Source organism: Jutongia sp., from assembly GCF_057878315.1.
On the sequence record NZ_DBLXSO010000011.1, the window covers coordinates 1 to 57,671 of the forward strand.

A 57,671-nucleotide genomic window follows, 5' to 3' on the forward strand; every position below is an offset into this window, starting at 1 on the left:
GGCAGTTCTCCTTTGCGTTTTTTGTTTCGTCACTTAAAACTTTATACAAAGGAACTGCCCTTTTCAATATTTAATTTTCCGAAAACTTAATTACGCTAACATCGGAGCATGGAAAATGTCCATATCGGCAGTTTTAACGGTATGGGCATTTTCAGTTCAGAAGAGTATTCTTATCAATAATTTTGTATTGTTAATATACTGAAATCTTCAATGCCACAATGATGAACAAGCTCAAACTGGAAGAGGTTGTGCGTCCGGATTTTGATAAATATAAATAGGTAAACCAATGATAAAATGATAGAGAAAAGAAGATAATCATATGATACTTGACTTTTCGTGGTGGCTGTGGTATTGTGGTTGTAAGCTCAAGATATGAACGCACTCACTTTAAGTGTAAAGAAAGGAGACAAGAAGATGTACGAAGATACACAACACCAAACAGATTTTTTTGAGGAAGAGGAGGAACTCTCGCCATCACAGGTATGGGATGACGTGATGGCAGATTTTTTCCCGAATGCACAGACAGAAGAGGAACTTGAAGACGAATTGGAAAGCTGGATTAAATTTGATTAGGAGGTACTATATATGAAAAATATAGGTTTGTATATGGATAAAATTATTGTTAGCTGGAATATAAATGGATGGCTTCCGGTACGAAGGGACATCACATTTGCAGAGAAACTAAAAAAAGCGTCGCAGGAAATCGCATTTGCGGATCCGCAGCCAATAGTTATCATGCTACAAGAGATGATATCAGGGCGAGACCGCAAATACATTGATATGCTCGAAAAGTATTTTGAAAATTATACAGTGATCTTGCCGGCTGGTTTTGACTATCACAGACATTGGAAATCTATCTTTTCGGTTACACTGATTCGAACGGACGTTTTGCGTAGCTACAAGCTGTTTCAAGTTGACGAAGAACTTCCGAACCGCATATGCGGGCTTATGGCTGATATCGATGGAATTAAGACCTATATTGTGAATTGCCATTTAGTACAGATTCAGAACTTTCGGAATCAAGCCAGCTGGTACATCCAGGAGAGAAGGCATTTGCAAGCAAGGCAATGGAGATTACTACATGAATTTCTGCATGAAAACAGGGAATCGACTGTAATACTGGGGGGAGACCTCCAAGAAGGACGGGACGGTGAGAATATATCGATGATCAGAAAAGATGGGTATATTATGAACATCTGGGATTATCCAACAGCCAAGAACGCTTTCTTTAAAGACGAGCGGATTGATTATCTCGCATTCTCGCCAAGTGCAGCAAAGGAATTTTGTGGAGAAACGGAGTTTATCATTTGTGCTTATAATCACGAGCTTGGAGCATATAGTGATCATTTCCCACTGTATAATCTCCCTATGAATTAACTAATTTTAGTATACCGGAGCGATCATTGAAACCGGATAAAAAACGTCAGCTTTATTCGAGAGAAAGGACGTGTTGCTTTACATGATTTATTACCATCTTTGTTACCATCTTTCCGGGGCTCCTTCCAAGGATACACCGGAGTGGATGCGGATGCACCAGGAAGAGCTGGGCTGTGATCGTTCCGGCATTGATGAAAAGAATGTGAACAGCGTGAACCAATATCTCAAGGGTTGCAATGACTATGTAGCATCTATCACAGACTTTGATATTGCGACCATGGAAATGGACATATATGTAGCCGGTTCCGTGCACAACATGCATAAGTTCAAACTGGAAGAGGTTGTGCATCCGGAGTCTGATAAATGCAAATGGGAGCTTAGTCATCAAGAGGAGATTACCATTGAAGCGTATAAATATGCCGTGGACAACACCTGCTACATGACAAGATACAGTGTGCTTTTCGAAAAATTTGAAATTGATTTCAGAGAACCGCTCTACGATCCTTTCCCGTTTCGTGTTGAAGAGAAAATTCTAGAGGAGCAAACGCTGACTTTGGAGGAGTGCAGACAGAGAGCCCATGAGATATTGGGCTCTTCGAGTCTGTACGAAGAATTGGACAGGATCTATTCACCGGAAAATCAGCAAATTTATAAGGGGCATCCGGTACATTATCTGATCAGCGCAGGGGCGTGGGGAGCAGCTGAAGATATTTATGAACTTTTGATCAAAGCGTTGTACAATAATAAAAGACTTATATCAAACCGCATTACTCTGTTTCGGGAAGTACAGCGAAAAGGTTATAAAGACAGTCGCTATCAGAAGGTGATAAAAGCGGGAGAAGGCGGGACGGTGATCATTGAATTGAAAAGCAATGAGGGAACAGGAACCTTGCAGGATGCCCGAAATTGCCTGACAGAGCTTGTGGAGCAGGTGGATTTTGGGACAGAAGATAAAAGTGATGTGTATGATTATCTTGCAGAGGCAGAAACTTATTCCGTGACAGACATATTTAATGCGTACAATGCATGGTATGGAAGTGGGCTCAAGACCCATGTGTATAGGGCGTATCGGGAGAAGAAAAGTTTTCAGGTGGAAGTGACAAGGGTTCCCAACAAACCATACGACACCTTGCAGGAAATGATCGGATTAACAGAGGTAAAAACAGTGATTGATGAGATCATTGCGGCATCCAAAGTTGTCCGGGCGAGAGAGCGAATGGGCTTAAATACGCAGGGAGCCTCTTTTCATATGATGTTTTCCGGTAATCCCGGGACTGCCAAGACCTCCGTGGCGAGACTTCTGTGCAAGATTTTAAAAGAGGAGTCTGCGATCAGCAGCGGGCGGTTTGTGGAGTGTGGAAGACAGGATCTTGTTGCCAAGTATGTTGGGTGGACAGCCCGCATGGTAGAGGACAAGTTTAAGGAGGCGCAGGGAGGCATACTGTTTATTGATGAGGCGTATGCACTGGTCGATAGCAGTAATACCTATGGTGCGGAAGCAATCAACACGGTTGTGCAGATGATGGAAAATTACCGGGATAGCGTCATCGTTATCTTTGCCGGGTATCCGGAGAAGATGCAGACATTTCTCGAACAGAACGAGGGGTTGAAAAGCCGTATTGCGTTTCATTTGTCATTTCCGGATTATTCACCGGAGGAATTGACGGATATTTTAACGTTGATATCCCAAAAACGGGACTATCAGATCGACGAAGAAGCAAAAGAATATTGCAAAGAACTTTTCTGCAATGCCGTAAAAGAAGACAACTTCGGAAATGGCAGATATGTAAGAAATATTCTGGACCAGGCGATCATAAAACAGTCTGCGCGTATTCTGAAAATGGAGACCAGAGAAGACATTTCCAGAGAAGAGATCTGCCGGTTGAAACGGGAGGATTTCAGGATTCACGAAATTGTAAAAAAGAGTGAAAAGCGGATTGGGTTTGCGTGATGAAGAATAAGGAGGACAAATTGAAAAAAGATGAATTAGAGCAGAGACATTTTAATGCGCATATTCCGGTTCAAGACGATTCCGGCATTTGGAGGGTGCAGACGGGTCATGGACTTGAAAGCGGAGATATTAATTATATTGCAGGAGAGTTTTCCGGAATGTGTTTGATCTATCATTTTATGCATAATGGTGAGATGGATCATGTTCATAGGTTTGAGGATGTTTTGGCAGAGCTTTTGCAAGACCCGGAACATGTAGATATTGTGACGGATCATGTAGAATATTCAGAACAGCAGATCCAGATGGTTAAAGCAATAAAGAGGGCAGTGTCATTTGTAGATTCACATCACAGACCGATGACCATGGAAGAACTGCGTAGAAACAGAACGGGAGAGGATTATGAGAATTGATTGTGTGTTAAAAGACGGAGACAATTGTCTGGCTGTCAATGAAATACACAAGACCGGGAGGTGATAGTTTGTCTAAGCTTGTTAATGGATATAATGCGGTGCTGATTTCAGCGGATGTCACTGTTGGGCAAAATATAGATGGCTGTAAAAATGACATTGGCAAAAACGGTCAATTAACGATATGGGAATCTGAGAATTTACACCCGGGCCGGAAATACATAAGGTTCCAAACGGCAGATCATTCCGTCGAAATACAGACTGCCTGCGGCGATATCAGCATCTCAAATGATATATTTGAAATATCGACACAGTCAGGTGCGAACACGTATAGATTTAAGCTTCTGGAGCACATTCAAACAATTGATTTTAGAATGAAATTACCGGAGCGGTATTGGCATATCTGTAATGGTTGCGGAAAAAGAGAGTTTTTATCCAGCAAAGAAGCATTTGAGCAGGGCTGGGATTATCCGGGACCGGACGGAATATATAAGACAATGCCTAATTATGGCTTTGGAACGATAGCGCCACGGACTTGCGGCGATTGTTGTATCGCCATGGACAAGTTATATCTGGCGTTGGCAACGAAGAGTGAGTCAGTGGAAGAAGTGATAAGGGAAGAGAAGGAAACGCTGGAAAGAATACAAAATGAGCCGTGGTCTTTGATGGAATCAGAGGAGGATATGGGTGGTGAGCATGGATAGGGGTGACATAGAATGGACATCATTGCCGGATAGCTTTTTGTATTCTCCCGGCCAGCCGGAAGCCTGCTTCAAACACAACGATCCCTCCAAATACATCGGCGATCACATGCTGCTTGATAAACAGCGTAGACGCGAACACGCCCAGGGACATGATGAGCGTGGCGGTCTGATAGGTGCGGTTTGACTTCTTGAGCAGAAAGGAAGCACGGATGCAGCACCAGCTCTCGAGGCAGTGGATCGACGGGAACAGATTCACCGGTGGGTCGAAGGTGTAGATCAGGCGGACCAGACGGTTGCACAGATCAGTTCCGGTCACCTCAGGACGTGCGAGCGTGGTTGGAAGGAACACGAAGAAGAACAGACAGATGAGCTTTGCGATGATGTTGCCGAAGGCGAAGCGGTAGCAGAGCTCTTTGCTGTCTCTGGCGATCAGAAGATAGTTCAGCCCCCACTGTACGAAGGCGAGGACATAGAACAGAACGAAGGGTGCAAGAAACGGCAGCGCCGTATCAAGCGGCGTTTCCAGCGAAGAGAATGTCAGGAAATGCCGTAGCTGTGCGATTCCCATGTAGACGCAGGAGTTTACAAGCAGTGCAAGTGCAAGGGGTTTAATTGCATATTTCGGTATCAACGGGTTCGTTTGCTTTAGCATGTCCAATTACCTCTCCCAGCTTCACCGGGGTTTCGTTGCCGGTTGACGAGTTCTTTAAAATGGCAGGATCGATCTGAACCTTTCCGGGCTCCGTCAGCAGTATGATCGTGGAGCCGCCGTACTGGAAGAAGCCCTTTTCGCTGCCGCGGACAGCCGTTCCTTTTCCTTCGTGGTTTACGATACGACCGACCAGCATTGCGCCGACCTCCATCTGCACAATGGTTCCAAGCTGATCCGTGCGGATCAGCGTATATTCGCGGCTGTTCTCGGTAAATACAGGACGGCTCGCGAGGGCCACCGGACGAACGGTGTGAAGAACGCCGGGGATACGGCGGTTGCGGCTTTTGGCACCGGAATCAACATAGCAGTAGCGGTGGTAATGATTGACGCACAACCGGAATACCAGACAATAACCGCCCTCGTAATGGCGGGCAAGCTTGTGGCTGCGGAGAAGCGAGGTGAGCGTGTAGCTGCTCTGCTTCACCGGAAGCACGGTGTCTTTTTCAATCTTCCACACGGACAGAAGTCCATCGCAGGGTGCAATCAGATGTTTCGGATCCGGATCGACCGGGCGAAGCCCCTCGCAGATCTTGCGGGAGAAGAAATCGTTAAAGCTTCGGATATGATCTGTCTCGTAATCCTCAATCCGGATATTGTTTGTCCGAATAAACGGTCTGACTAGAAAATGGGACAGAGAAGAATCCAGAAAACGACCACACAGTTTGGACAGAGCCGGTGCCGTCAAGGGCTTCAAAAGCATTCTGCCCGGAATGGTGTGATACAGAAAATCAAGCATGTCCATGTTGAAAGACTCCTATCGTTTGATGTGCAGCAGAGCAAGGATCAAAATAATAAATTCAATGGCACCAAAAATGATCAGGATTGCAATGCCACGGTTCTGCGGTTTCTTAATGTGGAAACGGAACAGGAACAAGAATCCGGTCACGATCATTACTCCGAAATAGAGAAGCGTCAGATCGGCCCGCAGCAGAAGATGCAGAAGCAGCACAGCAGGGAAGATCAGGGCTGCCGACGTGACAGGAAGTCCGGTATAAATCTTTGCACCGCTTTCATCGCGATTCTGATCCTCTTCCTCCATCACGTTAAAATATGCCAGACGGATCATCGCTGCCAGAACATAAAGAACAGCGACGAAGGTCAGTATATATGTAGCAGGCTTCTGGTAGTTACTTAAAATATAACAGGTGAAGCCGGAAAGTCCGGGAATGTGGATCGCATAGCGAAGCAGAGAAATGCCGATGCATGCCGGCAGCACACCAAAGGCAACCAGATCCGAAAGAGAATCGATCTGAATACCGAACTTTTTCATTTGTTCTGTGCGGTTCTTTTTGGTTCTTGCAACCTTGCCGTCAAATGTGTCGCACAAGCCCGAGAACAGCAGAAAAAACATCCCAAGATAAGGATGTCCGACGCCGTTTAAGCAGAGCATAATGCCGGTTGTGCCCGACAGCAGTGAAAGGTAAGTAAGTATCACAGTATAATCATAGAATCCAATCATTTTATTTCTCCATTTTTAATTTTTTCTGACGTATTATGTAGCCGGCGATCACTGCGATCAGGCTGACAATAATACAGATGTAGAACGACAGACCGCGACTTAAGATTTCCAGACGGAAAGCCTCATCGCGGGTCATCAGCCGGCAGTATCCATTGAGCATCAGATAATCGGTGACGCCCATACCGCCGGGGATCGGCACGCAATTGGAACCAAGTACCACATAGATCTGTGTTGCCAGCAGATGTGGCAGCCTGCGCAGATCCCCATGAATCGCACTAAAGGAAAAAAGCGTGACGATAATCTGGGATAATCGCTGGCAAAGATTCAGAAGATACACCTTCCGGAGCATCTTCTTTCCATTAAATACAACAGACACACATTGGCTGTATTTGGTAATGGAGGATGCGAGCTTGCGTTCGATCCGGTCGGCGAGCCGGCTGCAGTGAAGCCTGCGCAGCAGTCCGGTAATACCACGTCCGGCAGCCAGTATCAGTGACTGACGCTTTAACAGCAGATAAAATAAAATACCAAGTCCCGTAAGGATCAATCCGCCTGCAATGATCAGGATGCGGCAGAAGAGATTGAAGTTTAAAAATATCCCCGGGAAAAGTAAAATATCGGCAATGCCGATCGTGATGATCGCCAGAGTGTACATAATGAGATTCAGCAAAAGTGCTGTCATTACAGCAGTTCCCGGAATCTTATCCTGCATCATGAAAAAGGCACTGGCAGGCTGTCCACCGGAAGCCGACGGTGTAATAGCAGAAAAATACACATCTGCAGCGGCATAGACAAAGCCCTGTGTCCGGTTTGTGGGATATCCCATATGTCGGACAATGACACGAAGAGCCTCTCCCTCAAACCAGATAAATCCCAGTGCGCCGATCGAAGCCGGAATCAGACCCCATAGAGAGGCATCGCGCAGATCTGCGATAAGTTCATTTAAGGAAATACCGCTTCCCTTTAATACAGCGTAAATGGTAAATGCGGCAAGGATCAGTGTCACGATACAGCAGATGAGCGTATTTATATTTTGACGTAATATGTTCTTCATAGAATAGCTCCTGTTTGTAGTTCATTGAATGGGGAAATAAGCATGAGCTTTCCAAGTTACCTACTAACTATAACATAAAATAAATGAGAATTGGCGTTTCTCAATAAAATAAAGGAAAAAAATCAGAAAAACATATGGTTCATGCTGAAAAAAGCTTCCGGCGAATCTGCCGGGATATTTACCGGAACATATAGGAGAAATATGCCTCCTTAAACGCCGCAGAATTATTGCGGGAAATAGGGATCTGCGTGCCGTTTTTCGTGTGGATCGTCGTCTTGGTGAACTGATCGACATGATCCAGATTCACAATGTAGCTGCGGTGACATTTGAAAAAGCCCTTATCCAGAGAGAAAATCTCCTCGCAGTGGGAGAAAAGCTCGCGGATCTCAAGGGTGGTGTTGTTGGACAGGCAGACCTGCACCAGCTTATTCTGCGCCTCCAGATAATCGACATCGTCCAGCGTGATGCGGCAGAAGCCCGAAGAAGTCTGGGCGGTAAAGGTTTCCTTTTCACGGTGCAGAGTCTGGGTGAAATCATCCATAGCGGCAAAGAGCTTCTCCGGGTCGACCGGCTTCATCAGGTAATTGAGTGCCTTCACCTCATAGGAATCCACGGCAAATTCGCGGGAAGAGGTCAGGAAAATGATCGGAACCGATTGATGCTCCTGACGCAGCTCCTTCGCGGTATCCATACCGTTGAGCAAAGGCATGATGATGTCCAGAATGATCAGATCCATGCAGTGGGTGTGGTGCGCCCGGATCAGATCATCGCCGTTGGAAAAACGGTAAAGAGTCACATCGACATGATGCTTCGATGCCCACTTTTCCAATAGCGCGACAGTCGTATTGATAAATTGTACCTCGTCATCACAGATTGCTATCTTCATAAAAATCCTGCGTTCCTTTCTCTGCCTGTAAACATTATGTCTCTGATATTTACACGATGATCCTCAGAATAAACATATGGTCGGAAACGGAAAAATGATACTGACCATGCAGCTGTTCTACATAGTATACAATACTTTTGACTCCGATGCCATGTCCTTTTCGGGTAGAAGCGGGAATCCCGTCAACAAACTTTGGAATCTGGTCGACCGGATTTTCGATTTCCAGAAGAAGCTGGTGGTTCTTCTGAGTGATCGTCAGTCTTGCCCAGCCATCATCTGCCGACGACTGCTCCAGTGCGTGCATTGCATTTTCGAGCGCATTGGACAGGATCGTACAAATTGCAATATCCGGGCATGGAAGCTCTGTCTGCGTGCGGATATTGCATTCAAGACGCAGGTCCTTTTCCGTGAAACGTGTCTGGTAGATCGAGATCACGGAATTGAGCGTGTCGTTTTTGCTGTAGGTCGTGATGACTGTGTCGTCATAGGCGTCGTTGATCTCCTGAATATATTTCTGCGCCTGTTCCGGGTCATTTTGCAGAAATGTCTGGATCATATTCAGGTGATGACGCATATCGTGCCGCAGGATGGAAAGCTCCTGTCGGCTGTTCCGTACCTGATCGATCTCCTTCTGGATCGACATGAGCTGTATTTCCATCAGGTCGCTGTACTGGCGGATTTCCTGCTTTTGCTCGAATTCTTTAAAATACACAAGAAGAAAAATCAAATATGCAATGCAGAAAGCGAAGCCCATAAATTCCACAACTGCTTTATTGCCGGAATAGAGAAGATTGGAAAACTTCGTTGTTGCATAGTCAAAGATATAGTATACGAGAGGAAGGAATCCGATAATGCAAAGCTCCCGTTTGTCCTTGGCAAAAATTGCCGCCGTGGTGCGGCAGACAAAACGGCTGAGGATCACAAAGACCAGAAGCGTTGTGATAATACGCGAGAGATAATAGCACCAATCCTGACGGGTGAGGTCGAGTGCGAAAAGACCGACCCAGGTGCTGATCTGACAGCTCAAATAGGCAGAAAAAACAGAGGTCAGACTGGAAATCAGCGGGTAATGATAATAAAGAACTAAAAATATCACCAAAGGGAGATGGATCACAAAAGGATAAAGCTCCTTGGCAAAAAGCGAGCCGTACAGAAATGATACGACCAGATATAATAATCCTTCTCCGCACGAAAACAGAAACAGTGTACCGATATTGCGGCGGTTCTGCTTCACGCCAAGGAAAAAGGCAGAAATATAGATGCCGTAAAGCATGGTTGTTAAATTGTGAATACCAGACAGGATCTGTACCAGCATCATACCGCCTCCCCCATAATTATTGTGATAAAACACGGATGCCCTGAATGCTCTATTGCCGGATGGTTTTCGCAATTCTGCATCAGTCTGCTATGATTATAAAAGTTTTTGCCGGGAAACACAACCGGATCTCGTTACCATTCGCACTGTATACACGCTGTTCACACCCAATATTTCCGGAGCATAATTTTATGCTTTTATTCTTTACTAAAGAAACTAATGAAAAATACCGAAGAATAAGATAAGTGAAAGAATCTGTAGAGGGTGGCGAAAAAGCATATGTAAGCCTTGATACTCAGGAACAGGGATGTGAATGAAAAGGCGTATATAAAAAGGACTCAGTCAGGGAGGATGAGAAGATGCGGGGAATGATTGCAGGAAATATGTACGAACCATATCGCAGTGCGCGTGCCGGAAGAAAACTGCAGGCGTCAAACGGTGCGCAGCAGGGTGCGGAATACAGTCAGACTGCTTCCGGCTTTGCGGCAGAGGACGGTGTGCAGTACGATGTGTCCAGCGGCAGAAGCCGTGTGGCACAGCTTTTGAGTGAGCAGTACGGCGGCGCGGATATGTATAATGTATCTGTGCCAAAAAGCGCACAGGGCGAGGCGACAATAGCAAAGACAACGGAGGGCACTGACACATCTGTACCCCAAAACGGACACACGAAGAAGGACACTGCGTCTACAAACACATCGGTTATTCATTCAGGAGCTGTGTCAAAAAATGGACAGACAAGTGATGGATCTGACCTGACGATGAGTGAGGATGAACAGGATCAGAACGGGGAAACTATGCCTTGGGACGATATTTCCGAGCAGGATATGGAATCGGATCTTTCCTATCTGGAGAACATGCTGAAGCGCCTGCAGGAGAGCCGGAAAAATGCTTCCAAAAACAAGACGAATACCAAGAAAGCATTATCCTACAGTTACCGAAGAGTATCTGCAGCGATTATGCGTGCCAAGACGCGGATCCAGGCGGGAAACGCACTAAGCTCTGCCAAGTCAGAGCTGGCAAGCCTCAAGAGAAAAGCAGGCTCCGGACAATACAAGGATGAAGAAATTCAGATCGCAGTCAATCACGCGAACAAGATGATCCGTGCAGCCCGCAAAAAGGTGGCAAATATGAAGCTGGAGGAAATGCATAAGCAGCATGATGACGGTACGGTGCGGGGCAGAAAGCAGAAAACCGAGGCGATTAAGAAAACAAAAGCAGTACGGGAGAATACCTCCGAAAAGGCGAAGCTTGATAAGCAGATGGAGTTAATGAAAAAGCGGTTAAAGCAGCTTTCTGAGGCGGAAAAGAACGGACACCGCCGGTCGGAAAATTACGAGCTTCTGCAGGCGGATATGGAATATTTAAAGAAAATGATCGATCTGATGCGTCATGAGCAGAACGGAACGAGCGATGACAACGAGCAGAATACCATTGATGCCGCAATGACGGAAGCTGCCGGTACGACAGAGACTACGGCAATGACCGGAACAGCATCGGAAGCAGCGGCTGACACAAGCGCTTCTGCGGCAGAGCTGGCACAGCAGGGGATGGAAGCAACAGCGGCAGTAGATTAGTAAAATGTCAGGGAATCTCCAGCCCCCGGGCGCCTAAAACATTCAGTCCGCCGATTGCTGCATAGTCATCCGTATAATTGCGGATCGTGTCAAGTCCCTCGATAGAAACTGTGTCCGTATTTTGGGATACATTCTCTTGTGAAAAAATTCCGAGTCTATTATCATATAATATCTTACAATTTAGTTTATAAATCAAATAAATTATGATCCCAAAGCAAAGTTTCGTATAATGACATTGCTTTAAATATGTGGTATACTTTAGGTTACGGACAAGCATAATATAAATACGGTTTTGAATAAAGATTATATTATGAATTGAGGTCTGTTATGAACGAGAATAAGAACTTTAAACCTGTTGTTCCTGCGCACAAAAGGCTGCCAGAATTTACTCCGGTATCGTTGATGCTGGGTCTTTTGCTGGCAGTGGTTTTTGGAGCAGCTAATGCATATCTCGGACTGCGTGTTGGAATGACGGTTTCGGCATCAATCCCGGCGGCGGTTTTGTCGATGGGCATCCTAAGGTATATTCTGCGGCGGGATTCCATATTGGAGAATAATATGGTTCAGACGATCGGCTCTGCCGGCGAATCCCTGGCGGCGGGTGCGATATTTACCATGCCGGCGTTGTTTATGTGGGCGCAGGAAAGCACAGAGGTTGCGATGCCTTCTTTTACGGAGATTGCAGCAGTATCCGTCTGCGGAGGTCTGCTGGGTGTCCTGTTTATGGTACCCCTCCGCCGTGCATTGATCGTGGAGGAGCATGGTGCGCTTCCGTTCCCGGAGGGGACGGCGTGTGCAGAGGTGCTGCTTGCCGGTGAGGAAGGCGGTGCAGGTTCGAAGGTTGTATTTGCAGGTCTTGGACTTTCTGCGTTGTATAAGTTTATTACGGAGGGACTGCAGGTATTTCCGTCACGGGTTCACTGGAATATCCGTCCGCTGCGGACGGGATTTGGACTGGATGTACTTCCGGCACTGACCGGTGTCGGTTTTATTTGTGGATTCCGCGTGGCGTCCAATATGTTTGCCGGAGGCGTGCTTGGCTGGTTTGTATTGATTCCGGCGATCATGCTTTTCGGTGCGGACAATGTGATCGCACCGGGCGTGGAGGCAATCTCTTCGATGGACGTCTGGGATATCTGGGGCAGCTATATCCGTTATATCGGTGCGGGAGCTGTTGCAGCAGGAGGTATTATCAGTCTGATCAGAACGTTTCCGGTGATCCTTCGTACCTTCGCCGCTGCAATGAAAGGGATCGGAGGCGGAGAGCAGGATACCCTGCGTACCTCGAAGGAGCTTCCGATGGGGGCGGTGCTTGCCGGAATTTTGCTGATCGCTGTGGTGATATGGCTTCTTCCGTCGGTGCCGGTACGGCTGTTTGGGGCGATGCTTGTCGTGATTTTCGGATTTTTCTTTGCTACGGTGTCAAGCAGGATGGTCGGTCTGGTGGGATCGTCGAACAACCCGGTTTCCGGCATGGCGATCGCGACCCTTCTGATCGCAACAGCACTGCTGAAAGGAACAGGGATGACCGGCTACGCCGGTATGGTATCGGCAATCTGCGTGGGAACCGTGATATGTATTGTGGCGGCGATGGCGGGGGATACCTCGCAGGATCTTAAGACCGGATATATCGTTGGCGCAACGCCACTATGGCAGCAGATCGGGGAACTGATCGGTGCAGTGGTCGCAGCACTGACGATCGGTGGCGTGATGTATCTGCTCAATGCAGCGTGGGGATTTGGTAATTCCGTGCAGCTGCCGGCGCCGCAGGCAACATTAATGAAGCTTGTGGTGGAAGGCGTGATGGGTGGAACACTTCCGTGGGGTCTTGTGTTTTGTGGTGCATTCGTGGCTGTTGTGATCGAGATCCTCGGGCTGCCGGTGCTTCCGATCGCGATTGGTTTATATCTGCCGATCCATCTATCAGCACCGATATTTGCAGGCGGTATGCTGCGGCGGATCATAGAGTCCCGAAAAGCGGATAGTGAAGAACAAAGAGGGAGGCAGAAGCTTCGCGTTGACAGAGGTATTTTATACAGTTCCGGACTGATTGCCGGGGAGGGGCTGGTTGGTATATTACTGGCGATTCTGGCAGTGATACCGTATCATGGCGGTTCGCTGGCAGATGTGGTTCAGATTGGATTTTCTTTTGGCAATATCGGCGGACTTGCAGCGTTTGGTCTGCTGCTTGCATCGATGGTATACTTTATAATGGAGGCGAAACATGGCAGTATTAACGGGGATAGAACCCAAGGAGGTATTTGACTGGTTTGAACAGATCTGTGCAATTCCGCACGGGTCATCCAACACGAAGCGGATCAGCGATTTTCTGGTGGACTTTGCGGTTCAGAGAGGACTGTGGTACCGTCAGGACGAATGGAATAATGTGATCATATGGAAGGATGCATCGGCAGGGTATGAGCAGTCGGCACCGGTTATGCTGCAGGGGCATATGGACATGGTCTGTGAAAAGGAAGCGGACTGTGACATTGACTTTGCACAGGAAGGTCTCCGGCTTAAGCTGGAAGGCAGTGTAATCTCGGCAGAGGGAACAACGCTTGGTGGTGATGATGGCATTGCGGTAGCATATGCGCTTGCGATCCTTGATGATGAGACAATACAGCATCCGCCGTTAGAGGCGGTATTTACCGTGGATGAGGAGATCGGCATGCTTGGAGCTGCCGCGATCGACTGCTCTGATCTGCGCTCCCGCATTATGTTAAATCTTGATTCGGAGGATGAGGGACATCTTCTGGTAAGCTGTGCCGGAGGTGTGACCGCGGAGGCGCATTTACCGGTGAAGTGGGAGCAGACAGACGGTGAACAGATCCGCCTTACGGTGACCGGTCTGATGGGCGGTCATTCCGGCGTAGAGATCGACAAGGGACGTGCCAATGCCTGCCGGTTGTTGGGGAGAACCCTTTTCACCCTGAAGGATTCCTGTCATTTCCGCCTGCTTCGTCTGGACGGCGGACTGAAGGACAATGCGATCCCGAGGGAGGCGACAGCGTTGCTTCTCTGCGAGGACGGAGACGGTGAGCGGGTGATTCGCGAGCTGGAGAAGGTGTACCAAAATGAGTACAGACAAACAGATCCATCGATTCGTCTTGTGTGGGAAAGCACTGGGACGAAAATGGGACAGAGAGCGATGACACAGCATTCCACGGACGATGTCATTGCGGCACTGGTGAATCTGCCGGGGGGCATACAGCGCATGAGTTTCGATATCCCGGGGCTGGTACAGACTTCCTTGAATCTGGGAATTATGATAACCCGGGAAGAAGAGGTATCGTTTTCTTTTTCGGTGCGGAGCAGTATCGGCACTGAGAAAGAAGAACTGGTGCAGAGGATCCGGTGTCTTATGGAGGCGCTTGGCGGAAGTGTGACCTGTACGGGAGCATATCCGGCATGGGAATATCGTGAGGATTCGCCGCTGCGCGAGCTGATGATACAGATTTACGAGGAGCAGTATGGTGAAAAGCCGGTGGTTGAGGCTCTTCATGCCGGTGTGGAATGCGGGCTGTTTGCCGGCAAGCTGCAGGGTCTTGACTGTGTTTCCTTCGGACCGGATATGGATGATATCCACACACCGAAGGAGTCCATGAATGTGGACAGTGTCCGCAGGACATGGGATTATGTGATTGAGATATTGAGAAGGTTAAGGTAGAAGGTTGCAGGCGGCGGTAAGTCGCAGAAATGAGGAAAATTATGGGGCAGTATTTGGTGGTATCCCGGGTGGAGAACCTTGAGGAGCATCTGGCACTTGCCAGAGAGTATGGTGTTGGGTTTGAGATCAATGATTTCTTTGATCCGGAGGTGTTGGAATCAAAGGAGCGGCAGCAGGAGATTATTGAAGCATATCAGAAAGCGGGGCTTCCGGAGGGCAGTACAATGCATGGCGCATTCCTGGATGTCGTGGTGTTCAGTCAGGATCCGCGCATGCGCGTGGTTTCGGAGTACCGTATGCGGCAGAGTATGAAGATCGCTCAGAGTCTTGGTGTTAAAGGTGTTGTGTTTCACACCAATGTCAATCCGATGCTTTCTTCCAGAGAATACGATATGCATGCGATTGACATGACGGTGGAATTTCTGAAAACACTTCTGTCCGATTTTCCGGACATAGAGATTTATCTGGAAAATATGTTTGATGCAACACCGGACGTGCTGGTACAGATTTCGGAACGACTGAAGGATTATCCGAACTATGGCGTGTGTTTTGATTATGCGCATGCGGTGATCTATGGATTTCCGGTGGCAATATGGATAAGACAGCTTGCTCCGTATATGAAGCATATCCATATCAATGATAATGATCTGAAGCACGATCTGCATCTTGCGCTTGGCACAGGAAAGATCGTATGGAGTCAGTTTTTTGATTATTATGATACATATTTCGGGAGCTGCTCCGTGCTGATCGAGACAACGCAGCCGGAGGCACAGAGAATTTCATTAGAGTATTTGACACAGCTTGGAGAATGTTTACCGGAAGCCGGCAGTGAGCAGGCTGAGAAAGGAATGAATGACTTATATGGAGAATAGGCGGGTATTAAATGCAGAGGAACTGTTGGAAAAAATTTTTTCCTTTATGAATGAAATGGTAGATACGAAGGATTTCGCATCGACGATCCTGCTTTTGACGGAGCTTGGACGGACGCTCGCCAATTCCGAAAGAGCTTCGTTCTGGTACTGGGATAAAGCCAAAAAGCAGTATTGGACGCTTGTGGCACTTGACAGTCCCCGTATTGTGGTTCCGGAGGGGAGCGGTATTGTCGGCGCATCCATTTCAGGTAATGAGACGATTCTGATCAACAATCCTTACGAGGATCCGAGATTTAACCCGGAGGTGGACAGGGAGACCGGATATCAGACCAGATCGATCCTCTGTATTCCGGTGACCAATTCGCGCGGCGAGGTCATTGGTGCTTATCAGGCGATCAACAAGATGGATGATAAGGGCTACTGGTATTTTGACGACAGAGATGAGCGTCGTCTGGCGATGGCGGCGGTGTTCTGCGGCAAGACCTTAGAGTCCCAGATCTTGTACAGTGAATCGCAGCTTGACCAGCTGACCGGCTTGAAAAACAGACGTGGATATTATGAATATTACGAGAAAAATATTCTTCCTTATCTGCTGCGAAAGTCCTGTTCGATCGTGATGGGAGACATTGATTTTTTCAAGCGGGTCAACGATACATATGGACACAATGCTGGGGATGTTGTTCTGAAATATATCGCATCGATCCTGCGCAATGCGGCGGGAGAAATGGGTGAGGTGATCCGCTGGGGCGGCGAGGAATTTGTGATCCTTTTGAAGGACTGTGCCGTATCGCAGGCTTCCGTATTTGCAGAAAATATCCGCAAGAAGATTGAGACCTCGATCTGCTATTTTGAAGATGTACCGATCCGGGTGACCATGTCCTTTGGTGTGAAGGCATTAGATCCGCATCTGACACCGGAGGAGAATGTGAAGAAAGTGGACGAGAAGCTTTATGAAGCAAAATCTACAGGACGCAACCGGGTTGCGTATGATGAAATCTGATATAGGGGGATGGTTGTGGCTATGAACAAATCTGTTTTTATTAGTTACAGTTCCAAGGATGAGCGATACATTAAAAAGATGACGCAGATGCTGGAGAAAATGGGTATTACCTACTGGATCGCTCCGGACATGATTCCGGCAGGCTCCAATTATGCAAGGGAAATCCCGTCTGCGATCCAGAACTGTGATATTTTCCTGCTGGTACTTTCAAAGGCATCCCAGCAGTCGATCTGGGTGGAAAAGGAGATCGACAGTGCGATCTATTACCGTAAAACCATCGTGCCGTTTCAGATAGATGACAGCCCGATGACGGACATGTTCCGTTTCTATCTGAACAATGTGCAGACGATTTACTGTGCAAACCGTCCGAAGGATGCGATTGAAGAGCTGAAGCAGCGTCTGCGTACGCTTTTAAAGCTTACGGCAGAGAGTATACATAATCCGGGCGGAAAGAAAGATCGGGGAGAGAGCAGCACCAGCAAAGAAGAGACTACAGAAGGCAGAGATAGTGAGAACAAGGACGCACCGACAGAGCAGGAAAGCGAGATTGCGATAGCACGCCGGAAGAGAGAATCCTTTCTTCGTTCAAGCGGAATTCCGACAGCGTGCGGATATTGCGGCGGAGATCTTGAGAAGATCTCCCGCGGTGTGTACCGCTGTAAGAAATGCGGAAGAGAGAATTATGATTACTTTCAGACCGTGCGCAATTTCCTGCGCAAATACGGAGCGAAGCCGGCGATCATTATTGAGCGCGAGACCGGTGTGCCGCGCCATGTGATCGAGCAGTTTGTGTCAGACGAATATCTGGAGATTCCGAAGCTGGAGCCGATGCGTTTGTCCTGTGTGAAGTGTGGGGCATCGATCCGGACCGGCACGTTATGTGAGAACTGTAAGAACGCCCGGCCGCAGAAGCCGGCACGGTCAGGCGGAAGCTGGCATTCGAGCCGGAGGTAAATGATATGGGGAGAAATATATGGGTGATCGGAAATGACCGCCATGAGATGATCGAGGCGCAGAGGCGGATCAACTCCACCGGAGGCATGCGTGCTGTCTGCAAGATGTCTTTTGAGGCGGTGCGTCGGGCGATCGAGGAGCGCGTACAGATCGAACGGTCTAGGCAGGACTGGAGGGAGGCTCCTTCTCTGATCATCGTCGACTATATGATGTCTAAGGAGGAAGAATTTCATACGGTTTCTTATATCCGCAAGCAGAAGGATCTTGCGGGCGTTCCTTTGTTTTTTATGACGGAGACAAGGACGAAGGAGCTTGACCGCGAATGTTATTCCTGGGGCGCAACGGTTGTGCTTCACAAGCCGTTTTCGAAGGAGGGGATCCTTCGAATCGAGCAGACGGCGTGGCAGCATGATGTTACGAAGAATTATGAGAAGCTTCTGGTGCAGCAGGCAAATCATCTGCGGGAACAGGAAGAGATTATGAAGCTGAACCGCCAGCTTGAAGCGAGAAACCGATTGTTAAGACAGGTGTTTGGTCAGTATTTTTCTGATGATATTTTCAATGAGATTCTGGAGAATCCGGAGGGGGCAGCGATTGGTGGTAAGAAACGTGAGCTTACCGTAATGATGGCGGATCTGCGCGGCTTTACCTCGATTTCAGAGGGGTTGTCGCCGGAGAAGGTGACGGATGTACTCAACTATTTCTTTCAGAGTATGCTTCCGGCGCTTATAGAGCATAAAGGAACCGTTATTGAATATCTGGGCGATTCCATTCTGGCGGTATTTGGTGCGCCGCTTGTCTCTGAGGAACAGACGGAGAATGCGATCGCAGCGGCGATCAAGATGCAGAATAATATGGAAAAGGTCAATGAATATTGCAGCAGAAACGGCTACCCACTGATGGAGATGGGGATTGCACTTCACCGTGGAGAGGCGTTTATCGGTAATGTGGGTTCGGAACAGCTCATGCGTTATAACGTCATCGGCAGTGTGGTTAATGAATGTTCCCGTATTGAAAGCTTCAGCGTGGGCAGTCAGATCCTGGCATCGCAGGAATGTCTTGCGCATGTGCGCGTGCCGGTAGATGCATCGGCATATCAGGAGATTCAGGCAAAGGGACTTGCGTATCCGATCTCGGTCTGCGAGATCCGGGCAATTCGGGGATCGTATGACTGCCGTATCCGCGAACAGAAAAATGACATTATGTACCCGGTGGATACCCGGGTGGTGTTTAATATGTATCCGATCGAAGGCAAGCTGATCCAGGATATCTGTATTGCCGGAAGGCTGTGCCGGTTTTCGCATAAGCGGGCTCTGGTGCGTCCGGAGAAGGGCGGAAGCTATGAGCTGCGCGTGGGAATGGATGTGGAAATATTTGCCGCCGGCGAGGACGGACGGGCATTGTTTACAGAAATATATGCGAAGATCACTGCGATTGAGGATGGTGTTCTGACACTGCGGTTTACGCATGTCAACAGGAGCTTTCGTAGCTTTGCCGGTCAGATATGGGAGAACGGGGAATAACGTTGACAGGATCAGAGACAGATCACAGGAAAGGGTATGGTGTACCAGATATGGGACAGAACATATTAGAACAGGCGGAGATATGCAGCCGGAATGAACAGGAGAATCTTGTGGCGGTGCAGATTTCAGAGGAGCGCGCGACGGAGTTTCTGAGAGGATCGGAAAGTGAAAAGGATAATGCCGTGTGGAATACTGCGTGGCTGGAGGAGAAGAAGGCGTTTCTGAGGGAAACCGGCAATCATTTTCTGCTGGCTGTGTGGGGAGAACATGAGGAGAAGTGTCTGCTGTTTCTGAGTGATACGAAACGGGTTCGCCCGCTGGAATTTCTGGATTATCTGATCCCGGATTTCGGCTTGATCCGAGGTGATGTATTCTGCGCCAGTGTCCGCGTATCTTCGGTGATACTTAAGCTGCAGATGGAGGAGCATGGCATCGGACACACGATCGACTATTTGATGGAAAAGGCAGAGTCCTATTTCCGGGACTGTGTATGGATCGATGCGGCAGAATACGGCAGGGATCATGCCGAAGAGATCCGTCGGATGGAGTATTACCGCAAGAAAAGAGTGGCATGGGCGTATGTGAAAACGATCGATATGGTACCGGCAGGCAAAAAGCTGTGGCTGCGTTCTCTGGAAAATGAGTCTGGTCTTGAGGTGACTGCGGCACCGGATACTTATATTATGATCGGCTGTAAGGGTGAGGTTTATGATATCCGGCAGAAGAAGTTTGATGCCAGCTACGAAATGACACAGGAACCGCTTGATATGTTTGAGCAGATGATGGACTTCTGGCCGGAGCTTCAGACGCTGCCGGAGCAGGAATTTTTAAGCATTGACGAGTATGCGCATCTGTGCTATCCGAAGAAGGGAGCGGGAATATACGCCTGCCGTCTGGAGAAGCGGACGAAGATCTTTCCGGCTGGCGAGGGACACGAATATTTTCTTGGCAGACCGGGAGACTACATGGCGGTCCGATCCGATGATCTGACGGATATCTATGTGATCCGCGGAGACATTTTTGAACAGACTTATGAGCTGCAGGAATAGATCTTCTGCGTAGAAAACATTGACGCTGATCATTATGTGGGGGAGGACAGAAATTTATCGATACGGTTTAACTGTCCCAGAAATCGGACAGATGCTTGCCGATGGATTCGGCAGACACCACATCATACGGGAACCATTCCCGTGGAAATAACGACTGATAACTGTTTTGCAGGAAGCGTTCGTCCAGAAGAAGGATGGCACCGCGGTCGGTGACGGTTCGTATGACACGACCGGCGGCCTGCAGCACCTTATTCATACCCGGGTACCGGTACGCATAGTTGAAGCCGGTGCCCTTTTTCTCGTCGAAATAATTGCGAAAAAGTTCGTTCTGCGTGCAGACCATAGGAAGCCCGGTTCCAACCACGACAGCACCGATCAGGCGGCTGTCCTTCAGGTCGATTCCCTCTCCGAAGATACCGCCCATAACACAAAGTCCGACGGTTGTTCTGACCGGTGTGTCCTGAAAATGGGACAGAAACTCCTCGCGCATTGTCTCACTCATTGAGCTTTCCTGCATATACAGATCCACAGATGTGCGGCAGTAGGCGGATTGCTCCAGATAGTCGCGGATGTCTTCCAGCATGCGGTAGGACGGGAAAAAGATCAGATAGTTTCCGGTCTTTGCCTGAATAAAACGGAGAATATAATCGGTGATCCGCTGATATTCCCGTGGGGTGCGTCTGGTGTATTTCGTGCTGACATCGCGGGCAATGAGCAGCAGACGGTTGGACGACTGGAACGGGGACGGCGCATAGATCGCATAATCATCCTCTCTGCCCGCAAGCTGTTCCCGGTAATAATTGACCGGAAGGAGTGTGGCAGAAAAGAAAACGGCGCAGCGTCCACGCTTCAGATACAGATCCAGGTTGCCGGACGGATCCATGCACTGCAGATGAAGGCAGAATGCACCGGCACTGTCATAATCGGCGTAAACGATATATTTGTCATCAATCGTCTCAAACACGGCAAGGAAATAGCGGAGTTCAAAATAGAATGCCAGAACCTCCTCGCGGGCATCGCCGTCCAGTGGAAGTGCGGCGGGATCTCCCGGAGTAATGTCCGGAAGAGCCATGTAATCAGAGGAATCTGTGCGACCGTGAAGATATTCTTCTAACAGGGAGGACAGGCGCAGAGCCTTCATAACAAACGGTTCGATCTCGATCGGATCGTAAAGGCGGCGTTCCTCACAGCCCCGTTTTAATTCTAACAGCTCCTTGTTGCAGCGCTCCAGACTCCGTGCTGTTTTGCGGGAGTGCTTTGTCATGATCTTCTTAATCTTGAGAAAGTCCTCCTTGACAAGGCAGGAGGAGTACATTTCCCGGGCACGGTCCACCAGATTGTGTGCCTCATCGATCAGGAAAACATAGTCATTCTCTGTCTCAAGGGCGAAGAAACGCTTGAGGCAGGCAGTCGGATCAAAGGCATAATTGTAATCGCCGATGATCGCATCACACCAGGTACTGATGTCAAGACTCATCTCAAAAGGGCAGACGTCATGCTTCTCCGCATAAGCAAGGATCCGTTCGCGCGAAATGGCATCCTCATGGGTCAGGATATCGTAAACGGCATCGTTGATCCGGTCGAAATGACCGAGCGCCCGTGGACAGGTTTGTGGGTTGCATTGTGGCTTGTCGAGAAGACAGATCTTTTCCTTAGCGGTCAGTGTGATGAACTTCAGCTGCATGCCCCTGTCGGAGAGAAGAGAGAAGGTCTCCTCTGCCACGGTGCGAGTGATTGTTTTGGCGGTCAGATAGAATATTTTCTCGGTGACACCCTCGCCGATGGACTTGACGGCAGGAAACACTGTGGAGATTGTCTTGCCTACGCCGGTAGGTGCTTCGATGTATAACCGTTTGCGCCGCAGAATGCTTTGATAAACGCCTTTGACAAGACGCTGTTGTCCCTCGCGGTATTCAAATGGAAAATCAAGTTCCTGAATGCTCTCATTGCGTCTCTCCTGCCACTTGATCTGCCAGACAGCCCATTTTGCATATTCATGAAGGAGATCCATAAACCATTTCTCAAGCTCTGCAAAAGGGATGCGCTCGGAAAATGTACGCACCTCCTCCGTCGGAATATAGCAGTAGGTCATCTGGATGCCGACATCCTTGAGCTTGTTCTCAAGGGCATAGATATAGCCGTAGCACATCGCCTGCGCTTTGTGGACAGGAACGGGTCCGGTCAGTCGCGATACATGGCGGTAAATGCCCTTGATCTCGTCAATCGTGGTGCCGCTGCCGTTCTTCTCCGGAAAGATGCCGTCAGCGCGGCCCTCTACGGTCATCTCTACCGATACACTGTCATAGGTGACCGGAAGTGTGATCGAAAGGGGAACCTCGGCACGGTAGGCAGAACCCATACGCTTCTGAAGCTTCTTATGGATGCGCGTACCCTCCTGCATGGCATCCGGGTCGGCGAGACCGCTTTCGGACGTGGTAATATCGCCGCTTCGCAGAATAAATTCCACGAGATTTCGCACGGATATTTTGACGGTATGCATGGTCTCCTCCTTTCAGTCTGTCCGGTACTTTTTCTCTTTCTAAAGCAGCTCTTCCAGCATGTCGCGGTCCCAGAGTACAACCCCGATCTTATCTGCCAGCTTGCGGGCTGCCGGCGTGAAATACTGGTTCGTCAGAACCATAGCAACGTGACATTCATAGAAAGCACGTCCGGCATAGACCTGCTGCACGGCTTCGATCCCGACATCGTAATTGTAGCGTTTGCACTGGATCGCGAAAGAAATTCCATCGCGGTACGCAAGGACATCAACGCCGAAATCACCGCTCGCCTTGGTGCTCTGGGCAAGCTCAAAGCCGTTGGAGGCAAGAATATCGCAGGTCAGTGCTTCGAAATCCGTACCGGAAATGTCATCCAGATCGGTCAGTGACCAGTCGCCGCGAATGTAATGTGAACGGGAGCGCAGCAGAAAATGGATCTTGTAAATGCAGAAAAGGATCAGGATCAGTCCTGCACACAGAGCAGGCGCAAAGTATGCTCCGCCGCTCCACAAAAACAAAAATAAAAGCCCCACCGGGACCAGTGCGGCAAGCATGCCCCACAAAAATATATGTAAAGTCAGTCTTTTACGTCTCATAATGTAATCATGCCTTTCGATAAGTTGCAAGCGTTCGATCAAACTGCAAGCATTAAACCACAGACACACGACGGAAAGAATGTGTGTTCGGTAAAGAATATAATACAGGATGCCGGAGGAAAATGCAAGGTGGGAAGGCAGTATTTACGAGGGGAGGTTGTTGTTTTCCTGCGGATTCTTTTATATAATGATGCTGGAGCAACGAATGATTGTGCTTTGCCGGTCGGACCGGTCTGAAAGCAGACAGAAAGGAAGAAGTCTATGGATTATTTATCACATAATATTGCCGTCAATTTAAAGAGGATCCGTACCTCAAAGGGGATGAGTCTGGACGTGGTCGCGGAGCAGACCGGAGTCAGCAAGAGTATGCTGGCGCAGATTGAGCGCGGAACAGCCAATCCGTCCATCGGCGTTCTTGGCAAGATCGTAAGTGGACTTCGCCTTGATTTTAATGAGCTGATCCAGACACCGCCGTTAGATTCGTATCTGGTCCGGACGGAGGAGACACCGCCGATCAAGGAGGTGCCGGGACAGTATCGGGTGTGGAACTGTTTTCCAATCGAGGATAATCATATGGTCGAGATCTACCGGATCGATATTGAACCGGACGGCATTTACGCCAGCGGAAGCCATGGCGAGCGGACACGGGAGTATCTTGCGGTCATGGAGGGGGAGCTTACCGTGGAATTAAAGGATGGCGAGCATATCGTGACGGCGGCGGATGTATTTCGTTTTGAATCCGATCAGTTTCATCGTTACATCAACAACGGGGATCAGAAGGTTCGTTTTATGACATTTTTTGTTGCATATTAATGTGTGCAGGTATGGAGGAAGAAGCGTTTTTTACGGTGGACCTGTTATATTGACTGTACTATTTTTGGTACTCCGTAAGAAGTAGAAATGGTATTATAATAGCACACATCGTGCAATATATTGCACAAAATAAAATAAAGTGAAATTTTTTAGCCGTTGGTATTGACATGATTGCGATGGCGTGCTATTTTATAGGTGTTCAATATAAAGGACGGCGGATGTGAGACACAGACGCACAGTACAGATGTTATGCTGAACGCATCACATCAGACAATTTAACACATCATACATGCAACAATGACGTTGTGATTTTCAAATTATTTTGAAAACGCAGCGTCTTTTTTGCATTATAGGAAACTTCTTGTCAGGAAGGTGCCCGTAACGCAGTGGGAAGTCAACCAACACAGCGATTATTCATTAAGGAGGATACGATTATGAAATTAAAAGAAACAGGATTAACGAAGGAGCAGTTAAAGGAAAAAGTAAACAAATATATGATCGAAACTTATGAGCGTTTTGATTTTATTGCAGAGACAGCAAAGGATATGTATATGTACGATGAGAATGGTACACCATATCTTGACTTTTATGCAGGTATCGCCGTAAACAGCGCCGGTAACTGTAATGAGAAGGTTGTGGCAGCAATTCAGGATCAGGCAAAGGATATCATTCATACATTTAACTATCCATACACCGTACCACAGGCACTCCTGGCAGAGAAGATCTGTACGACGATCGGAATGGATAAGATCTTTTTCCAGAATTCAGGAACTGAGGCAAATGAGGCAATGATCAAGATGGCAAGAAAATATGGTGTTGAGAAATACGGTCCAAATAAATACAACATCGTTTCCGCTAAAATGTCTTTCCATGGACGTACCTTTGGTGCAATGAGTGCGACCGGTCAGCCGGACAATGCCTGCCAGATCGGTTTTGGTAATATGACTCCCGGATTTACATATGCGGAGTACAATAATCTGGACTCCTTCAAGGCGGCTGTAACCGATGACACGATCGGTATCATGATCGAGCCGGTACAGGGCGAGGGCGGTGTCAATCCGGCAACACCGGAGTTCATGACAGGACTTCGTAAGCTCTGTGATGAGAAGGGCATTCTTCTTCTGCTGGATGAGGTTCAGACAGGATGGTGCAGAACCGGTGCGGTGATGTCTTATATGAATTATGGTGTAAAGCCGGATATCGTTTCCATGGCAAAAGCAATGGGCGGCGGCATGCCGATCGGAGCAATCTGTGCAACGGCTGAGGTGGCAAAGGCATTTACACCGGGCTCTCACGGAACCACATACGGCGGTCATCCGGTTGCCTGTGCGGCATCTCTTGCGCAGATCGGAGAGCTTTTGGACAGAGATCTCGCCGGCAACGCAAAGAAGATGGGTGCTTACTTTATGGATAAGCTTTCTACACTTCCACATGTTAAGGAAGTACGTGGACAGGGACTTTTAGTTGGTGTTGAATTTGATGATACCATCAGCGGCGTAGATGTTAAGCATAAATGTTTTGATAAGAAGCTTCTCATTACGGCGATCGGTGCGCACATCATCCGTATGGTACCTCCACTGATCCTGACCGAAGAGGATTGCGATAAGGCATACGAGATCATCAAGGAATCTGTTGAGGAACTCAGTAAATAATCTGGAGGGAAACAGTTTGAAACAATATGTAATTACAGTCGGTTGTGAGTATGGCTGCGGAGGATCTGCTGTAGGAAGGGCCCTGGCAAGGAATCTTGGCATTGCTTATTACGACCGGACACTGATCGATAAGATCATAGAAGAAACCGGCGTCTCCCACGATCTCATGGAGATGGCGGACGCCGGCAAAGATGTAAAAGGTAAACGGGAAAATGCTGCCGGATCAACCAGTCTGGCGAAGTATAAAAATCTGACGGACCGTGTTGTTTATATTCAGAAGGAAGTTGTGAAAAAGCTTGCGGCGCGTTCCTCCTGTGTTATCATCGGAAGATGTAGTGACTATATTTTGCGAAATAATCCGAGATGCGTCAATGTATTTATTTATGCACCGGACAAGGTGCGTGTTCAAAATGTCATGCAGGAGCTGAAGGTGGGCGAGGAAAAGGCGAAGGAGCTGATCCGTGAAAATGATCAGATGCTTCATGCCCGTTACAAGCAGATGACAGGCTCAAACCGTGGCGCAAGACACAATCGTCATATGTTGATCGACAGCAGTGTTCTCGGAGTGGAAGAAACTGCAAAATATATTGAAGAATTTGTTGTAAAGGCACTTGCCAAAACTGAGGATACGGCAGAAGAAGGAAGGTGACTGTGATGGAGAACAAGAAAGCTTCGGAATTTGACAAGGTATTTAGTGCATGGGATATTCTGGTCATTGCCTTCGGCGCAATGATCGGCTGGGGCTGGGTAGTATCCAGTGGAGACTGGATCGTCAAGGGCGGTGTGCTCGGCGCAGCGCTTGGTTTTGTGATCGGCGGTATCATGATCTTTTTCATCGGTCTTACCTATGCTGAGCTGACGGCAGCGATGCCGCAATGTGGTGGCGAGCATGTATTCAGTCACCGTGCCATGGGCTCGACCGGATCCTTTATCTGTACCTGGGCGATCGTGCTGGGATATGTCAGCGTTGTGTGTTTTGAGGCATGTGCGCTTCCGACGATCGTTACTTATATATATCCGGGATTCTTAAAAGGGTATCTCTATTCGGTTGCAGGCTTTGATATTTACGCATCATGGCTTGCCGTGGCAATCATCATGTCAATATTGATCACCTATATCAATATCCGCGGAGCCAAAACGGCGGCGATCCTGCAGACGGTTCTCACCGTGATCATCGGTGGTGTCGGTATTCTTCTGATCGTTGCATCGGTTGTGACCGGAGATACCTCTAATCTGGATGGGCAGCTATTTCTGGGAAAAGATACAATGACTTCGTTTAAGGCGGTAATTGCAGTCGCGGTGACAACCCCGTTTTTCTTTATTGGCTTTGACGTAATTCCGCAGGCGGCAGAGGAGATCAATGTGCCGTTAAAGAAGATTGGTAAAATGATGCTTCTTTCCATTGTGATGGCGGTTACATTTTACGCACTCATTATTCTTGCGGTGGGATATGTACTAAATCACACGGAGATTGGGGCGGCCATGGGGGGCTCCGGTCTGGTGACTGCCGATGCGATGGCAAAGGCATTTAACAGCTCGATCATGTCCAAGGTGCTGATCGTCGGCGGTATGTGTGGTATCGTGACAAGCTGGAATTCATTCATGATCGGCGGAAGCCGCGCGATGTATTCGATGGCTGAGTCTTATATGATCCCGAAAATGTTTGCAAAGCTTCATCCGAAGTATAAGACACCGATCAATTCCCTGTATCTGATCGGACTGCTTTCCTGTCTGGCTCCGCTTGCCGGACGTAAGATGCTGGTGTGGGTATGCGATGCCGGAAACTTTGGATGCTGTCTTGCTTATTGTATGGTTTCTTTATCTTTCCTGATCCTGCGTAAGAAGGAGCCGGATATGCCGAGACCGTACAAGGTTGGTCCTTATAAATTTGTTGGAACCATGGCGGTGCTGATGTCCGCATTTATGATCCTGATGTACATGATCCCGGGATCCGGCGCAACACTCGTCTGGCAGGAATGGGCAATGGCAGGCGGCTGGTGCGTACTTGGTGGAGTATTCTTCGTTGTCTGCAAGCTGAAATATAAGGAAGAATTCGGCTCCCTTGTCGAGATCATTTCCGATGAGGATGCAGCAGCACTGCAGTCCAGCGACGAAGAGATCAATGCAGCACTGGATGCGGCGATCGATGCAGCAATCAACTCCGTGCTGGAGCGGGAATATATCGGTTCACTTTTGTAGTGGCAGGAATGGAGGATTACAATGAAAGAATTTACGTTTTCGGTACCACAGAACATCATTGTGGGAAAAGGAAGTCTTGCGAAGCTTCCGGAGGTAGCAGAAAAGCTTGGAGGAAAACATGGATTTATTATATCCGGTCCTCATTTAAATAAAATGGGAATTGTGGGTTCCTGTGCAGATGCACTGAAAGCAAAGGGGATCGAGAGCAGCGTATTTACGGAGACGGAAGGTAATCCTTCCGTGGAAACCGTAGATAAAGCAGCGGAAGCGTACAAGGCAAGCGGTGCTGACTTCATCGTTGCACTGGGCGGCGGTTCGCCGATGGATGTGGCAAAAGCGGTCGGCGTTGTTGCAAAATACGGCGGAAGCATCACGGAGTATGAGGGCGCTGACAAAGTGCCGGGAGACATCATTCCGCTGATCGCCGTGCCGACTACGGCAGGAACCGGCTCCGAAGTGACCGCTTTTTCGGTCATCACCGATCACAGCCGTAATTATAAGCTGACGGTTTTCAGTTACAAGCTGATCCCGTCCTATGCGATCCTGGATGCGGAGCTGCTTACAACGGCTCCGGTATCTGTGGCGGCTGCATGTGGTATTGATGCGATGGTACATGCGCTTGAAGCATATATTTCCACGGCCGCATCTCCATTCTCGGATGCAATGGCAGAGAAGGCACTGGAACTGATCGGTGCGAATATCCGCCGCTACACAGCGAACCGCAGCGATATCGAGGCAGCCGAAAATATGCTTGTAGGAAGCCTGTTTGCCGGCATTGCGTTCTCATGGGCGCGTCTCGGCGATGTCCATGCCATGAGCCATCCGGTCAGTGCCTTCTTCAATGTTCCGCATGGCGTTGCCAATGCAATTCTTCTTCCTACAATTGTAGAATACAATGCGCTGGCAGATCATGGAAAATACTTCAATATCTACAATTACATTGCACCGCTGCCGGCTGCTTTGGAGGAGTTCACCCCGGACATGCTGGTGGATGCGATCGTCGAGCTCAACGACTCCCTTGGCATTCCTGACGGACTGGAAGAGGTCGGCGTAACGAAGGATAAGTTTGACGCAATGGCAGACGATGCCATGAAGAGCGGCAATATCGCGGTAAATCCGAGAAGCACGACGAAAAAGGATGTGCTGGCACTGTATGAAAAGGCGTTTTCGGGTTTGGAATAATAATAGGATGTTGGGGACAAAAGGTAATTTGAGCCTTGCATCCTGATCTGCAATCACAACTTGTACCGCCCTCCAAAGGTTAGAATGGGAAATCTAACGATTGGGGGGCGGTATTTTCGTGTCCGATCCTTTTGACTGGTACATTTTTATGGAATCAGGTCAGAAAAAATGTAGCGAATAAAGAAAACCAGATCAGAAAAAATGTAATAAATTCATGGAATCAGGTCAGAAAAAATGTAGTATATATACTTGAATAGGTCAGAAAAAATGTGGTATGATAATGATAAAGAGGTGATTAAGTATGTATAGAACAGCAATGGATGCTCTTTTGCAGTGGAAAGAGAAAATAAATCGAAAACCCCTGATCATAATGGGTGCCAGACAGGTTGGTAAGACGTGGCTGATGAAAGAATTTGGAAAGACGCATTATGAGAAAACAGCATATATTTCATTCTATAATAATAAGAGAATGGATGATGTGTTCCAGGCGGATTTTGATATAAAACGTATCCTCATGAATTTAAATATCGAGTCGGGCGTTACGATCACACCGGGTGATACACTGATTATTCTGGATGAAATACAAGATTCTCCCAAGGTGTTGGAATCGTTAAAATATTTTTGTGAGGAGGCACCGCAATATCATGTTGTTGCCGCTGGCTCGCTTTTAGGCGTGACAATTCATGAAGGTGTTTCTTATCCGGTAGGGAAGGTAGATCTGTTGGATCTGTATCCTCTTAATTTTCGGGAATTTCTCTATGCGATGGATGAACAGAGCCTGGCAGATGCCCTTGCGACGAAGGACTATGCCTTGATTGATAATTTTTCGGAGAAGTATTTATTCTGGTTAAAAAATTATTATTATGTAGGCGGTATGCCTGCGGTTGTGGACGAGTTTCGTCAAAACAGGGATTATGCGGAGGTTCGTCAGATTCAAAACGATATTGTGCGGCAGTATGAGGGCGACTTTGGAAAGCATGTGGATGCGCGGACTCTGCCAAGGATTCGCCTTGTATGGGACTCGGTTCCGTTACAGCTTGCCAAAGAAAATAAAAAGTTTTTCTTTGGACAGATAAAAAAGGGTGCGCGCAGCAGTGAGTACGAGATTGCAATCCAGTGGCTGGTAGATTGTGGTCTTATCTATAAAGTGAATCGCGTGAATGAACCGAATATGCCATTGAAGGCGTATAAGAGCATGAATGCATATAAGCTTTTTGTACTGGATGTGGGCTTGTTAGGAGCAATGAGCGAACTGGAAGCGGAATCTATATTAGAAGGCAACGATATTTTTATCGAATTTAAAGGAGCACTTACCGAGCAATATGTTTTGCAGCAGTTAATTTCAGATACGCGGTATAATCCATATTATTTTGGCACAGAAAAGGCAACCTTTGAACAGGATTTTCTGATTCAAAAGGGAAAGGATATTGTTCCGATCGAGGTGAAAGCCGGTGAGAATATCCGCTCGCAAAGTCTAAAAGCATATTGCGATAAATATAAGCCGAATAAGGCGGTGCGCTTTTCGACGTTAAAGTATATGGATCAGGGATGGATGGAAAATATTCCATTGTATGCGGTCTGTAATTTGTAGAAATGATGATGTCAAACTAAGGCTTTGAGAGGAAAGGAAGATGCAGGATTATGAATATATAATCCGTGGCGGTATTGGGAGCAGGGGCTGTTGGCTCTTATGTGATATGGGGTCTGTCCCTTATTCAGGAGGTTGTGGAATGGAATTAGAATCGATAACATAAGGATTGTCTTTGGGAGAGAATATGGATATAATAGGCGTGATAAGAGTATTCGGTGCCTGACAGACTGACGCACCGGCAGACAATGATCAGAAAGGAAATCAGGATTATGGCAGATAAAGAGTATGGTTTTGAGGAGACGATGGTGACATTGACCGATGAGGACGGTCTGGAGAAGGATTTCTATGTGGATGAGATCTACGAGGTAGATGGACGTCTCTATGCGGCAGTCATTCCGTCCGATGTTGAGAATGTAACGGAGTATTATGTGTTCCGGTTGATCGACCTTGGAAATGATGACTTCGAGATGGAGGATATCGAGGAAGAGGCGGAGTATGATGCGGCAGCAGATGCGTATGAGGAGATTCTGGATACAAGAATGTGGAACCGGGAGTTTGAGGGAGAGTAATCATGTCCGAGAATAACACCCCCGATTCACAGGACTCCCGCCCTTCCGTAGCGCGTCCGCTCCTCAACATCACCTCCGCCATTATCTCTGCCCTTCCGGCGGTTGATCCGCGGCTTCTCGCAGTGCCGGTGATCGCCAGTGTGGTAAATGAGATTGGTGCCTTTTTCGATGCGGCGAGCATCGAGCGGCGTCTGCATGAGCTGGAGGTTAAATTGAATGAGCAGACGGTGAGTGTGGACAGGCTGCAGGAACGGCTGGAATGTCTGGACGAGCATGGAAGATATGTGTTTCGCAACAATCTCAAACATCTGTGTCTGACGGCGTTTCCTGAGACGACAGATACCTTGATCAACAGCATGATCGCATATCTTATGGAGGATGCGCAGGAAATGGATGAGGAGATATGCGAGATTGTCTCTGCCTGCAATGCCAATGATATCCGTTTTTTGAAAAGGCTGAAGCATTTCCTCGAGAAAGGGGAGCGGACGCAACAGAATCAGAAATATATAGAGGCACAGCAGAATGCGGCACAAAGCCATGAAAACGACTCCGTGGGAGGCGGATTTTTCACGCCGACACGGTGGCAGGATCGTAATGTAATTTACGGAGAGAACACCATTTTCTGGAAGGATTTTACAAAGTTTTTCAATATGATCAATATAGATGATATGGGGCGTATTTTAAATCAGACGGCTGTGGATCGTGATGGCAACGAGAATATGGAATGGGCGTATCTGATGCGATCGCTGCTGAAATTTCAAAATCTCGGAGTTGTGCAGGTGGAATTTCGGGCGACAGTGGGGACGATCAGTGCCAATCATGTGGAGCGGTTCCATATTACATTGTTTGGGCAAAGATTGTTAAAGTACATATAAATATTGGAGAAAGATCATGAAAATTTTTGTTGACGCCGATGCCTGTCCGGTGGTAGATATTGTAGAGAAGATTGCAGGCGGTCATCATATTTCGGTGACACTTCTATGTGATACCAACCATGTGCTGCGCTCTGATTACAGTGAGGTGATTGTGGTGGGAGCAGGGGCAGATGCCGTTGATTTCAAGCTGATCAGCCTCTGCAAGAGGGATGATATCGTGGTGACGCAGGATTACGGTGTAGCCGCGATGGCACTTGGAAAGGGTGCGGCGGCGATCCATCAGTCCGGAAAGTGGTACACCAATGAGAATATCGATCAGATGCTGATGGAGCGTCATCTGAACCGCAAGGCACGCCGCTCCTCTCACAAGAATCATATCAAGGGTCCGAAAAAGCGGACAGCGGAAGATGATGAGAGGTTTCGTGATTCTTTGGAAAGGTTGGTTCAGGCAAGGCTTCGGGAGATTACTTGACAGAGAAAACAGACAGAAAGAGTAGGAAGCGATTTAATTATGAAAGGACTTTATAAATTCAACGATTTCATTGAGAGCTGGATGGCATTTGTGACGCCGTCCTGCCTGCTGTTTGGAGTGTTGTTTCCGCAGATTGCAAAGCATGGAGTGCCGTATGTGCCCTATGTCTTTGCTTTTATTACGTTTACGGGGGCACTCAAATCCCGGTTTCGCGATGTGGCAAATGTGTTTAAGGCACCATGGGCGTTGCTTGTTATCATGCTTCTGCTGCATCTTGTGATCCCGGGTGTGGCATGCGGTGTTGGAAATCTGGTCTTTCCGGATAATACGAATCTGGTGACAGGTATGGTTTTGGAGTTTGCGGTTCCGACGGCGGTGGTCAGTATGATGTGGGTGACGATCTATGGCGGCAACAGTGCACTGACGCTGGCGTTGATCGTGATCGACACGGTTCTGGCACCGTTTCTGATCCCGCTTACCCTGCGGCTTTTCGTTGGTTCCAGAGTGACGATCGACATGACACATATGATCCGCCGGTTGATCTTTATGGTGGCGGTGCCGGCACTGGCGGCAATGACGTTAAATGAGGTCAGCAGGGGGCGTGCGCAGGATACACTTCCGAAGAAGCTGGCGCCGTTTTCAAAAATGGCACTGATCTTTGTCGTCGCTTCCAATTCCTCCGGGGTGGCACCATACGTTCGTCATATGACGGTGGAGCGGCTCGAGGTGGCAGGGCTGATCCTCTGTCTGGCTGCAGGCGGCTACCTTGTCGGAATGGGGATTGCCCGTTTTATGGGACAGGACCGGGATACGCAGATCTCGATGATGTACGGAGCAGGTATGCGCAATATCAGTGCGGGAGCGGTGATCGCCACGACATCCTTTCCGGGAGAGGTGCTGTTTCCGGTGCTGATCGGCACGCTGTTTCAGCAGGTGCTTGCAGCACTGTATGGAAAAATCCTGTGCGATAATTCCGGAAAAGGACAATGATACTGTTTGCCGCCTGTATCATACTATGCGAAAAGAAATATTGTAAATTAGAAGAAAACGCAGTATAGTAAGCGTAAATTATTATAACATCACAAAAAGAAATACGAATCATTGTTACATCATCACAATGTATCGACCATGGGAAGATAGTATGATAGTAGCAATCAAAGACAACACGAGATAACGAAGGCGTTACCAAGACATTGGTAGCGCCTTTTTGATTTTATTCTTGCAGTATCGTCTTTGAAATTCGTGAAGTAAGGAGGCAGATCATGAATAAAAGTATTGGTTACATTACCGGTGAAGAATTTATGGAGCTGGCAGCCGTTCAGGGCGCCAAAGTGTTATCTGCCCCGAAATCACTTCATCGAAGGATCGGTAAAGTCAACATCTTAGAGGTGCCGGACATTGAGAAATATGTTGAGGAGGATGAGATCATTATTTCGACATTATTTCCGTTTAAAGATAATCTGGAAGAATTTATCCGACTGCTTCGCAAGCTTGCAAAACGAAATATCACAGGATTTGCGATTAAGCCAAGACGGTTTATTCAGACGATTCCGGAGGAGGTCATTATGATTGCCGGGGAATTGGATATGCTTCTGATCGAGCTGCCGGATGACACGGTATTTGCGGATGTGGTTTATGAAGCGGTTCAGAAAATTTCCAATAAATCTGTCGATCTGTTTTTGCAGATCCAGAAAAGGACCGAGGCACTTCTGCTGAAAATGAATCAAAGCAGAGACATTCTTGAGACAATGCAATGCATTGAGGAAGAGCTTGGCATTCCGTTGTTTCTCATTGATTCCATGAATAAAAGTTTTCTGACACCCGGAGCAAAAGAGCGGCTGGGAGATCTTGATTATGACGTGTGTAAGAAGATCCGCAGTAAGGCATCCGATGGCAAGATGAGCCAGCTGTTGCTGAGAAACCGGCAGGTGAAAATGTACACGATGGAGGTGCATGACCGGAATCTTTCCAGTATGCTTTTAAATCTGATCACGGGAGAACCGATTTCCGGAGTGGAGGCAGGAATCCTGGAAAACGTCGCGCAGATGCTTTTCATACAGGTTAGAAATTATCATATTATCCGGGAGCAGGCAAGAAAATATAAAGCCAATTTCCTGATCGACTGTCTCAAAGGAATTCTTGTTTATCAGCAGGATATTCTCAAATATGCGGCAGACGCAGACATTCAGATCGACAGTCAAAGTAAATACGGTGTGGCGATTTTGAATAAAGAGGAATGGCGGCCAATGCGGGAGCAGCAGATGAAATTTCTGATGCGGCAGTGGGAAAAGAAATTTTTGGTGGTTACGCTGGAGGACAATATTGTATTGATCCTGAATGAAAAGCAGCTGGAGCACCTTGAGGAGTTGTTTGAACGCTATTTTCTGCAGCAGCAGATACCGGCAGAAAATATATGCATCTATGTCAGCGATGGTGATGAGATCACCTCTCTGGCAAAGGAATATCAACAGGCACTTCTGATCAAACGGATCGCGGGACTTTGCAATCTGAAAAGGGCAGTGATCCGGTATCGGGATCTGGGAAGCTACACGGTTCTGTCACTGCTTCCGATGGAACACCCGGAAATCCTCAGGATGGAGGAACGTTTTGTAAAACCGATCCGGGAATATGACACAGCGCATAACACAAAGCTTTTGGAAACGCTGAGTACCTATTTTGGGACAGAGCAAAATCTTCGTGAAACGGCAGCGTGTATGTATACGCATTACAACACGATCAGTTACCGGATGGAGAAGATCAGGGAACTGCTTGCACTTCCGAAATGGGATGCGGAGATCCAGTTGCAGTTACAGATTGCATTGAAACTGTGGAACATGAATTTCAAAGATAGAAATGAGGCGGCAAGATGAAGATAAACAAATTTAATCCAATCATTAAGACAAATCAATTGAAGATCCGGTTTGGTGATTTTGTAGCAAATCAAAATATCAACTTGTCCGTATATGCCGGACAGATTCAGTCGATCGTTGGAGAAAACGGTGCCGGCAAAAGCACATTGATGAAAATGCTTTACGGTACATATAAGCCGACATCGGGAGAAATCTTAGTGGACAGGGAACGGGTTCATATGACGCCGCAGATCGCAATGCGGCTTGGCATCGGTATGGTGTTTCAGGACTTTCGGATCATCCCGGCATTTACCGCGTTTGAAAATATCATGATGGCACTTCCGAAGGAGAAAAGAAAACGTCCGAAGGAAGAGATCAAGAAGGAGATTTGTGAGATCTCACAGAAATATAAGATTCCGGTTGATCCGGATATGCTGGTCGGTCAGATGGATCTGGGACAAAGACAGCGGGTGGAGATCATCAAGGTATTGATGATGGGGAAAATGCGTGTACTGATTTTTGATGAGCCAACCAGTGTGCTGACACAGCAGGAGGCACAGGAATTTATCAAAATGCTTCAGTCTATGCGCGATGACGGTTATGCGATCCTTCTGATCACCCACAAGCTCCATGAGGTTATGGCATGCTCCGATGTGATCACCGTGCTTCGCCATGGCGAGATCGTTGAGAAGGAAGAGAAAGAAAACGGCTACGATCAGGAGCGGCTGATCTCGAAAATGATGGGTGGCGAGGTGACGATCCACACCGATTATGAGGATCAGAAAAAGGTCTTTGAAAAGGAAGAGGTTCTTTTGGAAGGAAAGGACATGAGCATCTACAATGCACAGCACCGGGAGTTGATCCGGCACGGCAATCTGACCATGAAAGCCGGCGAGATCATCGGTCTGGCAGGAATTTCAGGACGAGGACAGCGAGAGCTTCTTGAGACATTGTTTGGTGTCAATGTCCTGAAAATGGGACAGCTTACGATCGCCGGCAAGGATATGACAAAGTCCTCGATCCGGGACAGGATCGAAGCGGGAATGGCACTTGTATCGGAGGATCCAAAGAGAGATAATGTCGTCGCCGGAATGAAGATTTATGAGCATTTCGCTTTGAACGGACCGGAGATTTCCTATAAAAAGGTTGGAATCAACTGGAAGGATCTGACCGATAAGATGGACACATCCAAAGCCGTAAAGGAGCTTGGTGTTCCGGAGAAAACAAGAGAGCTTGCGACACTTTCCGGTGGAAATATACAGCGTTGTATGCTGGCAAGAGCCGTGATGAAGCAGCCGAAGATCCTTTTGGCAAGCTATCCGAGCCGCGGACTTGATGTCGGAACCGTGGAGATGGTTCATCAGACATTGGTGGAATTAAGAAATCAAGGCTGCAGCATTCTTCTTGTTTCTGAGGATCTGGAGGAGCTGTTATCTGTATCTGACAGCATTGTCGTGATCAGCGGGGATACCCTGACGGAGAAGTTAGATCCGAAGACAACATCGGCACTGGAAATTGGAGATCTGATGATAGGAGGAAAAGAGCATGAAAGATAAAACGGAATCAATCAAACAGGCGTTGCTTACAGTGCTCGCGTTGGCAGTGATGGTCGTAATATTCGGCGTTTTCCTGATGACTCAGGGCGTCAATCCCATTCAGATCTATGGGGATATGATCGTGTCCACGCTGGGTAATTCTTACGGAATCGGGCAGGTTGTTGTGAAATCGTCTCCATTCATTATGGTTGCCGTGGCGACTGCGATCTCCGCAAAGGCAGGACTGGTCAATGTCGGCGGGGAAGGACAACTCGCGATCGGTGCTCTGCTTGCAACGTTTGTGGCGGTCTTTGTTGCAAAATCCATGCCGGGTCCGGTTGGAATCCTTCTGATGCTTGTGGCAGGAGCGCTTGGTGGAGCGGTATGGAGCGGACTTGCCGGACTGATGAAGGTCAAAGCGGGAATGAATGAAACGCTGACCACGGTAATTATGAATTACATAGCATATGATATTGTTAGTTTCTTTGTATATGGCATCCTCAAGGATCCGGAATCCTTCAGCTGGCCGATGTCCCCGGAGATTGCAGATAAGCTCCGGCTGCCGGAGATCTATGTTGGTGTAAGCATCGGAATCTTCGGTGCTGTGGCGGTGGCAATTGTCACCTGGCTTGTTTTAAAGAAAAGCGCCTGTGGCTTTCGGCTTCGTGTGATCGGCGGAAATGCAGAGGCGGCAAAGCATGCAGGATTTTCAGTGGCGAAGATCCAGATGGCTGCCATGTTGATCTCCGGTGCAATTTCCGGAATCGCAGGTATGGTAGAGATTGCCGGAGTTGAAGGAAGACTTCGTACGACAACCGGCGTAAATTATGGATATTACGGTTTCCTGGCAGCATGGATGGCATGGAACAATCCGCTGGCAGCGATCATTACCTCCGTGGTGATCGGATTCCTGTGTGTAGCGGGTAACGTGTTGGAGCAGTCCAGTGGTCTTCCATCCTCCGGAACCAAGATTTTGATGGCACTCGTTTTACTTGGCATTTTGTGGAAAGGAAAGGGGCGTAAGAAATGTTCATAACATCTTTATTATCTGGAGCAATCCAGTGTGGTACCTCCGTTCTCTATGGCATTTACGGTGAGACGGTAACCGAGCGTGTGGGCGTGATCAACCTTGGCACCGAAGGCTGTATGGTGGTCGGAGCTCTTGCGGCATATGTGTGTACCTATCACACAAAGTCCCCGCTTCTCGGTATTTTGATGGCGGCAATCGGTGGCGGTGTCCTTGCACTGCTTCATGCGATCCTGGTCATCGGCAGAAAAGCTAATCAGCTTGCGACAGGTCTTACGATCATGTTTCTGGGGCTTGGTCTTACGTCGTTTCTGGGACAGCAGTACGTCAGCGTTTCCATTGATGGACTTAGCATGATACCGATTCCGGTTCTGTCCGGGATTCCGGTCATAGGAACAGCGCTGTTTAATCAGGACATTCTCGTATATGTTTCTTATATACTCTGTCCGTTGCTTTGTTATCTGTTGTTTAAGACAAGACTGGGATTGTTACTTCGGGCAACCGGCGAGGACGAGGAGGTTGTATTTGCCTATGGTGCAAACCCGAAGCTGTTACGTTATATTGGTGTCGTGCTTGGCGGTATGATCTCTGCGATCGGCGGAGCGCAGCTTGCCATTGCTTATACACATACATGGATTGAAAATATGACAAACGGTCGTGGCATTATCGCGGTAGCTCTTGTCGTGCTTGCCGGATATCATCCGAAGAAAGCGATGATCGGTGCCTACATTTTCGGTGGCGCACAGGCGTTGCAGCTTTTACTGCAGGCACAGGGCGTTCATATTTCCACATTCATCCTGCAGATGTTTCCGTATCTGTTCACAATCTGCGCATTGTTCTTTGCATCCCGCAAGAAGGTTCAGGCAATGCCTGCAGAATTAAAGAAGATTATTGAGAGCTCTGCGAATTCGTAGAACTTAAGATAAATAATTAAGAAAAGAGAGGTAATCACTATGAAAAAGAAAATCTGGAAAAAATTGATGTCAGTCGTCCTCTGCGGTGCCATGGTATTTTCGATGGCGGGCTGCGGAAATACCGGTGGAACAAACAGTTCCAGTGAAGCGGATTCTTCTGCGAAAACAAGCTCTGAGAAAACAGACAGCAAGAAAACAACCGTAGGTTTTATCTTTGTCGGAGCAAAAGATGATTACGGATACAATCAGGCGGCATACAATGCCAGCGTAGCCGTTGAGAAGCATTTTGGTGATCAGATTCAGGTGCTGCGTCAGGAAAATGTACCGGAGACCGAGGAGGCATCCAGAGCTCTGGAGCAGATGATCCAGAAGGGTGCAACCGTGCTCTTCCCGACATCCTACGGACATCTTGAGCCGGCAATGGATGTGGCAAAGAAATATCCGGATGTTACATTTTTCCATCAGGGCGGTTTAAAGACAATGGATAATCTTGGAACCTATTTCGGAACCATCTGGCAGAGCTTTTATCTTTGTGGTATCGCCGCAGGTGCCAATACAAAATCAAATAAGCTTGGTTTCGTGGCATCCTTCCCAATCCCACAGGTTCTTGCAAATATCAACGCCTTTGAACTGGGTGCAAAATCAGTGAATCCGGATGCGACAACCTCTGTCATCTTTACCGGAAGCTGGAGTGATCCTGCATTGCAGACAAGCTCCGCCAACACATTGATCGACAAGGGCATTGATGTTATCGCGCAGCATCAGGACAGTACGAAGACAATCGTTGAGCTTTGTGAGCAGAAGGGTGTTTACTGTGTCGGCGATCACGCAGATGCGTCAGAGCTTGCACCAAATACATGGCTGACCGGTGCTGTATGGCATTGGGATGACCTGTTCATCGATATGGTACAGACTGCGATCGACGGTAAGTTCGACGGAAGCAAATATGATGGAAAATATCGTGGTGGTCTGAAGGAGGGCGTAGTAGATATCGCTCCGTTTGGTAAGAGCGTATCAGAGGATACCCAGAAGAAGATCGAAGAGGAAAAGGATAAGATGATCAATGATGATTATAATCCATTCAGCGATGAGATCAAGGATCAGAAGGGCAATATCGTCTGCAAGAAGGGTCAGACACTGACCATTGATGAGATCGAGTCTATGGATTATCTGGTCGATGGTGTGATCGGAAGCACAAAATAAAGAAATAATTCAGATCGGGGAGCTGCTTCTTATGACAATGTGGGAGGCAGCTTTTCCCGTAAACAGAGAGGAACGGTGATTATGATGTATATAAATTCGGAACCTTACAAGTGGCCTTATAACGGAGATCTCAGAGCAGACAACACCGCACTGATGATCATTGATATGCAGACGGATTTCTGCGGAGAGGGTGGTTATGTGGATGCCATGGGATATGATATTTCCCTGACGAGGCGTGCGATCGAGCCGATCAAAAGGCTGCTTGCGGCAGCCAGAAAGGTGGAGGGTCTGACGATCATCCACACCAGAGAGGGGCATCGTCCGGATCTGTCGGATCTTCCGGAAAATAAGCGCTGGAGAAGCGCACAGATCGGCGCGGAAATTGGCGCAAAGGGACCGAAGGGAAGGATTCTTGTCCGTGGAGAAGAAGGCTGGGATATCATTCCGGAGCTTTATCCGAAGGAGGGCGAGATCATTATTGACAAGCCGGGCAAGGGAAGCTTTTGTGCGACAGATCTGGAGCTGATCCTTCGTCAGAAGGGCATTGAAAATATTATTCTGACCGGAATCACTACGGATGTCTGTGTTCACACAACGATGCGCGAGGCAAACGACCGCGGTTTTGAGTGTGTGATTCTTGAGGACTGCACCGGAGCCACTGATTTTGGCAATCATCAGGCAGCGATCAAAATGGTCACGATGCAGGGTGGCGTCTTTGGTGCCGTGTCTGACTCGGCAAGTGTGATTGAGGCGTTGGAGAAGCTGGCAGGAGAATAGCAATAAAAGATTTGTTGGCATAGGAAAGGATGTATTGGAATGATAGTAGATGCAAAACCATATGAATATACCTTTGATCCGGAGAAGACGGCACTTCTTGTGATCGATATGCAGAGAGATTTCTGCGAGCACGGCGGCTTCGGAGAGATGCTTGGCAATGACATTTCTGAGGTGACGGCAATTATACCGCAGGTTGGTAAAGTGATCGATCATTGCAGAAGTCTTGGCATGCCGGTGATCTATACAAAGGAAGGTCATCTGCCGGATCTGTCGGACTGTCCACCGAGTAAGCTGCGCCGCTCGAAGAAGCAGGGCGCTGGGATTGGTGATATGGGACCGATGGGACGGATCATGATCCAGGGGGAGCCGGGCAATGACATTGTGCCGGAGCTTTATCCGAAGGAAGAGGATATCGTGATCCATAAATGTGGTAAGGGCTCTTTCTATAAGACAGCCCTGGAAGATAATCTGCAGGAAAAGGGAATTGAATCGCTGATCGTGACCGGTGTAACGACGCATGTCTGTGTGCAGACCACGATCCGTGAGGCAAACGACCGAGGATACGAATGTCTGTTGATCGAGGATGCCAGTGCGGCATATGATCGTGCCGATCATCTGGCCTCTCTTCAGATGATCACGCAGCAGGGGGCGATTTTCGGATGGACTGCGGATACGGAGTCCTTGTTAAAGGCGTAGAAGAGAAAATGGTCTGTCCGAAAAAACGGACAGTATTTGGAGGAAACATGAACGAAGAGGAAATCGTAGAGCTTGCGGTCTGTGGACTGCACATGAGAGGCTTTGCGCTGGAACATCAGCTTACCGGACTGGGAGCAGTTTATGACAGAACCGACCACACAGCACCGGTTTACCGTATGGTTAGGACAGCGACAGAGCCGGAGAAACCAATGCTTGTCTGTACGCAAAACGGGACAGAGCTTGAGGTGGAGGTCTGGCGCATTGCATTGTCCCGGATCGGAAGTTTTCTGCAGATGATACCCGCGCCGCTTGGGCTTGGTAAGATGCGTCTGCAGGACGGGCAGGAAGTGATCAGCTTTGTCGGTCAGGCGGGGGCAGAGGAAGGTCTTACGGACATATCCCGCTATGGCGGCTGGCGGTATTATGTGCAGGAAACACAGAAATTGTCATAAAGACATAAAATGGGTGGTGAGAAACTGTGGCATCTCCACAAGGAAATCACCGGGGCGTATTGTTATCATAAGACTATAAGATATGAAAAAATACACAGGAAAGGAATGTTGTTTATGGAAGAAAAACATCTGACCATTGCATCGGTGAAGGCAGCATATCAGAGTGGAGAGAAAACGCCGACAGGATTGATGCAGGAAATCATAGAAAAAGCAAAGAAATACAGCGATAAAAATATCTGGATCATTGAGCCGGATATGGAACGGATCCGTCCGTACATAGAGAAGCTTGGAAAGATGGATTTTGGCAAAAAGCCATTGTGGGGAATTCCGTTTGCGATCAAGGATAACATTGATCTGGCAGGGACTCCGACGACGGCAGGATGCAAGGCATACACTTATGTGCCGGAGGAGAGCGCCACGGTGGTTGACCGTCTGATCAAAGCCGGAGCGATCCCAATCGGTAAAACAAATCTGGATCAGTTTGCAACAGGACTTGTCGGAACAAGAAGTCCTTATGGGGAGGTTTCAAATGCGCTGAAGCCTGAGCTAATCAGCGGCGGTTCCAGCTCCGGTTCGGCAGTGTCGGTTGCACTTGGAATGGCATGCTTTTCCCTGGGAACAGACACCGCGGGAAGCGGACGTGTCCCGGCGGCATTAAATCATCTGACCGGCTTTAAGCCGACCTGTGGCGCATGGCCGTTAAAGGGAGTTGTTCCGGCATGTGCAAGTCTTGACTGCGTCACTGTTTTTGCGGATTCCGTGGAGGAGGCAATGAAGGTGGACGAGGTCGTACGTGGGCTGGATGAATCCGACCGTTGGTCGAAGGATGTGTCCCGAAAAGAGGACAAGCTTCCGGAATGTATTTACCTGCCGGAGCAGGAACCGGAGTTCTACGGACCATATGACGTGCAGTACAAAGCAGCATGGGACAAGACGATTTCCTTCCTGAAGCAGACGGGCTGCAAGGTGCAGAGAGTGGATCTTAGCTTTTATCAGAAAGCGGCGCTTCTGTTGTATGGAGGTCCCTGTGTGGCGGAGCGCTGGTGTGATCTGGGAGATTTTGTAAAAGCGCACAGCGAGGATATCTTCCCGGTGACAAGAGAGATTCTTATGACCGGTGACCGCCCGGATTACACGGCGGCATATCTGTATGATACGATGCATGAACTGATGGAATACAAGAGACGTTCCCGGAATCTGCTGAAGGATGCCGTCATGATCTTTCCGACCTGTGCGGGAACTTACACAAGAGATCAAGTGCGGCGCGATCCGATCAATACCAACAGCGATATGGGAAAATATACCAATCACTGCAATCTGCTCGATATGAGTGCGATCGCTGTTCCGGGCATTGATGCCGGAGAAGATCTTCCGTTTGGAATCACGATTTTCGGGCTTGCCGATGCAGAGCATAAGATCGTGGCGGTGGCAAAGAAGTGTCGTGCCTATGCGTAAGCGTAATGCAAAACGGTATTTGCAGGCGGAAGAAATTTTCGTTCCACAGTCTTCTGTGGAAGGAGAAGCATCTGATGTGAATTTATGCAGCCAAAATCTGTCAGATTGTGAAAAAGTCACGACGGGAAATGTTCTGCTTTCCGGAAGGATCCATTCGGTATTTCATCATGTGATCAATGTTGTGACAGAGCAGGGGACGCTTTTCTCATTGGTGAATCAGGGGACAGAAACCTTTGCGGGAGCCATTTCTCTTGTGGAGGATATAGATTTGAAAACCCTGCTGCTTAAGGCAGGAGATCCGGTTGTCTGGCAGACGGATATGATCTGTCTTGGCAGCTTAGTTCATATTTCGCTGGATCATGTGCAGGTCCAAACAGTTCCTTATGTCCCTGAAATCGGACAGAACATTTCCCGACAGACCATAAGTCGGATCAGTCATCTGGTGGAAATATACGGCAATAAAAGCAGTCTTTACGATGCGTTATTTGATCAGCCGTATCTGGATGAATATGGAAGAATGTTTCGGGAGAGGCTGCATCGTCTGCAGGCGGCTCTGGCAGCCGGGACGGCTTTGGAGAATCGAAAAACCGGCACCGGTCAAGTGGCTGCAGAGACTCAGAAGGCTTGCACAGATCAAGTGGTACCGGCAGATCAGAATGCTTGTACAAGTCAGAGGTGTTTTGATTATGATTATCAAAGCAAGATCCGGCAAGCGGTATCCGGCTTTCTGGGGCTTGGAATCGGTATGACACCATCGGGAGATGATTTCCTGTGCGGATTGTTTGCGGCAGCTTACGCGAGAGGAGATTCCTGGCGCAGGGCGATGGATATGGATCGATACCGGGACTGGATCCGTGGAAGTACCGGCGCAGTCAGCAGTGCCATGCTGGAAAATGCCTGGCGTGGTCTGGTGAGAAGGTCTCTGTGGCAGTTATTTGATGCAATGGCACAGGGGGACTGGGAGGTGCAGAAAAGAGCCGTACATAATGTGATCCGTTATGGAAGCACATCGGGAACCGATATGATGTGCGGCGTTTTGTTTGGACTTTCGGGAGGAACAAATATATGAAGAAATATATTGAGATACGCAAAAATGAATATTATGATTCCGTGACGCTGATGTCGCTGTCAGCGCAGATCAAAAAGCGGGATGATGTGGACAATATCGTGGTGTCCATGGGAACCGCAATGAACAAAGAGCTTTTGGAGCACGTTGGTCTAAGCAGCGATGAGGTGGAAAGCTGTGATGAAAATGATCTGATGATCGCTTTTGAGATTTCCGATAGCACAGAGGAAGAGGAGATAAAGCAGGAGATCGAGCACAGACTGAAGGGCGATGAGAGCGGTAAGGAGCATCAGAAAGAAAATTATACTAGCCTGAAACAGGCGATGTCGCAGGAAGAGGAGGCGGATCTGGTTGTGATCTCTGTTCCGGGAGAATACGCCGGACGTGAGGCGAGAGTGGCTTTAAAGGCAGGAAAAAATGTCATGCTTTTCAGCGATAATATTACGGTCATGCAGGAAAAAGAACTGAAGGAACTGGCGCATGAGAAGGAGCTGCTTTTGATGGGTTCCGATTGTGGGACATGTCTGATTAATGGAGTGGGACTCTGCTTTGCCAATCAGGTCAATGCCGGAGATATCGGTATCGCCGGGGCATCCGGAACCGGAATGCAGGAGGTAATGACGCTGATCAGTGAATATGGTGGCGGTATTTCCAATGCGATCGGAGTCGGCGGTCGGGATCTTAGCCGGGAGATTGGCGGGATCATGATGAAGGATGCGCTTCGTTTGCTGCAGGCAGATGAGCGGACAAAGATCATTGTTATGGTGTCCAAATTACCGGACAGTGAAGTGTTTGAGCAGATCCGGGAACTGATCCGTGAAGAGCTGACCAAACCGGTGGTTCTTGCGATCACAAACAGAGAGCCGGTCGAGGTTTCCGAAGAAAATGTGATTGTAGCAGAATCCCTGCAGGAAGCAGCGGCAAAGGCAGTTGAGCTTTCCCGTGGAACCGTGGTTCTTCCGTGCGAAAATATTATTGCGGATACCATCTCTTTTTCACCGAAACAGAAATATATTCGCGGACTTTATTGTGGCGGTACCCTGTGCGCAGAGAGCTTCTATTATCTGCAGAATAAGTTAAAGGACGTATATTCCAATGTTTCCCATGAGGAATCTTCAATGTTGAAGGATGTGTTTGCGAGTCATGGAAATGTGCTTTTGGATCTTGGTGACGATCAGTTTACGAATGGAAGACCGCATCCGATGATGGACCCGACGATTCGCAATGAAAGAATTCTCGAGGAATGTAAGGATCCGGAGACAGCAGTAGTTTTGCTTGATTTTGAACTGGGATATGGCTCCGGTGCAGATCCTGTCGGAGGGACGATCGACACGATCCGGGAAGGAAAAAAACTTGCGGCAGAAAAAGGACGCGAGGTGGTTTTTGTGACGTATGTGTGCGGGACAAAAGCAGATTCGCAGAATAAAGCGCAGCAGAAAAAGCTGTTGGAGGATGCGGGCTGCATGGTTGCGGAGAGCAATATCGAGGCAGTGAAGCTTGCCTGTGAACTCGTGTCGGCACAATAAATAAACAGACATATGCAGAGCTGTTTGTTTGCCGGAATTGTGTGGGAAAGGATGGTGCATCAGATGAATCCAATATTAAACAAGGATAAAATATCTATTATAAATGTAGGACTGAAACGGTTTGAGGAGGACATGGAGGCACAGGCGGCAACGGTCTGTCAGGTAGACTGGAAGCCGGTTGCGGGCGGTAATAAGGAAATTCTTGCCGCATTGGATGCGATCGAACCGCTGCGTGACAAAATTGCGCAGGCGAATGCGGAGGTGATCGCAAGGATCCGTGCGGCAAAGCCGATGCTGGTTGATATCCGTCCGGCACTGGAATGTATTCCGGGAATGACCAAGACGACGATTCTTCATTCCGGACCGGATATTGACTGGGATGAAATGTGTGGCCCGATGCGCGGAGCTGTGATCGGAGCCGTGATCTATGAGGGGCTGGCTTCCGATGCCACTGAGGCGGAGAAGATCATCGAAGAAGGAAAGATTACCTTCGGAGCATGTCACAGCTATCATGCCGTGGGTCCGATGGCAGGAGTGATCTCCCCATCCATGCCGGTTCATGTGATCAAGGATATGACCAATGGCACATATGCATACTGTAACGTGAATGAGGGACTTGGAAAGGTGCTTCGTTTCGGAGCATATTCCGAGGAAGTATTAAACCGCCTTGCATGGATCCGGGATGAATTTGCGCCGGCGCTTCATAAGGCACTTGCTCTGACGGACGGCATTGATATTCAGTTGATCACGGCGCAGGCACTGCAGATGGGCGATGAGTGTCACAACAGAAATAAAGCGGCGACAAGTCTTTTCTATAAGCAGATCAGTCTGCTTCTTCTGCAGGCAGTGGAGGATAAAGAGGTGCTTGAGAGAGTGCTCTCATTTATTGCGGGAAACGATCACTATTTCCTCAATCTGTCGATGCCGGCATGTAAGATCTGTCTGGCGGCAGGACAGGGCGTAGAATATGCAACCGTGCTCACGGTTATGGCACGAAACGGTGTCAATTTCGGTATTAAGGTCAGCGGTCTTCCGGAGGAGGAATGGTTTGAGGGAGAGTCCAACTATATTGAGGGACTTTACTTCCCGGGCTACGGCAAAGAGGATGCAAACAGAGATATCGGAGACAGCGCGATCACAGAGACGATGGGGATCGGCGGCTTCGCCATGGGCGGCGCTCCGGCAATTGTACAGTTCGTTGGAGGAACAACGGATGATGCGCTGGCAGTGTCCAGAAAAATGTACAGTATCTGCGTGGACAGTAACCCGGCATATGCTCTGCCAAGCCTGAATTTCAAGGGAAGTGCAATGGGAATTGATATGCTTAAGGTGATCGAGACGGGGATCCTTCCGATCATCAATACCGGAATCGCCCATAAGAATGCAGGCGTAGGACAGATCGGTGCGGGAATTGTTTCTCCGCCAATGGAATGCTTCTATAAGGCGCTGCTTGCTTATGTCCGCAAGTATACTTCTGGAAATGAATAGGAATGATGCACATGAGTACATATGTAATAGCAATTGGTGGGAACGCGCTGGCACAGAATGCCGGAGATCTGGACCGGATCCTTCGTGAGATCGCTGTGGCAGCAGTCGATTTTGCGGTGAAGGGTCATCATATCGTGCTGGTTCATGGAAACGGACCGCAGATCGGTAATCTTGTGATCCAGAATGAAGCGGCACGCCCGGTCATCCCGGAAAATTCCATGGATGAGTGTGTGGCAATGACGCAGGCAATGATCGGATATCCGTTGCAGCAGCACATTTATAATGAACTGCAGACAAGAAAAAGTGATCTGCAGGTAGCTACAATCGTGACACAGGTATTGGTGGATCGGGATAAGCTGGAAAGCCTCAAGCCGACCAAACCGATCGGACCGTTTTATACGAAGGAGCAGGCACGGCAGATCGCAGAGGAAACCGGCATGGTGATGGCGGAGGATTCCGGGCGGGGCTACCGCCGGCTGGTTGCATCTCCAAAGCCGGAAGGGATCGTGGAGATCGATACGATCCGCAGACTGTTAGATGCCGGTGCGATCGTGATCAGCGGTGGCGGCGGAGGCATCCCGGTTGTGCGGGAAGCTGATGGAAGCCTGCAGGGAGTCAGTGCTGTGATCGACAAGGATTTCACAGCGGAGCAGATCGCCTGTGACACCGGTGCAGATGAATTGCTTATTCTGACCGGCGAGGAATATGTTTCTGTAAATTATGGCACTCCGGATCAGCGTGCACTGCATCAGGTGACGCTGCAGGACATGGAAACATATATTGAGCAGGGACAGTTTCCGGAGGGTAGCATGCTTCCGAAGGTGCAGGCGGCAAAACGCTTTGTCACTCACCGGCAGGGCGGAACGGCAGTCATCGGATCACTGACCCGAATATGGGACATACTCGATGGCACCAGCGGAACGAGAATACAATGCGGGTAAGCACTTTAGTCCCTTCCTTCTCCCCTCAGAACCTGATCAAACAAACGCGCATTTTCTAATGTCATTTCCAGAGGACAGACCGCACTTTCGGTTTGTCCTTTTTGTATACAGGAAATTACTTCTTTTGCTTCATAATAAAATCCGTTTTCTTCGCCCTCATGGAAATCTTCCACCAGACGGTCGTTCAGATCATAGAGTCTGGCACGGTTGCCGAAATGGATCTTAGGAATGTGAATGTAGCCGTCGCTTCCGTAAAGGTAGGCATCCTCCGGCATTTTGGTCGTGAAGGAGCATTGGATGTTGGCGATGCAGTGCTCCAGCTGAAGATTTAAGCTGACCATATCATCAACGCCGGTTGGATAGTCCTTTTTCAGAAATTGCATGGCAAGGATTTTCTGGTCGGCATAGTAGGGCAGAAGCTCCATCGGATAGATGCCGATGTCGTACAGGGAACCGCCGCCAAGCTCCGGATAAAACAAACGTCTGCTGTATTCCTTATCTGCTTTCCAGCCGATATTTGCCTGCATCAGATGAAGCTCGCCGATGCGGCCGTCCCGGATCCACTGGCGAACGCGTGTGGACTTTGGCAGAAAACGTGACCACATTCCTTCCATCAAAAATAAATGCTTTTCGCGTGCAAGATCAATGACCTCCCGGGCCTGTGCGCCTGTCTGCGTCATTGGCTTTTCGCAGATAACATGCTTGCCCGCCAGAAGACATGCCTTGATATTGTCATAATGTGCATTGGAAAGTGTTGCGATGTAGACCACATCAATGTCCGGATCGGCAAGCAGTTTTTCGTAGCTGTCATAATATAAAGAAAGTGATTCCTTCTTGGCCCACGCTTTGGCGCGCTCCATGGACTTGCTTGCAACTGCAGTGACGTCTGCCTCTGTTGTCATGCGGACTGCTTCGATAAATTTATGTGCAATATTTCCTGCACCGATTATTCCAAAATGTAACATAATATCTTTCTATCCTTTCTGAAAATGGAGAACTAAACCGCTCATTTCTACAAAAATAAATCCCCATCCATTATAACAGATGGGGATTCGTTTTGATACGCCCTTCGGCGTAAATATCCAAGCTTATCCGAGCAAAGCCTTATCCGAATCAAACTCTTCTCCGGATACTTCCTCAAATTTCACTAAAAGATCCTCTACGGTGAGACGTTTCTTCTCCTCGCCGGAAATATTCAGGATCACACGTCCGTTGTTCATCATGATCAGACGGTTGCCGTGTGCGATCGCATCACGCATGTTGTGTGTGACCATCATAGCGGTCAGGTGATTCTCCTCGATGATCTTATCGGTGAGGGCAAGCACCTTTGCCGCTGTCTTTGGATCTAATGCAGCGGTGTGTTCGTCCAGAAGCAGAACCTTCGGCTTCTTTAAGGATGCCATCAGCAGAGTGACTGCCTGACGTTGTCCACCGGACAACAGACCGACCTTTGAGGTCATACGATCCTCGAGACCAAGATCGAGAGTCTTTAACAGCTCGTGGAACTGAGTCTTCTCCTTCTTGGAGATACCCCAGCCAAGACCACGTCTCTGACCACGGCGGGCTGCCAGTGCAAGGTTCTCATCGATCTGCATGGTTGCAGTGGTTCCGGTCATCGGATCCTGGAACACACGGCCAAGGAATGTGGCACGCTTAAATTCAGGAAGTCCTGTGACGTCTACACCATCGATCAGGATAGAACCTTCATCAACCGGCCAGGAGCCTGCGATGGCATTGAGCATCGTTGACTTGCCGGCACCGTTTCCACCGATGACGGTGACGAAATCGCCTTCGTCAAGAGTCAGATCTACGCCATTTAAGGCGTGCTTCTCGTTGATCGTGCCAAGGTTGAAGGTTTTATGTACATTACGAATCTCTAACATTTATTTGCCCTCCTTTGCTGACGCACTGCTTAAAGCCGCTGCAGAACGCTTTCCGGCTTTCTTGAAGGAGCTTTTGCTCTTTCCTTTCAGATACGGAACTGCAAGGAAGACTGCAACAATGATCGCTGTGAACAGCTTCAGATCATCACTAGGCATCTTCAGCCAGAGAACGATACCGATAACGATATAGTAGATGATACCGCCGAGTACCACGAAGGTAAGGCGTCCCTTGAAGTCCATGTGCTTTCCGAGGATCGCATCACCGAGAACCTCGCCGATGATCACGGCTGCGAGACCGATAACGATGCCGCCGCGTCCCATGTTGACATCGGAGAAGCCGGAATACTGTGCCAGAAGTCCGCCGGACAGAGCAACGATTCCGTTGGAGAGGGCAAGACCGATCAGCTTCATCGTGTCGATGTTGATTCCCTGTGCCTTACTCATGGCCGGATTGCATCCGGTCGCACGGATCGCAGAACCCTGCTCAGTACCGAAATACCAGTAGAGAAGTGCGATGAGAACGATTGCAAATATTGCGCCAACAATAATCGCATGGGTCAGCTGGCGGGAAGAAATGATCAGGTTATACTTGTCAATACTGAGTGCCTGGTTTGCATGACGATCCATGATATTCAGGTTGATCGAATACAGCGCGATCTGTGTCAGGATACCGGCAAGGATCGGTGGAATACCGAGCTTGGTATGTAACAGACCGGTGCAAAGTCCGGCAAGAAGTCCAGCGATGCAGGCACAGAGAAGTGAAACCCAGATGCTGTGACCATTGATGGTCATCATAACGGTAACGGCTCCGCCGGTTGCGAAGGAACCGTCAACGGTCAGATCGGCAAAATCAAGCAGGCGGAATGTGATGTATACGCCGAGTGCCATGATACCCCAGATCAGACCCTGTGCAATATTGCCCGGAAGCGCATTCGTAAATGCGACCGGATTCAATGTTGCGAAATAATTTAATAAAGACATGTTAATCCTCCAATACGCCAAAATTATTTGGTAGAAAGCTTTTCATAATCATCCGGTACAGTTACCTTCAGATCGTCAGCGCGGTCTGCAATATATTCCTTTGTGAACTTAGGAGCTGCCTTAACTTCCATCTTTGTGATGTCAGCGCCGTTTACGAGAATGTCATAAGCCATCTCCCCTGTCTCGTATCCGAGATCATAGTAGCTGATAGAAAGTGTTGCAACACCACATCCCTTTGCAATACCTTCCTCACCGGCGAAGATCGGAGTCTTAGCAGGACCGGCTACGTTGTTGATCGCCTCTGTACAGGATGCTGCTGTATTATCGGTAGGAATGTAGATTACATCAGATGCGTCACATGCGCTCTTTGTAACGGAAGCAACATCATTGGAATCTGCGAAGGTGTACTCTTTGATCTTGTAGCCCTCATCTTCCAGATACTTTGTGATCGTTGTAGACTGGTAAATACTGTTTGGCTCAGAAGAGCAGTAGATAATACCGATGTTCTTGGCATCCGGGAAAAGCTCCTTGATGCATTTGGCCTGCTGATCCAGTGGAGCAAGGTCGGTTGTTCCGGAAACGTTCTTGCCGGTTACGCCGTTCCAGTCAGAAATATCAAGAGCAGTACCATAGTCTGTAACAGAGGTACCAAGTACCGGAATACTGTCTGTTGCGGAAACAGCAGCCTGAAGAGCGGCTGTTGCATTACCTAGGATCAGATCATAGTTGTTAGTTACGAATGATGTACAGATGGTAGAACATGTCGGTGCGTCACCGGCTGCGTTCTGCTCATCGAATTTAACCTTATCGCCGAGCTTATCCTTCAGGGCCTTCTTGAAGCCGTCTGTAGCAGCGTCAAGAGCTTCGTGCTGTACGAGCTGGCAGATACCGATGGTATAAGTCTTGCCTGATTTGTCTGCTGTAGAATCAGAACCGCCGTTAGTAGTTGCGGAATTGCCGCAGCCTGCAAGTCCAACGACCATTGTCGAAGCGAGCGCTACGGATAAAAGTTTCTTGAATGTCTTTTTCATAGTTAGATTTCCTCCTTGATGTTGCCGGTACGCAGAACGGTGAGATCCTGCTGTACCAAATAATGTGTGCAATTGTATAAATTATAGGGTTTTACGGGAAATAAGTCAATATTAGATAATACACTGGTATTTTTTCAAAATATGAATTACAATAATAAAATATAAGAAGAAAATGATGCAGGAACAAAAGCAGACAGTGATGAGGAAGTTCGTAGCATCAATCAGCAATAAAGTTAAAATACGGGTAGGGGGACAACGAACAGATGAGTGACAGCAGGGAACGAGAGAAGAGTTCGCTAAATGGGACAGAGCGTACAGGGTCAGGGCGAGGTACATTGCCGGAGGGAACCGTCTTAAATGGACGCTATAAGCTGGAAAAGGTGCTCGGCAGAGGGGGCTTTGGAATTACCTACAAGGCGCTTGATATGAATGTGCAGGTGGATGTTGCCGTGAAGGAATATCTGACCGAACCGGGAGAAGAGCCGGAGCGTGCCGTGCGCGAGGCACAGATTTCGGCATCCCTTTATGATCTGGAGGGAATCGTGGCAGTACGCGATTACTTTATCGATCGGGGGATTGCCTATATTGTGATGGAATATGTCCAGGGCATCAGCATTAAGCAGTACATTGCGCAGCATGGACGTATGGATGGGAAAGAGGTTCTTGCGGGCATGAAGCCGCTTCTCAAGTCGATCCGGAGGATTCATGAGAAGGGGATCGTTCATCGGGACATCAGTGCGGACAATCTGATGATCACGCAGGATGGGAAGCTAAAGCTTATTGATTTTGGCGCAGCAAGCCTTCTGGATCCGAAAAGAGAAGAGCATACGATCCTTATTAAAAGGGGATTTGTTCCGGTGGAGCAGTACCGCTCCGAGGAGAAGATCGGTCCGTGGACTGATGTGTATTCGCTCTGCGCCACGATGTATTTTATGATCACAGGCATGGTGCCGGAGGATGCCATGGAGCGATGGATTTCCGATAAGATCACGAATCTGCAGGATATTTTCGGAACCGGGCTTGCGCCGGAGCAGTCAAAGGCGATCATGAAGGGGCTTGCGGTGAAGAAAGAGGATCGGTATCAGGATGTGGTGCAGCTTGCTGAGGTTCTTTATGATGAGCATGTGATGCGTCAGAACCTCTGGTTTCGCACCGAGGAGCTTCCGCACCAGATGCTGTCCGGTGGGCATACACAGACTGTGCGCCGGGAGGCAGCCGCATTTTTGAAAAAGAGCGATCCCAAAAAGAAAATGATCTGGAGAGTGGCAGCCGGTGTTATTATATTTGCGGCAGTTGTTGTGCTGTGGATTTATCTTGGCGGACCGGGAAGCAGAGGGCAGAAGAAGGGCTTGCAGCCGGAGAAAGCAGCCGTTTCTGTGACAATGCAGCCTGCCGCAACAGATGGTGTCACGTCATCAGTACAGCCGGACGAAGCAGGCGATACGACATCATCGCCGTCCGGTAAAGAAGATAATACGACATCAACCTCCCGGTCTGATGAACCTGTATCCGCAAAGCCGCAGTCTTCAGATGGAGCAGGGAAATCTGACGGGAAGAACAGTGCTACGACAAACAATACCGGTTCCAAGGCGGCTTCAAATAAAACTCCAGCCAGACACGCCGGCGCAGACCGTCAGTCATCCACAAAGACCGGCACAGGGAATACGTCGTCAAAGTCCACGAAATCATCGGCGGGAACTGTTTCTGCCAAACCGGCAAAGAAGCCGGCAGCAACGAAAAAGCCATCGTCCGGTTCCGGAAAAGACAGCAACTCCGGTGGGGATTTTGAGGGAGATTTGGATGATCTTTTACAATAAACAATATGACAAAAAAATAAACCAAATAAGACAGCTCTATGATATCCTTAGATCATGGAGTTGTTTATTTATACTATAAAATCAGAAAGTATAATAAATGATCGCTTCTGATTTCATTAAGATAACCGAAGGAGAATACATAATGAGTGATACGTATTGTAAACAACTATATCGTGATATCACAAGTAACTATTATCAGGAATTTACTTCCTTTATGACAAAGCACTGGTATCCGGAAATCTTAGGGGATTCCGAAATCACACAGGAAGAGCGTCAGGGAGCTTATCAGAATTTCTATAAGACGATCAAGGATGCCCGGATCGCAAACCGCCAGACGATCCGCAGATGGTTTGGGCTGAGCGAACAGAGCATTCCATCCAGAACCTATATTTTCAGGATTGCGCTGGCAGCAGGGCTGTCGGTGGAGGAGACCGAAGAGTATCTGCAGCTTGGCATTTCACAGCAGGGGATTCAGGATAACGATTACCGGGAATTTATCGCGCGATATTGTCTGGATCATGGGCTCGGGATCGACAAATGTCGTCGGATGATCGAGTTTTATGAGCGTAAAAGTCAGAACAGAGGAAAATGGGAGCAGGAAAGTAACACGAACTGGGTACGGGAACAATACACGGTAGTCCGGGATTATCCAGAGGAGGAGTTTCTGGTCTGGATGCATAAACACCAGAAATATTTCAAAGGCTACAGTCTGACGGTACTCAAATGCTATAGACAGCTTGTGGAAGAATGTCTGATCTTTTTGCGCAAGGATGTGATGGAGTCTCTGGCGCAGGAGCTGCAGGCTGCCGGCTTTATGGAGTGGCGTGAGCAAAAGGGACAGAAGGGCGTTTACGGTGGAACGGAGATTGAGCGGTTTGTCAAAAATCGTCTGCGTACGATCCGAAATCCGTTGTCGCCGGACAAGGCAAAGGAAATACGTCGTCTGGCAAGCGTGGCATATGCACCGCAGGACCGCATCAGCGATCTGGTGCTGGAACTTTACTCCACAATGCCGGGGCGGAACAAGCACCAGGACAAATATGCACTTTACAATGCACTTGGCGGAGAGATCCATCGTGTCGATAAAAAGTACATTTCCGAGCTGCTCAACTCAGCAGTGCTTCGGGAAAAGCAGATGATTCTGCAGATGGAGCTGGCAGCCGAAACAGACGAGGCAGCCCGCCGGACCAAGGAAAAAGAATTAAAGAAATTCAAGCAGCGCATTCATCTGGTGCAGCGTTCAGATTTGTTGGTGCTGGCGCAGTACATCATTTACCGAAGGATGGAAGAGATTTCAATGCTGTACGAAAAATCGTACAGTGCCCAAACAGCAAAAGACGAATTCTGTGAGCTGGCAGACGGTATGCTGGAGCTATGTGGCATGCGCAGGGTCGATGACAGATATATGCTCGACCATGTACTTTTGTCCTGCTTCGCAGAGGAGGATATATACCTGTTCCTTGAAATTATCGAGGGCGGCGAATAAAGGTGGTGAAGAATGGAACATGCAAAACTGAGTGTGGAAATCCTGTCGTACGATCGCACGGGTGTAAAGAAAGTGATCAGAGAGTTGGATGGAGGGATTTTCAAGGGGATAAAAGATGTTGTTAAGGTGAAACCAATTGCCAGAATGGGAACGGGATTGGTTGTATCATTTCTAAAATTAATTGCTCAGGTACCAGACGTGGGAAAACAGGCATTGCACATTAAGGGATTGCAAAAAATGGCAGCAGGGAAGGGAAGTCATGCAATTAACAAAAGCATAAAGAAAGCACTGAACCTGAAAGAAAAACAGAAATTTATTTCTATTGAAGAGATCTCGATCAAGAAAAAGAAAGGAGAGAAAGCGATGAAACTGGAAGTAGAGTTGAAGGATATTGATCTGACGAAAACACTGGACGTTGTATTGAAACAGATGAAACAGCAGCAGACCGATAAGCGCAGGAAAAAACTAGAGACATACAAAGAAAACGGGGATGCAAAAGCTGCACAGAAGCTGGATAGCAACGATGTCCTGAAAAGCGGTCAGAAGTTGATGTTTCAAATGCTGGAGGCAATCAACAGTGAAGTGGATAACGACAGGAAATTTGCGCTTGTTCAGAGTCTGGTTGCGTGGGCGAATGACAGTGGACTGGCTGGAATTGTCTTAAAAACGCTGGCGGAAAGCGATGGAAAAATGGGCGAAATGATTCAGGCGATGAAGCTTGAAATCGGAGAAATATCATTGACGGAGTAGAAGGAACGCTTATGTTTTTTAATACAAATCATTATATTAAAGTATTTATGGATACCCTGCACAAAAGCAAAAAGTATGCGGGGGATCATGCAGAGGCTGCAAAATACTATGATGTCCGGACGATGGATGAGCTGGCAAAACAGCATGTTGACCGGGAGGGAAGCTTTTTGATCCGTGTGACCGGAGAAGATTCCTACCAGGCGGCGAGATCCCTGAAAAAGCAGGGTGCTTCGGATGTGCTGGTGCTTAATTTTGCCAATTCCATTTCGCAGGGCGGAGGCGTGCGGATCGGAGCAAGAGCGCAGGAAGAAGACCTGTGCCGGACATCAACATTATACAATTCCCTGATCTCGCAGGAGGCATTCCCGTTTTACGATTACAATCGCAGAAATGACAAAAACGAGAGTGGATCTGACACGGCGATTTACTCGCCTCATGTGTTTATTATCAAGGACGAAAAGTACCACGATATTGCGCCGGTAGAAGTATCGGTTATCACAATGGCGGCGCCGATCAACGAACCGGGGATCCATGCAGCAGAAATTCTCGATCAACGGATCTATAAACTGCTTTGTCTGGCGGAGAGCATCGGACATAAGAAACTCGTACTCGGAGCCTGGGGCTGCGGCGCATTTGGCAATGACCCGCAGGAGGTTGCCGAATTGTTCCGGGATAATCTGAAGAAATTCGACTGCTTTGAAGAAGTGGTATTTGCGGTGCGGATGGTGGCAGGACGGGATGAGAGGAATTATCGGGTGTTTCAGAAGGTACTAAAAAAACTATAAAATACAAAAATGGAGGAATCATTATGGAAAATCAAAGAACAATAGAACAGAGAATTGA

Annotated in this window: 53 protein-coding genes (1 of these 53 running past the window's edge); 41 read left to right on the forward strand and 12 right to left on the reverse strand. The window is 48.3% G+C overall.

Annotation, left to right across the window (positions count from 1 at the left end):
* The first annotated feature begins 414 nt into the window (after positions 1-414).
* The 5 genes from ACZLMD_RS04005 to ACZLMD_RS04025 all read left to right on the forward strand — a co-directional run bounded on the left by ACZLMD_RS04005 (position 415) and on the right by ACZLMD_RS04025 (position 4,439).
* Positions 415-573 carry a hypothetical protein gene (locus ACZLMD_RS04005; protein WP_484106939.1) on the forward strand — a complete coding sequence of 53 codons (159 nt, stop codon included), beginning with the start codon at positions 415-417 and terminating at the stop codon, positions 571-573.
* Between the two features lie 12 nt (positions 574-585).
* Positions 586-1,377, forward strand: a complete 792-nt coding sequence (locus tag ACZLMD_RS04010) for an exonuclease/endonuclease/phosphatase family protein (RefSeq protein WP_489495152.1) — start codon at positions 586-588, stop codon at positions 1,375-1,377.
* An 82-nt stretch (positions 1,378-1,459) separates the two neighbouring features.
* Positions 1,460-3,328 (forward strand): AAA family ATPase, encoded by a 1,869-nt coding sequence (locus ACZLMD_RS04015; protein ID WP_489495153.1) that lies wholly within the window; start codon positions 1,460-1,462, stop codon positions 3,326-3,328.
* A gap of 20 nt (positions 3,329-3,348) precedes the next feature.
* Positions 3,349-3,738 carry a hypothetical protein gene (locus ACZLMD_RS04020; protein ID WP_489495154.1) on the forward strand — a complete coding sequence of 130 codons (390 nt, stop codon included), beginning with the start codon at positions 3,349-3,351 and terminating at the stop codon, positions 3,736-3,738.
* 68 nt (positions 3,739-3,806) lie between these two features.
* Positions 3,807-4,439 (forward strand): hypothetical protein, encoded by a 633-nt coding sequence (locus ACZLMD_RS04025; RefSeq protein ID WP_489495155.1) that lies wholly within the window; start codon positions 3,807-3,809, stop codon positions 4,437-4,439.
* 19 nt (positions 4,440-4,458) lie between these two features.
* Here the strand turns inward: ACZLMD_RS04025 and ACZLMD_RS04030 are convergent, their stop codons facing one another.
* The 6 genes from ACZLMD_RS04030 to ACZLMD_RS04055 all read right to left on the reverse strand — a co-directional run bounded on the left by ACZLMD_RS04030 (position 4,459) and on the right by ACZLMD_RS04055 (position 9,868).
* Positions 4,459-5,091, reverse strand: a complete 633-nt coding sequence (locus tag ACZLMD_RS04030; RefSeq protein WP_147403669.1) for a phosphatase PAP2 family protein — start codon at positions 5,089-5,091, stop codon at positions 4,459-4,461.
* Positions 5,048-5,893 (reverse strand): phosphatidylserine decarboxylase, encoded by an 846-nt coding sequence (locus ACZLMD_RS04035; protein WP_486818654.1) that lies wholly within the window; start codon positions 5,891-5,893, stop codon positions 5,048-5,050. The genes ACZLMD_RS04030 and ACZLMD_RS04035 overlap by 44 nt, the downstream gene beginning before the upstream one ends.
* 12 nt (positions 5,894-5,905) lie before the next feature.
* Positions 5,906-6,610 carry a CDP-alcohol phosphatidyltransferase family protein gene (locus ACZLMD_RS04040; protein ID WP_489495156.1) on the reverse strand — a complete coding sequence of 235 codons (705 nt, stop codon included), beginning with the start codon at positions 6,608-6,610 and terminating at the stop codon, positions 5,906-5,908.
* A gap of 1 nt (position 6,611) precedes the next feature.
* Positions 6,612-7,664, reverse strand: coding sequence for a lysylphosphatidylglycerol synthase transmembrane domain-containing protein (locus tag ACZLMD_RS04045; protein ID WP_489495157.1), 1,053 nt, complete (start codon positions 7,662-7,664; stop codon positions 6,612-6,614).
* 178 nt (positions 7,665-7,842) lie between these two features.
* Positions 7,843-8,550: a LytR/AlgR family response regulator transcription factor gene (locus ACZLMD_RS04050; protein WP_022304950.1), complete on the reverse strand. Its 708-nt coding sequence runs from the start codon at positions 8,548-8,550 to the stop codon at positions 7,843-7,845.
* A gap of 49 nt (positions 8,551-8,599) precedes the next feature.
* A complete protein-coding gene (locus tag ACZLMD_RS04055) occupies positions 8,600-9,868 on the reverse strand; it encodes a sensor histidine kinase (protein ID WP_489495158.1) in 1,269 nt (422 codons plus the stop codon).
* A gap of 356 nt (positions 9,869-10,224) precedes the next feature.
* Here ACZLMD_RS04055 and ACZLMD_RS04060 point away from each other — a divergent pair, with 356 nt between their 5' ends.
* The 8 genes from ACZLMD_RS04060 (at position 10,225) to ACZLMD_RS04095 (ending at position 20,504) form a co-directional block, all read left to right on the forward strand.
* The gene (locus ACZLMD_RS04060) at positions 10,225-11,439 is read left to right on the forward strand and encodes a hypothetical protein (protein ID WP_489495159.1); all 1,215 of its coding nucleotides are present in this window, start codon (positions 10,225-10,227) and stop codon (positions 11,437-11,439) included.
* 327 nt (positions 11,440-11,766) lie between these two features.
* Positions 11,767-13,704: an OPT family oligopeptide transporter gene (locus ACZLMD_RS04065; protein WP_489495160.1), complete on the forward strand. Its 1,938-nt coding sequence runs from the start codon at positions 11,767-11,769 to the stop codon at positions 13,702-13,704.
* Entirely contained in the window at positions 13,664-15,106 is a 1,443-nt protein-coding gene (locus ACZLMD_RS04070; RefSeq protein WP_489495161.1) for an aminoacyl-histidine dipeptidase, read from the forward strand. The genes ACZLMD_RS04065 and ACZLMD_RS04070 overlap by 41 nt, the downstream gene beginning before the upstream one ends.
* A gap of 41 nt (positions 15,107-15,147) precedes the next feature.
* A complete protein-coding gene (locus ACZLMD_RS04075; protein WP_482522714.1) occupies positions 15,148-15,978 on the forward strand; it encodes a sugar phosphate isomerase/epimerase family protein in 831 nt (276 codons plus the stop codon).
* Positions 15,968-16,978, forward strand: coding sequence for a sensor domain-containing diguanylate cyclase (locus ACZLMD_RS04080; protein ID WP_022304941.1), 1,011 nt, complete (start codon positions 15,968-15,970; stop codon positions 16,976-16,978). Before ACZLMD_RS04075 ends, ACZLMD_RS04080 begins: the two co-directional genes overlap by 11 nt.
* A gap of 21 nt (positions 16,979-16,999) precedes the next feature.
* On the forward strand, positions 17,000-17,932 hold the full coding sequence (locus ACZLMD_RS04085) for a TIR domain-containing protein (protein WP_482522741.1): 933 nt from the start codon (positions 17,000-17,002) through the stop codon (positions 17,930-17,932).
* 5 nt (positions 17,933-17,937) lie between these two features.
* The gene (locus ACZLMD_RS04090; RefSeq protein WP_482522715.1) at positions 17,938-19,455 is read left to right on the forward strand and encodes an adenylate/guanylate cyclase domain-containing protein; all 1,518 of its coding nucleotides are present in this window, start codon (positions 17,938-17,940) and stop codon (positions 19,453-19,455) included.
* 2 nt (positions 19,456-19,457) lie between these two features.
* Positions 19,458-20,504 (forward strand): hypothetical protein, encoded by a 1,047-nt coding sequence (locus ACZLMD_RS04095; RefSeq protein WP_147403671.1) that lies wholly within the window; start codon positions 19,458-19,460, stop codon positions 20,502-20,504.
* A gap of 67 nt (positions 20,505-20,571) precedes the next feature.
* On the opposite strand, the gene ACZLMD_RS04100 is transcribed toward ACZLMD_RS04095, so the two are convergent.
* A complete protein-coding gene (locus ACZLMD_RS04100; protein WP_484106930.1) occupies positions 20,572-23,004 on the reverse strand; it encodes an ATP-dependent DNA helicase in 2,433 nt (810 codons plus the stop codon).
* 39 nt (positions 23,005-23,043) lie between these two features.
* The gene (locus ACZLMD_RS04105; RefSeq protein WP_118559137.1) at positions 23,044-23,598 is read right to left on the reverse strand and encodes a restriction endonuclease; all 555 of its coding nucleotides are present in this window, start codon (positions 23,596-23,598) and stop codon (positions 23,044-23,046) included.
* A gap of 261 nt (positions 23,599-23,859) precedes the next feature.
* On the opposite strand from ACZLMD_RS04105, the gene ACZLMD_RS04110 reads away from it, so the two are divergent.
* From ACZLMD_RS04110 to ACZLMD_RS04220, 23 genes are all read left to right on the forward strand, one after another.
* On the forward strand, positions 23,860-24,411 hold the full coding sequence (locus ACZLMD_RS04110) for a helix-turn-helix domain-containing protein (RefSeq protein ID WP_118559139.1): 552 nt from the start codon (positions 23,860-23,862) through the stop codon (positions 24,409-24,411).
* 434 nt (positions 24,412-24,845) lie between these two features.
* Positions 24,846-26,063, forward strand: a complete 1,218-nt coding sequence (locus ACZLMD_RS04115; protein ID WP_022304934.1) for an aspartate aminotransferase family protein — start codon at positions 24,846-24,848, stop codon at positions 26,061-26,063.
* Between the two features lie 16 nt (positions 26,064-26,079).
* Entirely contained in the window at positions 26,080-26,712 is a 633-nt protein-coding gene (locus ACZLMD_RS04120) for a cytidylate kinase-like family protein (RefSeq protein ID WP_118559140.1), read from the forward strand.
* Positions 26,713-26,717: 5 nt separating this feature from the next.
* Positions 26,718-28,262: an APC family permease gene (locus ACZLMD_RS04125; protein WP_022304932.1), complete on the forward strand. Its 1,545-nt coding sequence runs from the start codon at positions 26,718-26,720 to the stop codon at positions 28,260-28,262.
* A gap of 21 nt (positions 28,263-28,283) precedes the next feature.
* On the forward strand, positions 28,284-29,444 hold the full coding sequence (locus ACZLMD_RS04130) for an iron-containing alcohol dehydrogenase (protein WP_022304931.1): 1,161 nt from the start codon (positions 28,284-28,286) through the stop codon (positions 29,442-29,444).
* Positions 29,445-29,745: 301 nt separating this feature from the next.
* On the forward strand, positions 29,746-31,035 hold the full coding sequence (locus ACZLMD_RS04135; protein ID WP_022304930.1) for an ATP-binding protein: 1,290 nt from the start codon (positions 29,746-29,748) through the stop codon (positions 31,033-31,035).
* A gap of 269 nt (positions 31,036-31,304) precedes the next feature.
* Entirely contained in the window at positions 31,305-31,604 is a 300-nt protein-coding gene (locus tag ACZLMD_RS04140; RefSeq protein ID WP_484106927.1) for a DUF1292 domain-containing protein, read from the forward strand.
* A gap of 2 nt (positions 31,605-31,606) precedes the next feature.
* Positions 31,607-32,479 (forward strand): hypothetical protein, encoded by an 873-nt coding sequence (locus ACZLMD_RS04145; RefSeq protein ID WP_489495162.1) that lies wholly within the window; start codon positions 31,607-31,609, stop codon positions 32,477-32,479.
* Positions 32,480-32,495: 16 nt separating this feature from the next.
* Entirely contained in the window at positions 32,496-32,951 is a 456-nt protein-coding gene (locus ACZLMD_RS04150; protein WP_489495163.1) for a YaiI/YqxD family protein, read from the forward strand.
* Between the two features lie 39 nt (positions 32,952-32,990).
* On the forward strand, positions 32,991-33,941 hold the full coding sequence (locus ACZLMD_RS04155) for a bile acid:sodium symporter family protein (RefSeq protein ID WP_489495164.1): 951 nt from the start codon (positions 32,991-32,993) through the stop codon (positions 33,939-33,941).
* 272 nt (positions 33,942-34,213) lie between these two features.
* The gene (locus ACZLMD_RS04160) at positions 34,214-35,821 is read left to right on the forward strand and encodes a PucR family transcriptional regulator (protein ID WP_489495165.1); all 1,608 of its coding nucleotides are present in this window, start codon (positions 34,214-34,216) and stop codon (positions 35,819-35,821) included.
* Positions 35,818-37,356 (forward strand): ABC transporter ATP-binding protein, encoded by a 1,539-nt coding sequence (locus ACZLMD_RS04165; RefSeq protein WP_489495166.1) that lies wholly within the window; start codon positions 35,818-35,820, stop codon positions 37,354-37,356. The genes ACZLMD_RS04160 and ACZLMD_RS04165 overlap by 4 nt, the downstream gene beginning before the upstream one ends.
* On the forward strand, positions 37,346-38,371 hold the full coding sequence (locus ACZLMD_RS04170) for an ABC transporter permease (protein WP_022304923.1): 1,026 nt from the start codon (positions 37,346-37,348) through the stop codon (positions 38,369-38,371). Before ACZLMD_RS04165 ends, ACZLMD_RS04170 begins: the two co-directional genes overlap by 11 nt.
* The gene (locus ACZLMD_RS04175) at positions 38,362-39,276 is read left to right on the forward strand and encodes an ABC transporter permease (RefSeq protein ID WP_022304922.1); all 915 of its coding nucleotides are present in this window, start codon (positions 38,362-38,364) and stop codon (positions 39,274-39,276) included. The genes ACZLMD_RS04170 and ACZLMD_RS04175 overlap by 10 nt, the downstream gene beginning before the upstream one ends.
* A 39-nt stretch (positions 39,277-39,315) precedes the next feature.
* A complete protein-coding gene (locus ACZLMD_RS04180) occupies positions 39,316-40,479 on the forward strand; it encodes a BMP family ABC transporter substrate-binding protein (protein ID WP_118561534.1) in 1,164 nt (387 codons plus the stop codon).
* 81 nt (positions 40,480-40,560) lie between these two features.
* Positions 40,561-41,256, forward strand: a complete 696-nt coding sequence (gene biuH / locus ACZLMD_RS04185; RefSeq protein WP_022304920.1) for a biuret amidohydrolase — start codon at positions 40,561-40,563, stop codon at positions 41,254-41,256.
* Positions 41,257-41,295: 39 nt separating this feature from the next.
* Positions 41,296-41,952, forward strand: coding sequence for a cysteine hydrolase family protein (locus tag ACZLMD_RS04190; protein ID WP_482521360.1), 657 nt, complete (start codon positions 41,296-41,298; stop codon positions 41,950-41,952).
* A 47-nt stretch (positions 41,953-41,999) separates the two neighbouring features.
* Positions 42,000-42,404: an allophanate hydrolase-related protein gene (locus ACZLMD_RS04195; protein ID WP_022304918.1), complete on the forward strand. Its 405-nt coding sequence runs from the start codon at positions 42,000-42,002 to the stop codon at positions 42,402-42,404.
* Positions 42,405-42,518: 114 nt separating this feature from the next.
* A complete protein-coding gene (locus ACZLMD_RS04200; RefSeq protein ID WP_455057862.1) occupies positions 42,519-43,859 on the forward strand; it encodes an allophanate hydrolase in 1,341 nt (446 codons plus the stop codon).
* Positions 43,852-44,928, forward strand: coding sequence for an oxamate carbamoyltransferase subunit AllH family protein (locus ACZLMD_RS04205; RefSeq protein ID WP_489495167.1), 1,077 nt, complete (start codon positions 43,852-43,854; stop codon positions 44,926-44,928). The genes ACZLMD_RS04200 and ACZLMD_RS04205 overlap by 8 nt, the downstream gene beginning before the upstream one ends.
* Positions 44,925-46,451 (forward strand): acyl-CoA synthetase FdrA, encoded by a 1,527-nt coding sequence (fdrA, locus tag ACZLMD_RS04210; protein WP_489495168.1) that lies wholly within the window; start codon positions 44,925-44,927, stop codon positions 46,449-46,451. Before ACZLMD_RS04205 ends, fdrA begins: the two co-directional genes overlap by 4 nt.
* A 63-nt stretch (positions 46,452-46,514) precedes the next feature.
* Positions 46,515-47,939: a YlbE family protein gene (locus ACZLMD_RS04215; protein WP_489495169.1), complete on the forward strand. Its 1,425-nt coding sequence runs from the start codon at positions 46,515-46,517 to the stop codon at positions 47,937-47,939.
* 11 nt (positions 47,940-47,950) lie between these two features.
* Complete coding sequence (locus ACZLMD_RS04220) at positions 47,951-48,880, forward strand: carbamate kinase (RefSeq protein WP_022304913.1); 930 nt, start codon at positions 47,951-47,953, stop codon at positions 48,878-48,880.
* Positions 48,881-48,885: 5 nt separating this feature from the next.
* Here the strand turns inward: ACZLMD_RS04220 and ACZLMD_RS04225 are convergent, their stop codons facing one another.
* The 4 genes from ACZLMD_RS04225 to ACZLMD_RS04240 all read right to left on the reverse strand — a co-directional run bounded on the left by ACZLMD_RS04225 (position 48,886) and on the right by ACZLMD_RS04240 (position 52,775).
* Positions 48,886-49,845 (reverse strand): Gfo/Idh/MocA family protein, encoded by a 960-nt coding sequence (locus ACZLMD_RS04225; protein WP_022304912.1) that lies wholly within the window; start codon positions 49,843-49,845, stop codon positions 48,886-48,888.
* A 123-nt stretch (positions 49,846-49,968) separates the two neighbouring features.
* On the reverse strand, positions 49,969-50,763 hold the full coding sequence (locus ACZLMD_RS04230; protein WP_022304911.1) for an ABC transporter ATP-binding protein: 795 nt from the start codon (positions 50,761-50,763) through the stop codon (positions 49,969-49,971).
* Entirely contained in the window at positions 50,764-51,744 is a 981-nt protein-coding gene (locus ACZLMD_RS04235) for an ABC transporter permease (RefSeq protein ID WP_022304910.1), read from the reverse strand.
* A 23-nt stretch (positions 51,745-51,767) separates the two neighbouring features.
* Complete coding sequence (locus tag ACZLMD_RS04240; protein WP_482522729.1) at positions 51,768-52,775, reverse strand: ABC transporter substrate-binding protein; 1,008 nt, start codon at positions 52,773-52,775, stop codon at positions 51,768-51,770.
* A gap of 263 nt (positions 52,776-53,038) precedes the next feature.
* Between ACZLMD_RS04240 and ACZLMD_RS04245 the strand changes: the two genes are divergently transcribed.
* The 5 genes from ACZLMD_RS04245 to ACZLMD_RS04265 all read left to right on the forward strand — a co-directional run.
* A complete protein-coding gene (locus ACZLMD_RS04245; RefSeq protein ID WP_118561516.1) occupies positions 53,039-54,592 on the forward strand; it encodes a serine/threonine protein kinase in 1,554 nt (517 codons plus the stop codon).
* A gap of 142 nt (positions 54,593-54,734) precedes the next feature.
* A complete protein-coding gene (locus ACZLMD_RS04250) occupies positions 54,735-56,078 on the forward strand; it encodes a hypothetical protein (protein WP_489495170.1) in 1,344 nt (447 codons plus the stop codon).
* 12 nt (positions 56,079-56,090) lie between these two features.
* Entirely contained in the window at positions 56,091-56,828 is a 738-nt protein-coding gene (locus ACZLMD_RS04255; RefSeq protein WP_022304905.1) for a hypothetical protein, read from the forward strand.
* Between the two features lie 11 nt (positions 56,829-56,839).
* Complete coding sequence (locus ACZLMD_RS04260) at positions 56,840-57,613, forward strand: TIGR02452 family protein (protein WP_486818629.1); 774 nt, start codon at positions 56,840-56,842, stop codon at positions 57,611-57,613.
* 23 nt (positions 57,614-57,636) lie between these two features.
* Positions 57,637-57,671 carry the start of a GTPase gene (locus ACZLMD_RS04265; protein ID WP_489495171.1) on the forward strand. Its footprint extends 1,303 nt past the window's final position, so the window shows 35 of its 1,338 coding nt (coding positions 1-35); its start codon is at positions 57,637-57,639; the stop codon falls past the right edge of the window.

Coding starts and splice junctions, on each gene's coding strand:
- ACZLMD_RS04105 (WP_118559137.1), bottom strand. CDS start 23,598: ATGAGACGTAAAAGACTGACTTTACATATATTTTTGTGGGGCATGCTT.
- ACZLMD_RS04170 (WP_022304923.1), top strand. CDS start 37,346: ATGAAAGATAAAACGGAATCAATCAAACAGGCGTTGCTTACAGTGCTC.
- ACZLMD_RS04030 (WP_147403669.1), bottom strand. CDS start 5,091: ATGCTAAAGCAAACGAACCCGTTGATACCGAAATATGCAATTAAACCC.
- ACZLMD_RS04130 (WP_022304931.1), top strand. CDS start 28,284: ATGAAAGAATTTACGTTTTCGGTACCACAGAACATCATTGTGGGAAAA.
- ACZLMD_RS04250 (WP_489495170.1), top strand. CDS start 54,735: ATGAGTGATACGTATTGTAAACAACTATATCGTGATATCACAAGTAAC.
- ACZLMD_RS04190 (WP_482521360.1), top strand. CDS start 41,296: ATGATAGTAGATGCAAAACCATATGAATATACCTTTGATCCGGAGAAG.
- ACZLMD_RS04205 (WP_489495167.1), top strand. CDS start 43,852: ATGCGTAAGCGTAATGCAAAACGGTATTTGCAGGCGGAAGAAATTTTC.
- ACZLMD_RS04245 (WP_118561516.1), top strand. CDS start 53,039: ATGAGTGACAGCAGGGAACGAGAGAAGAGTTCGCTAAATGGGACAGAG.
- ACZLMD_RS04255 (WP_022304905.1), top strand. CDS start 56,091: ATGGAACATGCAAAACTGAGTGTGGAAATCCTGTCGTACGATCGCACG.
- ACZLMD_RS04125 (WP_022304932.1), top strand. CDS start 26,718: ATGGAGAACAAGAAAGCTTCGGAATTTGACAAGGTATTTAGTGCATGG.
- ACZLMD_RS04150 (WP_489495163.1), top strand. CDS start 32,496: ATGAAAATTTTTGTTGACGCCGATGCCTGTCCGGTGGTAGATATTGTA.
- ACZLMD_RS04055 (WP_489495158.1), bottom strand. CDS start 9,868: ATGATGCTGGTACAGATCCTGTCTGGTATTCACAATTTAACAACCATG.
- ACZLMD_RS04085 (WP_482522741.1), top strand. CDS start 17,000: ATGAACAAATCTGTTTTTATTAGTTACAGTTCCAAGGATGAGCGATAC.
- ACZLMD_RS04090 (WP_482522715.1), top strand. CDS start 17,938: ATGGGGAGAAATATATGGGTGATCGGAAATGACCGCCATGAGATGATC.
- ACZLMD_RS04045 (WP_489495157.1), bottom strand. CDS start 7,664: ATGAAGAACATATTACGTCAAAATATAAATACGCTCATCTGCTGTATC.
- biuH (WP_022304920.1), top strand. CDS start 40,561: ATGATGTATATAAATTCGGAACCTTACAAGTGGCCTTATAACGGAGAT.
- ACZLMD_RS04240 (WP_482522729.1), bottom strand. CDS start 52,775: ATGAAAAAGACATTCAAGAAACTTTTATCCGTAGCGCTCGCTTCGACA.
- ACZLMD_RS04100 (WP_484106930.1), bottom strand. CDS start 23,004: ATGCATACCGTCAAAATATCCGTGCGAAATCTCGTGGAATTTATTCTG.
- ACZLMD_RS04200 (WP_455057862.1), top strand. CDS start 42,519: ATGGAAGAAAAACATCTGACCATTGCATCGGTGAAGGCAGCATATCAG.
- ACZLMD_RS04070 (WP_489495161.1), top strand. CDS start 13,664: ATGGCAGTATTAACGGGGATAGAACCCAAGGAGGTATTTGACTGGTTT.
- ACZLMD_RS04160 (WP_489495165.1), top strand. CDS start 34,214: ATGAATAAAAGTATTGGTTACATTACCGGTGAAGAATTTATGGAGCTG.
- ACZLMD_RS04080 (WP_022304941.1), top strand. CDS start 15,968: ATGGAGAATAGGCGGGTATTAAATGCAGAGGAACTGTTGGAAAAAATT.
- ACZLMD_RS04005 (WP_484106939.1), top strand. CDS start 415: ATGTACGAAGATACACAACACCAAACAGATTTTTTTGAGGAAGAGGAG.
- ACZLMD_RS04145 (WP_489495162.1), top strand. CDS start 31,607: ATGTCCGAGAATAACACCCCCGATTCACAGGACTCCCGCCCTTCCGTA.
- ACZLMD_RS04135 (WP_022304930.1), top strand. CDS start 29,746: ATGTATAGAACAGCAATGGATGCTCTTTTGCAGTGGAAAGAGAAAATA.
- ACZLMD_RS04075 (WP_482522714.1), top strand. CDS start 15,148: ATGGGGCAGTATTTGGTGGTATCCCGGGTGGAGAACCTTGAGGAGCAT.
- ACZLMD_RS04065 (WP_489495160.1), top strand. CDS start 11,767: ATGAACGAGAATAAGAACTTTAAACCTGTTGTTCCTGCGCACAAAAGG.
- ACZLMD_RS04115 (WP_022304934.1), top strand. CDS start 24,846: ATGAAATTAAAAGAAACAGGATTAACGAAGGAGCAGTTAAAGGAAAAA.
- ACZLMD_RS04195 (WP_022304918.1), top strand. CDS start 42,000: ATGAACGAAGAGGAAATCGTAGAGCTTGCGGTCTGTGGACTGCACATG.
- ACZLMD_RS04155 (WP_489495164.1), top strand. CDS start 32,991: ATGAAAGGACTTTATAAATTCAACGATTTCATTGAGAGCTGGATGGCA.
- ACZLMD_RS04225 (WP_022304912.1), bottom strand. CDS start 49,845: ATGTTACATTTTGGAATAATCGGTGCAGGAAATATTGCACATAAATTT.
- ACZLMD_RS04040 (WP_489495156.1), bottom strand. CDS start 6,610: ATGATTGGATTCTATGATTATACTGTGATACTTACTTACCTTTCACTG.
- ACZLMD_RS04180 (WP_118561534.1), top strand. CDS start 39,316: ATGAAAAAGAAAATCTGGAAAAAATTGATGTCAGTCGTCCTCTGCGGT.
- fdrA (WP_489495168.1), top strand. CDS start 44,925: ATGAAGAAATATATTGAGATACGCAAAAATGAATATTATGATTCCGTG.
- ACZLMD_RS04235 (WP_022304910.1), bottom strand. CDS start 51,744: ATGTCTTTATTAAATTATTTCGCAACATTGAATCCGGTCGCATTTACG.
- ACZLMD_RS04140 (WP_484106927.1), top strand. CDS start 31,305: ATGGCAGATAAAGAGTATGGTTTTGAGGAGACGATGGTGACATTGACC.
- ACZLMD_RS04035 (WP_486818654.1), bottom strand. CDS start 5,893: ATGGACATGCTTGATTTTCTGTATCACACCATTCCGGGCAGAATGCTT.
- ACZLMD_RS04015 (WP_489495153.1), top strand. CDS start 1,460: ATGATTTATTACCATCTTTGTTACCATCTTTCCGGGGCTCCTTCCAAG.
- ACZLMD_RS04110 (WP_118559139.1), top strand. CDS start 23,860: ATGGATTATTTATCACATAATATTGCCGTCAATTTAAAGAGGATCCGT.
- ACZLMD_RS04260 (WP_486818629.1), top strand. CDS start 56,840: ATGTTTTTTAATACAAATCATTATATTAAAGTATTTATGGATACCCTG.
- ACZLMD_RS04060 (WP_489495159.1), top strand. CDS start 10,225: ATGCGGGGAATGATTGCAGGAAATATGTACGAACCATATCGCAGTGCG.
- ACZLMD_RS04220 (WP_022304913.1), top strand. CDS start 47,951: ATGAGTACATATGTAATAGCAATTGGTGGGAACGCGCTGGCACAGAAT.
- ACZLMD_RS04230 (WP_022304911.1), bottom strand. CDS start 50,763: ATGTTAGAGATTCGTAATGTACATAAAACCTTCAACCTTGGCACGATC.
- ACZLMD_RS04215 (WP_489495169.1), top strand. CDS start 46,515: ATGAATCCAATATTAAACAAGGATAAAATATCTATTATAAATGTAGGA.
- ACZLMD_RS04010 (WP_489495152.1), top strand. CDS start 586: ATGAAAAATATAGGTTTGTATATGGATAAAATTATTGTTAGCTGGAAT.
- ACZLMD_RS04165 (WP_489495166.1), top strand. CDS start 35,818: ATGAAGATAAACAAATTTAATCCAATCATTAAGACAAATCAATTGAAG.
- ACZLMD_RS04175 (WP_022304922.1), top strand. CDS start 38,362: ATGTTCATAACATCTTTATTATCTGGAGCAATCCAGTGTGGTACCTCC.
- ACZLMD_RS04050 (WP_022304950.1), bottom strand. CDS start 8,550: ATGAAGATAGCAATCTGTGATGACGAGGTACAATTTATCAATACGACT.